Origin of the sequence: Pantoea sp. USHLN298 (genome assembly GCF_037149395.1) — a bacterium.
Classification (GTDB): domain Bacteria; phylum Pseudomonadota; class Gammaproteobacteria; order Enterobacterales; family Enterobacteriaceae; genus Pantoea; species Pantoea astica.
Window position 1 is genome coordinate 173,015 of the sequence record NZ_JBBCRO010000006.1, and the last position, 56,219, is coordinate 229,233.

Sequence of the window (56,219 nt, forward strand, 5' to 3'; positions counted from 1 at the left end):
TCAGGATTAAAACTTTCCCGGCCCTGAGCGTTTTGAGTGACACCCGCTGACCATAAACGGCCAGGCTCAACAGCACAAATGCGCCAAGCAACAGCCGTTTTGCGCCAAGCAGATAGTTGCTGATGGTCGTGATACTGTCGGTTGAGGGTGCCGTTTCAATCCCTTTGACCTGCATCGCCCAGACCAGCCGGATCAGCGTAAAGAGTATCAGCGCAATAAACAGCACGATAAAAAAGCGGTGCTGCTGAAAGTCTATTTTTCTGCGCACCAGGCCATACAGAATGGAGGCTACCGACAGGTAGGAGACAACGTAGAATATTTTTTGCGGCAGGCCGGTGACAAACATGTTGATGGCCAGCGCCAGGCAGAGTGCGATGACAGAAAAATTCACCGCTAAGGATAATCCGTTAAGTTCGCGCTTATTCGTCATGCTTAACCCCGGAGAGGCGGTTAAGCACTTCCTTGAGATGCTTCATATAATTCTCCTCATAAAAACCGGTGATGCTCTGTTTAATAGTCTGTTGATCGGGGAAATGAAACGCCCCGCTCATGGCGTTGAGAATGGCAGCCAGCGCCACGCTGTCGTTTTTTTCGTACAGTTGACCATTGATGCCCGGCCTGATGATTTCCGCCGGGCCACTGACGCAGTCAGACGAGACGCAATAGACGCCGCGCGACATCGCCTCCAGCAGAATCAGCGGGAAGCCTTCGAAGTTTGAGGTCATCACCAGAGAGGTGACCTCGCCGATCTGGCGGGTTACATAATCCCAGGCATTCTCCTGCCAGCCATGCCAGGTGATGCGATCCTGCATCCCCAATTGCGCGACATAATCCTGGCAGCGCGCCAGATCTTCGCCGTCGCCGATAATCTCCAGCGTCCACGGTGCCTCAACCCGCCGGAGCGCATCGAACAGATCTTTAAGCTGCTTCTGCCGTTCAAAATGAACCCGACCGATGTAGAGAAATTTAAGCGCTGATGGCCGGCCAATTACGTCAGCCTGGCGTTTCACCGGGTTGTAGATCACATCGATATCCGCCGCCTTCGCGCCCAGCTCGATCAGTTGCTGCCTGATCTGCTGACTGATAGCAAAGTGGTGATCGGCGCGCAGCAGATAGTGAGGACGGTAACGTTCACGCGGTGGCAGATGCATCCAGCTCGACAACACGATTTTTCGGCCGGAGAGCGTGATCGCCCGGCGCGTCATCAGGCAGGGAATAGTGTTTAAGGTCAGGACGTGATCGGGTTGATAGCGGCGAAAAAAAGCCGCCATTCGCAGCGTATGAATGAAGTTCTTAATTTTTTTATTGCGCAGCGTGCAGACGCTTTCCTGTAACACGGCGTTAGCGGTCCAGTCGCGAGAGTCGCTCTGTTCGCCGCTATTGATGATAAACAGCCCGGCCTCCGTTTCCGGATCGGCATTCAGCGCCGTAATCAACTGCCGGGTCACGTTCTCCATCCCACCGCGTCCGGCCATCAAATCTGTCACCAGCACAATCCGTTGTTTCTTTAAGTTATTATTATCTTTCATCGCTTTATCCGTGCCCTGTGCCCTTCACCCGACATCCATTCACTCTGCGGAGAATGTTAACAATAGAATATTCTAAATAGGAGCATAACAATATTTAAACCAGAATGATTACCCGGCTGGCGATGGTGCGCGCTGTCACGCCAGCGGCAGCATCGCGCGCGCTTTACCCGCTTCCAGGGGTTCAGAGGGCAAAACGCTCAGCCCGGCCTTTTATGCGAGGTTTATCCTGGGCGGTTGAGTTCCCGCCCGTCGCCGATTATTCTGAGCGCCATGAAAACGCCTCGCCTCCCTATTGCACTGCAACAAGCCGTGATGCGCGCGCTGCGCCAGGCGCTGACGCGCGCCAATCAGGCACTGAAAACGGACTATCCCGAACCGACACTGCTCTATCAGCAGCGCGGCACCGCGGCCGGTACCGCCTGGCTTGAACCCTGGGAGATCCGCATCAATCCGGTGTTACTGCTGGAAAATCAGCAGGCGTTCATTGATGAAGTGATTCCGCATGAACTGGCGCATCTGCTGGTGTGGAAGAAATTCGGTCGCGTAGCGCCGCACGGCAAAGAGTGGAAGTGGATGATGGAGCAGGTGCTGGGCGTGCCGGCACGGCGTACCCATCAGTTTGAGGTGCAGTCGGTACGCAGCCGCACCTTTGCTTACCGCTGCCAGTGCCAGCAGCACCAGCTGACGGTCCGTCGTCACAATCGCGTGCTGCGCGGTGAGAGCGAATATCGCTGCGTTCACTGCGGCAGCCTGCTGAAAGCTGGCGAGTTTGTCCCCGCCTGAGCAGGATTCCCATTCCGCCCTATTCCGCATTCTGTTACCCTGCCGCCCTTTTTAAAGCACTGAGTAGAAATCTGGAATATGTCTCGCATAATTAGTCTGGCCGCTGCGCTGTTATGGGTTCCTTTTGCGGCTGACGCCCTGAATCTGAATAACTATCACCAGAACAACTTTCAACAGGCCAAGGCCTTTGCGGCAGAAATCAACGCGGATGCGCCCGGCTCCTTTTACTGCGGCTGTAAAATTAGCTGGCAGGGGAAAAAAGGCGTACCTGACCTGAACAGCTGCGGCTATCAGGCGCGTAAAAACGCCAATCGCGCTTCACGTATTGAATGGGAACACGTTATGCCCGCCTGGGAGTTTGGTCACCAGCGTCAATGCTGGCAAAACGGCGGCCGTAAAAACTGCAGCAAAGATCCCGACTATCGTCGCATCGAAACCGATCTGCACAACCTGCAACCGGCCGTTGGCGAAGTCAATGGCGACCGCGGCAACTTCGCCTACAGTCAATGGAACGGCAGTGAAAAGCAGTATGGTCAGTGTGAGATGAAGGTGGATTTTAAACTCAAACAGGCGGAGCCACCCGCGCGGGCGCGCGGCGCCATTGCCCGTACCTATTTCTATATGCGTGACCAGTATCATCTGCGGATTTCGCGCCAGCAAACTCAGCTGTTTACCGCCTGGGATAAGCTCTATCCGGTGACGAAATGGGAGTGCGAACGTGACCAGCGTATCGCGCGGGTACAGGGGAATCACAATCCTTATGTGCAGCAGGCTTGCCAGCGCTAAAAAGCCTGCCCTAAACTAGCTCTTTTCCCGATGACGCCGTGTCATTCCACACGGCGCTTAGTTCTCAGGAACCTTATGCGCATACCTCGCATCTATCACGCCGGGCCGTTGAGCGTTGGCAGTGACATTACGCTGGATGAAGATGCATCCAATCACGTTGGCCGGGTGCTTCGTATGACGCCTGGACAGCATCTGGAACTCTTTGATGGCACTAATCTGACTTTTGCAGCAGAGATCACGCATGTTGATAAAAAGCGTGTAAAAGTATCGGTCACAGAGAGCCAGCCGGACGATCGCGAGTCACCGCTGCACCTGCATCTGGGTCAGGTGATGTCGCGCGGTGAGAAGATGGAGTTTACTATCCAGAAATCGATTGAGCTGGGGGTGAACGTCATTACGCCGCTGTTTTCCGAGCGCTGTGGTGTAAAGCTGGACGCTGAACGCCTGGCTAAAAAAATTCAGCAGTGGCAGAAGATTGCCATTGCCGCCTGCGAGCAGTGCGGCCGTAATCGCGTGCCGGAAATTCGTCAGGCGATGACGCTGGAAGCCTGGTGCGCTGAGGCGGAGAGCGGACTGAAGCTGAATCTGCATCCGCGCGCCAGCCACAGTATTAATACGCTACCGCAGCCGGTTGAACGGGTGCGGCTGCTGATTGGCCCTGAAGGCGGGCTCTCCGCTGACGAGATCGCCATGACGGCGCAGCACGATTTTACTGACATCCTGCTTGGCCCACGGGTTTTACGTACCGAAACCACCGCGCTGACCGCCATTACGGCACTTCAGGTGAGGTTTGGCGACCTGGGTTAAGCGATACTTCCAGCGGGCCGTCATCGACGCCCGCCATCTGGCGTGCTGACTAAGCGCCCACTGCTGACCGAACGAGACGAGACGGTAACCGCCGCCTCCCTGAGGAGATAATAATGATTAAACTTGGCATCGTGATGGACCCTATTTCGTCCATCAATATTAAAAAAGACACCAGCTTCGCCATGTTGCTGGAAGCACAGCGCCGTGGTTACGAGATTCACTACATGGAGATGCACGATCTCTCCCTGCGCGGTGGCGTCGCCTCTGCCCGTACTCGTCTGTTAACCGTCGAGCAGAATCCCGATAACTGGTATCAGTTTGGCAGCGAGCAGGAGATCCCGCTGGCTGACCTGAACGTGATACTGATGCGCAAAGATCCGCCGTTCGATACTGAATTTATCTATGCGACCTACATTCTGGAGCGCGCAGAAGAGCTGGGTACGCTGATCGTTAACAAACCGCAGAGCCTGCGCGACTGTAACGAAAAGCTCTATACCGCCTGGTTTGCTGAGTTCACGCCGGATACGCTGGTGACCCGCAGCAAAGAGAAACTGCGCGCCTTCTGGCAGGAGCACGGCGACATCATCATGAAGCCGCTGGATGGCATGGGTGGCGCCTCGATTTTTCGGGTGAAGAAAGACGATCCGAACTTTGGCGTTATCACGGAAACCCTGACCGAGCATGAAAGCCGGTTCTGCATGGCGCAGAACTATATTCCGGCAATCAAAGATGGCGACAAACGCGTGCTGGTGGTGGATGGTGAGCCGGTGCCTTACTGCCTGGCCCGTATTCCTCAGGGCGGTGAAACCCGCGGTAACCTCGCGGCCGGTGGACGCGGCGAAGCCCGTCCGCTGAGCGAGAGCGACTGGGAAATCGCCCGTCGTGTCGGCCCGACTCTGAAAGCGAAAGGGCTGATTTTTGTCGGACTGGACATCATCGGTGATAAACTGACAGAAGTTAACGTGACCAGCCCGACCTGCGTGCGTGAAATTGAGGCGGCTTTCCCGATTTCCATCACCGGCATGTTGATGGATGCCATTGAGAAGCGCCTGGGCTGAGCATGACGCCGGGGCCATGCTCCGAGATCAACCCAATACCGGTGCGGCCGTCGCGTGCCGGTTATTTTTTTGGTACATCGTGTGAGAATGAATTTACAGCATCACTTTTTGATCGCCATGCCTTCACTGCAGGACCCTTTCTTCAAACGTTCCGTGGTTTATCTCTGCGAACATAACGAAGAAGGCGCAATGGGTCTGATCATCAATAAACCGATGGAAAACCTGACGGTTGAAGGCATTCTGAAGAAGCTTAAAATCTCTGCCGACGATCGCGATCCGGCGATCAAACTGGATAAACCGGTGTTTACCGGCGGTCCGCTGGCGGAAGATCGCGGCTTTATCCTGCATTCGGCTCAACGCACCTTTACCTCCAGCATCCGTATTTCAGACAATACGGTTATCACCACTTCCCGCGACGTACTGGAGTCGATTGGTACTGCCTCTCAGCCCAGCAACGTACTGGTGGCGCTGGGTTACTGTGCCTGGGAAAAGGATCAGCTGGAGAATGAGCTGATGGAAAATGCCTGGCTGACCACGCCCGCTAACAGCAATATTCTGTTCCAGACGCCGATTTCAGAGCGCTGGCGCGAAGCGGCGCGCAGTATTGGCGTCGATATACACAACATGGCCAGCGACGCCGGACACGCCTGATGTCAACACAAACTCTGTTAGGTTTCGACTTCGGCACCAAAAGTATTGGTGTCGCGGTAGGTCAGCAACTGACCGGCACCGCCCGCCCGCTGACGGCGCTTAAAGCGCAGGATGGCACACCGGACTGGCTGCAGATTGAAAAGCTGCTGAAAGAGTGGCAGCCCGATTTCGTGGTGGTGGGTTTACCGCTGAATATGGACGGCACCGAACAGCCGCTGACCGCCCGCGCGCGCAAATTTGCTAACCGGCTGCACGGCCGCTTCGGCATCCGGGTCGAACTGCAGGATGAGCGCCTCAGCACGGTCGAAGCCCGCGCCGGACTGTTTGAACGCGGCGGCTACCGCGCGTTAAACAAAGGCTCGGTGGATTCACAATCTGCCGCCATCATTCTGCAGGACTGGTTCGAGAACCACTACTGAAGCCACCCTTCGGCCTGGCGGGCCAGCCGGCTCTGCTCGAAGGTCTGCATTCCGGCCTGCGCACCGGTTTGCAGCAGCGCCGGGATCTGGTGCATCTTGCCTTCGCGGATCAGGTTCACAATCGCGGGCGTTGCCACCAGCACTTCGAACAGGCCAATACGTTTCTGGTCGATAGACGGCACCAGCCGCTGGGCAATCACCGCTTTCAGACTGCCCGCCAGCTGACTGCGCACCAGCTGTTTCTCTTCTGCCGGAAAGACATCGACCAGCCGATCAACCGCCTGTACCGCACCACGGGTATGCAGCGTCGCCAGCACCAGATGGCCGGTCTCCGCCGCGGTCAGTGCCTGACGGATGGTGTCGCTGTCGCGCAGTTCGCCCAGCAGAATCACATCCGGATCTTCGCGCAGCGCCGCCTTTACTCCAAGGCTGAACGAGGCGCAGTGCAGGCCAATTTCACGCTGCTGAATCAGTGACTGCTGGCTGTGATGGATAAACTCAATCGGATCTTCCAGCGTAATAATGTGCCGCGCCTGCTGGCGATTCAGCGCATCCACCAGCGCCGCCAGCGTGGTAGACTTGCCGCTGCCGGTGGCGCCGGTGACCAGAATCAGCCCATCCTGAAGCGTCAGCAGGGCCAGCACGCCTGGCGGCAGCCGCAGGCTCTCCAGCGTCGGACACTGCCCGGCGATGATGCGCAGCGCCAGCGACAGGCCGTTACGCTGCAGGAACAGGCTGGCACGCAGCCGCTGACCGTTTACCAGCGTCAGGGCAAAATCGAGCTGCCCGTCGCACTCCAGCTGCTGACGCTGCAGGTTATCGAGCCATTGGGTGACAAACTGTTCCATCCACGCTGACGGCAGCCTGGCCTGCTGCGGGATCGCCTCCAGCTTTCCCTGACGTCGCCAGTAGGGCAAATGTCCGCTGCAAAGGTGCAGATCGGCGGCATTATGCTTTACACTAAGCGCCACCATTTCATCCAGATTCATGATTTCTCCTGACTATGACCTCAATCCAGCACAACCTACAGCAAGTGCGGCAACGAATCGCCGCCGCCGCCGCGCGTTGCGGCCGCGCGCCAGAAGAAATTACGTTGCTTGCAGTCAGTAAAACCAAACCTGCGAGCGCGGTCGAAGAAGCCGCCGCAGCTGGTCAGATCGCCTTTGGTGAAAATTACGTTCAGGAAGGGGTTGAAAAGGTTCAGGCACTGGCCGCACATCCTCAGCTGGAGTGGCACTTCATTGGCCCGCTGCAGTCGAACAAAAGTCGCCTGGTGGCGGAAAACTTTGACTGGTGTCACACCATTGACCGTCAGCGCATTGCACAGCGGCTCAACGATCAGCGTCCCGCGACGCTGCCGCCGCTGAATGTGTTAATTCAGGTAAATATCAGTGACGAGAACAGCAAATCTGGCATCATGCTGGATGCTGTTTCCGGACTGGCGCAGCAGATCGCTGCGCTGCCGCAGCTTCGGCTGCGTGGGCTGATGGCCATACCGGCAGCGGAAAGCGATTATGACCGGCAACTGGCGGTGTGCCAGCAGATGGCTGAAGCCTTCCGGCAGTTGCAGCAGGACTATCCCGCTATCGATACGCTCTCGCTGGGAATGAGCGATGACATGGAGGCGGCAATCGCCGCAGGCAGTACGATGGTGCGCATCGGCACCGCCATTTTTGGCGCTCGCGACGCTGCGCGCAACTCACAACAATAATAGAGGAACTTCATGTTAACAATGACGTTTTTAGTAAAAACGCTGATCGATCTCTACGTCATGGTGCTGCTGTTACGCATCTGGATGCAGTGGGCGCGCTGCGATTTTTATAACCCGTTGGCACAGTTCGTGGTGAAAGTGACGCAGCCCATCATCAAGCCGCTGCGTCGCGTACTCCCGGCGCTCGGCCCGATCGATACCGCCTCGCTGCTGCTGGCGTTTGTGCTGACCACGCTGAAATATCCGATTCTGCTGCTGATTCAGGTCGGGGTGTTCTCCGTCGATCCGACCAACCTGCTGGTCGGTCTGCTCTCGCTGGTCAAATCCGCCGGCTATCTGGTGTTCTGGGTCATCATCATCCGCTCACTGATGAGCTGGATCAGTCAGGGTCGCGGCCCGATTGATTACGTGCTGATTCAGCTGACCGAACCGCTGATGGCACCGATTCGCCGCGTGCTGCCCGCGATGGGCGGCATCGATTTCTCCGCCATGATCGTTATTCTGGTGCTGTATGCCCTGAACTTTCTCGGCATGGACCTGTTCCCGGGTCTCTGGTATTTGCTGTAAATGAACCAAACTGGAACTGTTATGCAAAAAGTTGTCCTCGCCACCGGTAATCCCGGCAAGGTGCGTGAACTGGCGGATCTGCTCTCCGCCTTCGGCCTGGATATTGTCGCCCAGACCGAACTTGGGGTGGAATCGGCTGAAGAAACCGGCCTGACCTTTATTGAGAACGCCATTCTCAAAGCACGTCATGCGGCGAAGATCACCGGTTTACCGGCCATCGCGGATGATTCCGGGCTGGCGGTGGATGCGCTGGGCGGCGCGCCGGGTATCTACTCCGCGCGTTACGCCGGTGAAGAAGCCAGCGATCAGCAGAATCTGGAGAAACTGCTGCAGGCGCTGGAAAACGTGCCTGACGGCCAGCGTCAGGCGCAGTTTCACTGCGTGCTGGTCTATCTGCGTCACGCCGACGATCCGACGCCGCTGGTGTTCCACGGTAGCTGGCAGGGTGAGATCACCCGTGCGGCGGCTGGCGCTGGTGGCTTTGGTTACGACCCGATTTTCTTCGTGCCGGCGCTGGGTAAAACCGCTGCCGAACTGAGCAAAGCGGAAAAAGGCGAGGTTTCTCACCGGGGTAAAGCATTGACGCTGTTGCTGGAAGCGATGCGTAATGCCTAATCTGCCGCCGTTAAGTCTGTATATCCACATTCCGTGGTGCGTACAGAAGTGTCCCTACTGTGATTTTAACTCCCATGCGCTGAAAGATGAGGTGCCGCACGTTGAATACGTGCAGCACCTGCTGCGCGATCTGGATCAGGACTTACCGCTGATCGCTGATCGTGAGGTGCGCACCATTTTCATCGGCGGCGGCACGCCCAGCCTGCTGAGCGGCAGTGCGATGCAGTTGCTGATGGATGGCGTACGTTCACGGCTGACGCTGGCGGCGGGTGCAGAGATCACCATGGAAGCGAATCCGGGTACCGTTGAAGCGGACCGCTTCAGCGCCTATCAGCGTGCCGGTATTAACCGGATCTCGATTGGCGTCCAGAGTTTCAGCCCGCAAAAGCTGCAGCGACTGGGACGTATTCACGGTCCGGACGAGGCGAAGCGTGCCGCGAAGCTGGCCGAGGGATTACAGCTGCGCAGCTTTAACCTCGACCTGATGCACGGCCTGCCCGATCAGTCGCTGGACGAAGCGCTTGACGATCTGCGTCAGGCGATCGCGCTTAATCCGCCGCATCTTTCCTGGTATCAGCTGACCATTGAACCCAACACGCTGTTTGGTTCACGACCGCCGGTGCTGCCGGATGATGATGCGCTGTGGGATATTTACGAGCAGGGTCATCAGCTGCTAAGCGCTGCTGGCTATCAGCAGTATGAAACCTCCGCCTATGCGAAGCCGGGTTACCGCTGTGAACATAACCTCAACTACTGGCGCTTCGGGGATTATCTCGGCATCGGTTGTGGTGCGCACGGCAAACTGACCCAGCCCGATGGTCGTATCGTCAGGACGGTGAAGACCCGTCATCCGCGTGGCTTTATGCAGGGTAATTATCGCGAAAAGCAGTATGACGTGGCCGACATCGACAAGCCGTTTGAATACTTTATGAATCGCTTCCGGCTGCTGGAAGCCGCGCCGCGCAGTGAATTTACCCGTTATACCGGTTTGCCGGAACAGGTGATCCGCCCGCAGATGGAGGCGGCGATTGCGGCAGGTTATGTGGTGGAAACGGCTGAAGAGTGGCAGATCAGTGAGAAAGGGAAACTGTTTCTCAATTCGCTGTTAGAGCTGTTTTTACCGGAAGAGTAAGAGGTACGCCTCAGCCTGCGGGCTGAGGCGTCAGATTATTTGTTCAGACCGGCAACCAACCCTTTGCGCTGATCTTCTAACGAAATGACGCGGTTACAGACTTCGTGACCGAAGTTCTGGAAATCCTGCTCCTGCTTGCTCCACTCCGCCTGAATCGACTGCTGCAAACCGCCCAGATTACCCATAATGGCCTGCAGCGGATTACTGCCGCCGCTCGCCTGCTGACTGCCCATCTCGTTCAGGCTGTCCTGCATCACGCCACCCAGCGTTGACTGCACCAGCCGCTCGCCGTCGGCACGCACAGTGTCGATCGCCTGATGATGGAAGGTCAGGCCATCCGGCCGGTGTTCAATGATGCGGTTCATCTGCTGTTTCAGCTGACCGTTCAGGGTAGTCAGGCGATTGCGAACGTTACTGTTCTCGCCCAGCTTCTCAACAATCACCCGATCCAGTGCCGCGCGTCCTTTTTCCAGCCGCGAGGTGGCACCGCTGTCGATCCACGGCAGATCGCGCCGTAAAGCCGTTTGATAGTCGATGGCTTTCTGGCGACCGGCACTGTCCAGCGACACCTTCTGGCCGTTGAACTGCACCTCGCCCTGCGGGGTAATCTGCAGATTGCCATTAGCGCCCACCACCTGCACGCTTTGCGGCGTGATCACCACATCATCCTGTGGCTTAACGCTGCATTCATAGGCCGCCTGAGCCTGGGTCGCTGCCACCAGCAGCACAGCAAGAAGCGCTTTACGCATCATAGAATCTCCCTTATCTACTGTCTGAACGATCCTGAAGGGCCGGGCTGCGCTGCAGTGAGAGATCATTTCTCCCCTGTTGCGCAGCCCGGCGTCGTGTTACTTAGTCCCACCAGACATCAAACAGTTCAGTCACCTGCACATCCTGCACCTTGCGGTCTTCCAGCCATTTACGCACCAGTTCACGATGCTCATCGGTGCATTTACCGGTTTTTTGCAGGCAGATCAGACCTTCCCACACCAGGTAACCGCTGCCATCAAAGGCCAGACCGTTAGGATCGATCGCTTCGTTGATGAACTGGTTCAGCGTCTCATCAATTTCGCTCTCGCTGGTCCCTTCCGGGAAGCGCCAGGCCACCGAGAAACCGAGTTCCTGAAACTCATCAATGTGCAATTTTTTACGTAAACGGCGGCTGCGTTGTGTGGCCATTATTTCACCCTCTCAAACATTAAATCCCATACGCCGTGGCCTAAACGCTGCCCGCGCTGCTCAAACTTGGTCAGTGGACGCGTCTCGGGACGCGGCACATAATTCTGCTGTTCTGACTGGTTGCGGAAGCCATCGATGCTGTTCATCACTTCCAGCATATGTTCAGCGTAGGCTTCCCAGTCGGTTGCCATGTGGAATACGCCGCCCAGCTTCAGCTTACGCATCACCAGCTCGGCAAACGGCACCTGGACGATACGACGTTTATTGTGACGGGCTTTATGCCAGGGATCGGGGAAGAACAGCTGGACCATACGCAGCGAGTTATCAGGGATCATCTTCTCCAGCACTTCCACCGCGTCGTGACACATCACGCGCAGGTTATCGACGCCCGCTTCTTTAGCGGAAGCCAGACAGGCACCCACGCCCGGCAGGTGGACTTCAATGCCGAGGAAATTCTGGTGTGGTGTATTTTGCGCCATGGTGACCAGCGAAGCGCCCATGCCAAAGCCAATTTCCAGCGTGACCGGCGCGTCACGTCCAAACAGCTGGGGGAGATCGATCGGCTCCGGCTGATATTCCACTCCCATCTCTGGCCAGTATGTATCAACAGCCTGCTGCTGCCCTTTGGTTAAGCGGCCCTGGCGGCGTACAAAACTGCGGATCCGGCGCAATGGCCGCCCGTTCTCATCAAATTCTGGGGTGATGACGTCATTAATCATGTCGAAGCCTGCTGGTTAGCCTGTTCTGGGAAACGGGCATTATGCAAAGTTCATAAGCAGAAGCAAGCCTTTGCAATCTTCCGGTTTACACCCAGGTGCGCATGTGCTGGAATTCCTGCCTGAGTGTAGAGTAAACACGGAAAATTTCCTTCTTATGATGCAAGCGCCGCAGTTCGCGCAACAAGTGCTGGACTGGTATCAGCGCTTTGGCCGCAAAACCCTGCCCTGGCAGCTGGAAAAAACGCCTTATAAGGTGTGGCTGTCCGAAGTGATGTTACAGCAAACCCAGGTTGCCACGGTTATTCCCTACTTTGAACGCTTTATGGCGCGCTTCCCCACGGTGGGCGATCTGGCGGCTGCGCCGCTGGATGAAGTGCTGCATCTGTGGACCGGTCTGGGCTATTACGCCAGGGCGCGTAATCTGCACAAGGCGGCAAAGCAGATTGTTGAGGTTCACCAGGGCGAGTTCCCGCAGAACTTCGATGAGGTTGCCGCCCTGCCCGGCGTCGGACGCTCCACCGCCGGCGCGGTGTTGTCACTGTCACTGGGTCAGCACTTCCCGATTCTCGACGGCAACGTCAAGCGCGTGCTGGCGCGGTGTTACGCCGTTGGCGGCTGGCCGGGCAAGAAAGAGGTTGAGAAGCGCTTATGGCAGATCAGCGAAACCGTAACGCCCGCCGGGGGCGTAAGCCAGTTTAATCAGGCGATGATGGATCTGGGCGCTATCGTCTGCACCCGCTCGAAACCGAAATGCGATATCTGTCCGCTGAACAGCGGTTGCGAAGCCTATGCTCATCACAGCTGGGCCAGCTATCCCGGTAAAAAACCGAAGCAGGTATTACCGGAACGCAGCGGCTGGTTCCTGATGATGCAACATGGCGATCAGGTCTGGCTGGAGCAGCGTCCCCCGGTCGGGCTGTGGGGCGGCCTGTTCTGCTTCCCGCAGTTCACCAGCGAAGCCGCACTGACTGACTGGTTGATTGCTCGCGGTATCCACGCCCAACCACAGCAGCTGACCGCTTTCCGCCACACCTTCAGCCATTTCCATCTGGACATTGTGCCTATGTGGCTGGCGTGGCCTTCTGTCGGGGCGGCGATGGATGAAGCGGGCGGTCTCTGGTATAACTTAGCGCTGCCACCATCTGTGGGATTAGCCGCGCCGGTTGAGCGCCTGTTACACGAATTGCGCCATCCCCAACAACTGGCTTTGGACAGTTGTAAGATCAATGAGGAAGAATCATGAGCCGCACCATTTTTTGTACTTTTTTACAACGCGACGCGGAAGGGCAGGATTTTCAGCTCTATCCTGGCGATCTGGGCAAGCGTATTTACAACGAGATTTCGAAAGAAGCCTGGCAGAAATGGATGGCGAAACAGACCATGTTGATCAATGAGAAGAAGCTCAACATGATGAATCCGGAAGATCGTAAGGTGCTGGAGAAGGAGATGATCAATTTCCTGTTTGAAGGCAAAGACGTTCATATCGAAGGCTATACACCGCCAGAAGCGTAAACATTTGGGCCTCTGCGTTGAGGCTCGTTATCCCGATCAGGCATGCACTCCCAATGAATAAAAAATTGATCGCCCTGCTGGTGGTGGCACCACTTCTGGTTTCCTGCTCCGGACAAAAAAAACAGCAGTTTCATGAAGATTGGGTAAAAGACACCAACGGTTTCGATATTCTGATGGGCCAGTTTGCCCATAATATTGAGAATATCTGGGGTATTAATGAGGTCCTGATCGCCGGACCTAAAGATTACGTCAAATATAGCGACAACTATTACACCCGCAGCCACATCAACTTCGAAAGCGGTAAGCTGACGATTGAGACCATTGCCGGTACCGATCCGATGGCCAGCCTGCGCCAGGCGATTGTGACCACGTTGCTGATTGGTGAAGATCCGGGCAACGTCGATCTCTATTCCGACGCCAACGATATTGTGATCAGCAAAGAGCCGCTGCTTTATGGTCAGGTGCTGGACAATACCGGCCAGCCGATCCGCTGGCAGGGTCGCGCCGAGGCCTTTGCAGATTACCTGATCCAGAATAAATTGCAGCGCCGCACCTCGGGCCTGCATGTGATCTACTCGATCTCGATTCCGATGGTGCCGAACCATCTGGATAAGCGTGCGCACAAATATCTGCCGATGGTGCGTAAAGCGTCGGAACAGTATGGTGTGGACGCCTCACTGATTCTGGCGATTATGCAGACCGAGTCGAGCTTCAACCCCTATGCGGTGAGCCACGCCGATGCGCTGGGCCTGATGCAGGTGGTGCAGCATACCGCCGGGGTCGACGTGTTCCGCATGAAAGGCAAATGGGGCAAACCGAGCCGTAGCTATCTGCTTGATCCAGAGAACAATATCGACGCTGGTACGGCTTATCTGTCGCTGTTGCAGCGCAGCTATCTGGGCGGCATTCAGGATCCGGTATCACGTCGCTATGCGGTGATCACCGCTTATAACGGCGGTGCCGGCAGCGTATTGCGGGTCTTCTCCAGTGATAAAGATCGGGCGTTTTCGATGATCAACAGCATGTCACCGAACAAGGTTTATCAGACCCTGACCAGCCAGCATCCTTCGGCGGAGTCACGTCGTTATCTCTATAAGGTGAGTACCGCGCAGCGTAGTTATCGTGGATTTTGATGTTTCGCTTCGCAGCGGTGGAGTGTTTCGCCTGGCAGCGGGCTGGGCCAGGTAACGCATGGCTGCGGGCTGACAAAGAGTGAGGTTTCGTCCGCCAGGCGTTAGGGAGTTTCAGATTGCCCGAGCGGGCGGACGCGTCAAGGGGCGGACGCCCGCCCCTTAACAATCCCGGCGTCCGGCTGCCTTCGCGCCACGCTGCGCGCGGTCCCTTCGTCAATCCCTGCGGTCGACGGACCGTCCGGACTCGCCGTCCCTGGCGAGGCCGTCCTTTCGCCGACGTCCTGTCGGCTCTTCCTCGCCTTCGCTCACTCCTCAGCGCTTCGGACGCCTCGGGTAAAACCCCGTCTGTGGTATCTCTGTTTTTTTAATAGTCCGGTGTCGTCTGGGGGTTTGTGTAATGACGCCTGGCGGCGGGCTGGGGCTGGATGTTTTCTTTTTTCTCACGACAACGGCCCTGAAAAACCAGCAGCACCGACAGTCATTGTGCTCAGACATACAGCGACGAAGAACTCACCAGGAAACGCAGAAATAACAGCGAGGGGTTGGGAGGCCGTCTGAAGCGCTAAGCGGATGAGGGATTTCAGGACGAGCGACAGGGATGTCGCGAAGAGGCGGGGCCGCGCCAGGGATGGCGCGTCCGGGCCGGTCCGTGAGAAATCTGGAAGAAGCGAAGGGACCGCGAAGCGGCGGTGAAGCAGGCCGGAGCCCGGGGTCAAGGGGGCGCGGCGACGGGCGCCCCCTTGTCGGTCGCCGGCAGCGGCGAAGCTGAAACTGCCGCAGCCAGCCGGCGAACGAAACCCGCTCATAGCCCGTTCGCGCAGCGAACCCCACCAGCCAGCCAGCCGGCGAACGAAACCTGCTCATAGCCCGTTCGCGCAGCGAACCCCACCAGCCAGCCAGCCAGCGAACGAAACCCGCTCATAGCCCGTTCGCGCAGCGAACAACAAGGTCCGGCGGGCCGCTACCCGCCTCTGCCCACGCTCAGATCAGATCAGCGCCCCACCATCATATTGGCCACCAGATACTTACGCCCTGCGGCATCCTCTTCGGTGTAAACGCCCTGCAACTCCGGCGAAAAGCCCGGCAGTAAATTCACTCCCTCTTCCAGCGCCAGGAAATAGCGCTGCACCGCGCCGCCCCACACTTCACCGGGCACCACGCAGAGGACGCCTGGCGGATAAGGCAGCGCGCCTTCCGCAGCGACACGGCCTTCGGCTTCGGCGATCGGCACCAGTTCCACCTCTCCGCGAATATACGCCTGATGCGCATCCTGCGGATTCACCGCCACCGGCGGCAAGCCCGCCTCGCGGAACATCATTCGTTGCAGGCCCTTCACATCGTGACTGACGTAGAGATCGTGCATCTCCTGGCACAGGCGACGCAGGGTATATCCGGCATAACGCTGGGCATTCTTGCGGTAAATGGTCGGCAGCACTTCCGCCAGCGGCGCATCCTCTTTCACATGCTGTTCAAACTGCGCCAGCATCGCCACCAGATTGGCCATTTTTTCCGGCGTCTCGGCAGGCGTCAGCAGGAACAGGATCGAATTAAGATCGCACTTCTCCGGCACGATACCGTTCTCACGCAGATAGTTAGCCAGAATGGTGGCAGGAATACCAAAGTCGGCATAGTCACCGCTCGCCGCATCAATGCCCGGCGTGGTCAGCAGCAGCTTGCAGGGATCGACCCGATACTGGTCGCGGGCATAACCCGCAAAGCCGTGCCAGTTTGCCTGCGGTTCAAAGCTAAAATAGCGCAGATCACGGGCGATGGTTTCCGTTGCAGCCGCCTGCCAGGGCTGGCCTCCGACCGTCTCCGGCACAAACGGCAGGATCATGTCGCATCGCTCAAGGATCGCTTTGCGTGCCTCGATCCCCAGCGTGACGCACTCATCCCACATCCGCCGTCCCGCCTCGCCCTGATGCATACGCGCGTTGATATCCAGCGCTGCGAACAGCGGATAGAACGGACTGGTTGAGGCGTGCAGCATAAAGGCGTTATTCAGGCGTTTATGCGGGCAAAAGCGCCGCTGCCCGCGAATGTGGTTGTCTTTTTTATGAATCTGCGAGGTTTGCGAAAAGCCCGCCAGCTGCTTGTGCACCGACTGGGTGACAAAAATGCCGGGATCGTTTTCATTCAGCGTCAGGGTCAGCGGCGAACATCCTTCCATCAGCGGGATGAACTGCTCATAGCCGAGCCAGGCGGAATCGAACAGGATGTAATCGCACAGGTGACCAATGCGGTCCACCACCTGACGCGCGTTATAAACGGTACCGTCATAGGTGCCCAGCTGGATAATCGCCAGACGAAAAGGACGTGCTTCCGTGGCGCGCTGTGGCGCCACCTTGCCGATCTGCTCGCGCAGATAGGCTTCATCGAAACAGTGCGCATCAATGCCGCCGATAAAGCCAAAGGGGTTGCGCGCCGCTTCCAGATAGACCGGCGTCGCACCCGCCTGAATCAGTGCGCCATGATGGTTCGACTTATGGTTGTTGCGGTCAAACAGCACCAGGTCTCCGCGTGTTAACAGCGCGTTGGTCACCACTTTATTGGCGCTGGAGGTGCCGTTCAGCACGAAGTAGGTTTTATCGGCGTTAAACACTTTCGCCGCATACTTCTGTGCATCTTTCGCCGAGCCTTCGTGGATCAGCAGATCCCCCAGTTTGACGTCGGCGTTGCACATATCGGAACGGAACACATTCTCGCCGTAAAAATCGAAGAACTGTTTACCCGCCGGATGCTTTTTGAAGAAGGCCCCGCCCTGATGTCCCGGACAGGCGAAGGTGCTGTTTTGCATATCCACATAGCGGGTCAGCGTCTCGAAAAAGGGTGGCAGCAGCGCCGCTTCATAGGCCTGAGCAGCAGCTTCCAGCGCCAGCCAGTCCTGCGGATCGCCATTCAGCTCACCGCTGACGCCAGGCAGATGCATCACCTCTTCTTCAAACGCGTTGGCGACAAATACCGGCAGGTTAAAGCCGGTATGGCGTAACAGGGCCAGCACGCCACTGCGGCTATCCGCCAGTGAGACAACGACCGCCGCGACGTCGGTAAAGTCGGTGTTATCCAGCGTGACCACATCGCGCGTGGTGTTAAGGGTCAGGTTGGGCGCCACCGCGGCGCTGGCAGCAATTTTAAGTGGAGTCATAAGGCAAATCCCTAACGTCAGGGGCTGAGTGCCAGAGGCACAGCAATGGGGAGATCTCCCCGGCGAATAGTGTCAGATAGCATCATGCGGCCGCGTGCAGCCGCTGGCTGGCCTCACCGCATGGCGATCAGGAAGGTGTTCAGCAGGACGGAACAGAATCGGGCGTAAGCCGCAAAAAACGAACGGTAACCAGAGCGAGTGCGCGGTAAACCGGACATGGCAACGTCCTCTGAAAGAGATAAGCAGGTTCAAAAAGTGGCGGTCATAATGTCATCTTTTTCTGACGCGAACAAGCCGCACGCGCCAATTAAATAGTCAAACCCACAGATAATTAAATCATTGATTTTAATAACTAAAAACAAATAAAAATCATATTATCCGATTAATTATCTGAATTATATGCAGATTTATGCACGAAGTTCATTCCCGGCCCGATCAGGATTTACGCCGTTTAACGATCGATGCGAGCGACAGCGCGCAGCTTAGCGACCCTATCCCTACCGCAATCCGTCAGTCAGGCGTAAACTTATTCCCCTCTTTCCTATTTTGCCGGAGGCTGCATGTTCAAGGCACTGGTCATTGAAAATGACGAACAGGGTTACCGTTCTTTGCTGAAAGATCTTCCCGAATCACAACTGCCCGATCACGATGTCACTCTCGACGTCAGCTACTCCTCCCTTAACTACAAAGATGCGCTGGCGATCTGCAATAAAGGGCCGATTGTGCGTCACTTCCCGATGGTGCCGGGTATCGATTTTGTTGGACGGGTTACCGCCAGCCGCCATCCCGACTGGCAGCAGGATGATGTCGCCCTGCTCACCGGCTGGGGCGTGGGTGAAAAACAGTGGGGTGGCCTGGCGCAGAAAGCCAGCGTGAGCGGCGACTGGCTGGTCGAAGTGCCCGCCACGCTCAGCCCGTTGCAAACCATGGCGATTGGCACTGCGGGTCTGACCGCCATGCTGTGTGTGATGGCGCTGGAAAAACAGGGCATCACGCCGGATCGCGGTCCGGTGCTGGTCACCGGTGCCAGTGGCGGTGTGGGTAGCTTTAGCGTCAGCCTGCTGGCCCGCCTCGGCTATCAGGTGGTGGCCTCCAGCGGACGCGCCAGCGATCACGCTTATCTGCTTGATACGCTGGGCGCGGCCTCGGTGATCGATCGCAACGAACTCTCGCAGCCCGGTAAGCCATTAATGAAAGAGCGCTGGGCGGCCGCGGTAGACAGTGTCGGCAGTCATACGCTGGCGAATGTGCTGGCCGCAACCCAGCGCGATGGTGCGGTCGCCGCCTGTGGAATGGCGCAGGGACTGGATCTGCCGACCAGCGTGGCACCCTTTATTTTGCGCGGCATTACGCTGGCTGGCGTGGATAGCGTGATGTGCCCGATCCCGCTGCGCCAGCAAGCCTGGCAACGGCTCGGAGAATTACTCGATAGCGATCTGCTGAGCCAGCTGACGCAGGTAATTCCGCTAAGTGAAGCCCGGCAAGGGGCTCAGGACCTGCTGGAAGGCAAAGTCCGCGGGCGGCTGATTGTTGACTGTCGTTAACACAATGACAGTGCCCGGACTCGGGAAGATTCAGGTTCGATACCTTCTGAATTTATCGTAATGACATCTGCGTTACATGAGTTGTATACTTAATATCCACTGAAACACAAGAGGACAACTCCATGCCAGCCACAAACAGTATGGCGATGAAACGCGAAACTCTGAACCTGCGCATTAAGCCCGCCGAGCGCGAACTTATCGATCGGGCGGCGAAAGCCAGAGGGAAAAACCGCACTGACTTTGTGCTGGAGGCCGCCCGCGCCGCAGCGGAAGAGGCGCTGATCGAGCAGCGCATCATTATGGCCGATCCGCAGGCTTATCAGGAATTTCTGACTCGTCTGGATCAGGCTCCTTCGCCTAATGCTGCACTGCGTAAAACCATGCAGACTCCTGCTCCGTGGGAGCAGGAAAAGTGATCTCTGCCCCTGAGCCGCTTCACGCCGGGCATATTCTTACCCCGTTTTGTTGCGGCGTGGATTCTATGGATAACTGGCTGAAACAGCGGGCGATGAAGAACCAGCTTTCTGGCGCGTCCCGCACGTTTGTCTGCTGCGACGATGCTAAGGTGATGGCTTACTACTCGCTAGCTTCCAGCGCTGTGACGACGAATACTGCGCCTGGCCACTTCCGCCACAATATGCCTGACCCGATTCCAGTTATGGTATTGGGACGTCTGGCGGTGGATAAATCTCTGCATGGGAAGGGCGTCGGACGGGCGCTGATGCGGGATGCCGGGCTGCGGGTGATTCAGGTGGCAGAGACTATCGGCATTCGCGGGATGCTGGTTCACGCCCTGTCGGATGAAGCGCGGGAGTTTTACCTGCGGGTGGGGTTTGAGCCGTCGCCCATTGACCCGATGATGCTGATGGTGACGCTGGGGGATTTAGTTCATGCCTGATTGCTATTCCGGGCTGGAGAAAAAATATTAATATGGTTATTTTCTGAATCACCTTAATTACACAGTACCTGGTTCATACGCTATAAATTTTCTTGCAGCCAGACTTATAACGCCTCTGCCTGTACAACGTTAATATTATTTTCACAGGGCGAACAGCTTAACCACCCGTAAATTTGTCTACTAATCTATAAATGGATAAATTTAATTTCGTGATTATCTACGGTCTCACTCCAGTTTAGTAGCGCACGAGATTCACTGTATTTTTTATTTAAAATCAATACTTTAATTCAAACCACCAATCTCCCCTCTTGTATCACCTCTATCAGGTATTTTCTCTCTTCAACGACGCATATCCTTAATGCAATAGTAGGGGTGATTATATCTATACTCTCTATTCAACCAGGTGCTGACATCAGCAAAACAGGCTAAAGTATCAAAATCACCTGCATCAGGACATTTTTCTTTTGGAAGTATTTTCTAAAAGTCGATGCCAGGTTCAATTTGGGTTGCGAACCTTTTTACAATATTAAAAGTGGTTATTTCCAATTGCTTTCAATACCTCAATCTGACCCTGATTTTCCGGATACGTAGGGATAAATCAAAACGCATCCGGAAATATTTCTACGCTAACTCAATGAATTACAAACAGATAGGGTTTTATAAGAAAGCATAAAAAAGGAACGGTGATGCCCGGTTAAGGCGCAATCCTGCGCCTTTATTCAGTCGGCAGCTGCAGCCGTTTAATCAACCCTTCCAGCGCGAACTGCGTGCCCTGCTCCATCACCGATTTAGGATCGCCACTGAACTGATGGCACTCGGCGTAGTCCTGGCCATTCGGCAAGACCCAGCCGAACCAGATGGTGCCGGCGGGCGTACCATCTTCCCCACCATCAGGCCCGGCATAGCCGGTGATCGCCAGCCCGACCGGCTCACCGGAACGGGCGCAGGCGCCCTGGGCCATTTCCCGCGCGGTCTGTTCACTGACCGCGGTGTGCTGCTCCAGCGTAGCGGGATGAACACCGAGCAGGCGGATCTTGGCATTTTCGCTGTAGGTCACAAAGCCGCTGGTATAAAAGTTGCCACTGTTCTCTACCGCCGCCAGCGTCATGCTGATCAACCCGGCGGTACAGGATTCGGCAGTGGCCAGATGCAGTCCGGAAGAGAGTAAAAGTTCACCCAGTTGGTTAGCGGTTTGGTCTAAAGATTGCGCCATTATTGTCTCCTTAATAACTCACCCAGAAACACAAGTATGGCGCAAAACTGTCAAGACAGAACCTCGCAACACAATGTTTTAAAAGCGAAACGGTCTAAACCCGCAGCTGAATGTGCGGCTTTCCACCCTCGCCCGGCACCACCTGTAATTCGGCCTGATACCAGCGGGTCAGCGTCGCTTCCGTCATCACCGCCTGCGGCGTACCTTGTGCCACCAGCCTGCCGGCGTGCAGCAGCAGGATGCGATCCGCCCATAACGCCGCCTGATTAAGATCGTGCAGCACCGCGCAGACGCTCAGCTCACCGGTGCGCGTCAGTTGCCGCAGTAATCGCAGCGTCTGCTGCTGCCAGAAGAGATCCAGCGCCGAGGTGGGCTCATCCAGAAACAGCCAGCCGCGCGGCGCGCCATCCTGCCACAGCTGTGCCAGCACCCGTGCCAGCTGTACCCGCTGCTGCTCTCCTCCTGACAGCTGACGATAGTCACGCTGCGCCAGTGACTGGCAGCCGGTCAGTTGCATCACTTCCGCCACAATTTCCCGGCTGCGCGTCTCCGGCCAGGGCGCACGTCCCATCGCCACTACCGATTCGGCGGATTGTGAAAAGGTCAGCTGGGTTTGCTGCCGCATCACTGCCCGGCGTCGCGCCAGCCGCTCGCGTGACCACTCCGCCAGGGGCTGCGCGTCCAGACGACATTCACCCTGGTCAGGCGACAGGAAGCCGGTCAGCATCCGCAGCAGCGTCGATTTCCCGGCACCGTTGGGGCCAATCAGCGCCACCATCTCACCGGCCGAGAGCGTGACGTCGAGACGATCGATAATGACTTTACCGTCGCGGGATAAACACAATCCCGCCGCCTGTAATTGCTCGCTCATTCGATGCCTCGCTGCTGACGCAGGATTAACCAGAGAAACCACGGACCGCCAATCAGGCTGGTGAGCAGGCCGACCGGCATCTCTGCCGGCACCACCACTGTGCGCGCCAGAGTATCGGCCAGCAGCAGCAGAATCGCGCCCGCCAGCGCCGAACCAGGCAGCAGCCAGCGATGATCGCTGCCAAGGCAAAAACGCATTACGTGCGGTACCACTAAGCCGACAAAGCCGATCACGCCGCTGACCGACACCGCCGTACCGACCAGCAGCGCGCTGAGGATCAGTAACTGATGCTGAGTGCGTTTCACCTCAACGCCCATGTAGTGCGCATCTTCTTCGCCCGCCTGCAGCAGGTTGAGCTGGCGAGACAGTGACTGTAACAGCAGCAGCGCCGGCAAAATCAGCAGCGCGCAGATCAGCAGCGTCGGCCACTGCGCCTGGCTCAGGCTGCCCATTCCCCACAGCGACAGCTGACGCAGTTGCTGATCGTTACTCAGCCACGACAGCACGCCGACCGCCGCACCGCACAGCGCGTTGATGGCGATCCCCACCAGCAGCAGCCGCGACAGATTGCCGCGCGCCAGCCGGCTGAAGCTGAAGATCAGCAACGTCACCAGCAGGCTGCCGATAAAGGCGGCGATCATCGGCAGCCACAGCGCCAGCGACGGCGGCAGGGCCAGCGGGGTAACAATCGCCAGCGCCACGGCCAGACCGGCCCCGCTGCTGATACCGAGCAAACCCGGATCGGCCAGCGGATTACGAAAGACGCCCTGCATCACTGCGCCGGAAACTGCCAGCGCCATGCCGATCAGCACCGCCAGCAGCACGCGCGGCAGGCGAATATTCAGCCAGACCTGCCAGATCAACTCGCTGAACGCTGCCTGCCACAGGCCACGCAGCGACAGCGACATCGCCCCGAAGTTGGCGGCCAGCACCACGAATATCAGCAACATAATGGTCATCAGCGTCAGTATGCGCGGCGCATTACCGTTAATCATGCGTCAGTGATTCCGCGGCCTGACGTAGCCGGACGATCGCCCGCGGCGTATCCAGGCCAAAGCCCAGCAGCGCCATAGTATCGATCACCAGCAGACGATGCTGCTGACCGGCCGGCGTCAACGCCAGTCCGGGTAACTGCCACAGCTGCTGTTCGCCGCCCAGAGTTTTCAGTCCCTCTTCGCCGATGACCACCAGATCCGGCGCGGCAGCGATCACCCCTTCCTGCGACAGCGCCTGATAGTGTGGCACGCTGCCCATCGCGTTCTGCAGTCCGGCGCTGCGGATGGCGCTGTCAGCAGCGGTCTGATTACCCGCCGCCATCGATTTCATGCCGCTGTTGGCCATAATGTAGAGCACCTTCACCGGCAATTTTTGCTGTGGCAACTGGCCGATCTGCTGCGTCATCTGCTGTGCCAGCGCCTGGGCGTCGGTCTGATGGCCGAGCGCCTCGCCGATGGTGATTATTTTTTGCGGAATCGCCCGCAGACTGTTTTCACCACTGACCGTCACCACGCGTACCCCGGCCTGTGCAATCTGTTGCAGCACCAGCGAAGGCTTCGCCAGTTCACTGGCGATCACCAGCGTCGGTTTCAGCGCCAGGATACCTTCGGTATTCAGCTGGCGCAGGTAACCGACATCCGGCAGCCGGGTTGCCAGCGCCGGGCGCAGGCTGGTGCTGTCTCGCGCCACCAGCTGCTGCTGGGCATCCAGCGCATAGATAATCTGCGTGACGTCGCCGCCAATCGATACCACCCGCTCCGTTGCCAGCGACGGCAGCGCCAGCAGCAGTCCTAACAGCGTCAGCCATCTCATGCCACGGCTCCTGCATCACGCAGCGCATCGATCTGCTCGCGCCAGCGCGCCTGCTCCGGCGTGCCTTCGCTGCGCTGTCCGTAGAGCTGAGCGATCTGGGTGCCGTCGGCGGCAAACAGTTCCAGACTGGTGACAAAGCCATCGCCAGCTGGTTTGCGGGTGATCCAGCTTTCGCTGATCTGGTCAGCCATCAAATGCAGGGTGAATTGCGGATTAAAGACGTTGAGCCAGTTATCCATCGGCACTACCTTCTCGATCGCGCCGGTGAAAATCTGGGTACAGCCGCGATTACCGACAAATATCATGATTTCATTGCCCTCCTGCTGCGCCATCTGCAACAGCCGCGCCAGCGCGTCGTTGCGGGTCTGACAGGCCAGATCGTCACCGGCGGCACGAAACGCCTGCTGACGTGACAGGTTGTGACGCTTCAGCAGACTGAAAAACTGATGCACATCGGTCATGGCACGCCATTCACGATCGATAGCCGCTCCATCCACTTTATCGGTCAGCGCAGCGGCGGCGAACGGCTCTACGTGCAGTGGCGTCGCGCCGTCCTCGCGGAAAGCCTCAATCAGCGTCTGCCACGCGGCCCTGTTGGTCCGATCCGTGACATAGATCTTCAGCACCGCATCCCCATGACGATCAAAGATCTGAATGCTGTGCCGTTCGCCCTGTGCGGTTTGCTCCTGCAGGGCAAAGGCACTCCGCCACTGGGCGACAAACAGACGCAGATCCAGCGCTCGCGGGTTCAGTAAAATGCCGGCGTGGTCACCCAGATGCAGGTTTTTGTACTCGCCGAGCTGCTCATGAACCGCATAGGCGTTGCGGGTCAGGCTTTTGGTTTCACCAACCGCCTCAAGTGCCTGCAGCAGTGCCGGAAAATCTGGCTTCAGCCGCCAGGCATCCGCCCCGATGCGGGCCTGACACAGCGCCGCTTCACTGATCCCGATCAGTGCCGCAAGGTCACGGGCATACTTTTTCGGTTGTTCGCCTTTCAGGGCGAGGTAGTGCTGGTAAACAGAATCCATGCTTGAGTGCTCCCATTGCGGTGCCCTGCATCAGTGCAGGGCAGCGGTTATCAGAAATCGACGTTAACGCCTAACTGGAAGGTCCGGCCCGGCATCACCGCCAGCGCCTGATTGTTGCGTTCCTGCTGGGTCGCGCTGGTCAGTTCACGGCTGCTGAGGTAATCCCAGTATTTGCGATCGGTAATGTTATACACTCCCCCGCTCAGCCTGACCTGCGGCGTTACCCGCCAGTAAGCGGTCATATCCACCATGCCGTAACCGGGCACCCGCATATAATCGGTGCTGGAATCGGTCAGGCTGCCGCCGCTGTTGGCATAACTGTTACGGTTGGTGGCGGTGGCGCGTTTGCCTTTGACAAAGGTCGCGGTGACGGCCGCGCCATAACCCCGTTCCGCATCATCCCAGCCCAGCCCGACGATAGCTTTCATCGGGGCCACGCTTTCCAGGTCGATATAGCGGTCGCCGAGATAGCTCGACTTCGCCGCACCCTGGGTATAGCCAAAGGCCAGGCTGGCGCTCAGGCCATCCACCTGCGGGAACCAGCTGCCGACGTTCACTTTGCTGCTGATTTCAGCGCCGTAGATATAGGCTTTGTCGCGGTTTTCCGCCTGGTAAGTGGTGTAGATGTTGCTGGGGACATTAACGAACTTACCCGGATTTGCCGCGCGGCTGTAGCGGGTAAAGGCGATAAAGTTTTTGTAGTCGTTATAAAACGCAGCGGCATTCAGGGTGATACCTTCTGTCAGCTGGCCTTTCACGCCCCATTCGTAGTTATTACTGGTCTCGGTTTTTAAATCAGCATTACCGATCAGCGCATACTGTGCCGGACCCGCATAGCTGGAACCGAGGTTCCAGGATCCATACAGCTGGGTATCGTTAGGGAACTGCGCGCCACGGGTATATTGCAGATAGGTCATCAGGCTGGGCGTGAGATCGTACTGGAGGGCGATCGACGGTAACAGCTGGGTATCGCTGTTGGCCGAACCGTACAGGGCGGAGACTTCACTGGCATCCAGCACGCTGCTGTTGGTAGTCAGCGTCCCGACATCACGCGGTTTGGTGTTCTGGTACGCCACCCGAACGCCAGGGATCACTGCCGCGTTATGTCCGTCAGCATCAAAATTAATTTTGTCCTGCAGATAGCCGCCAAGGGTGTAGCTGCGGCTATTGGCCTGTGGCTGCATGATGACACTGGTGACGCCCGGCGCCGGCGTCTGACGGAAAGGCCGCTCGGTCTCTACCCGACGCGCATTCACTCCGCCGCTCAGCTCATGTCGCCCGAGACGTTTGGTTGCCTGTGCGTCAAAACCGTAGCTGTCGCTGTTGTAATCGGAATAGACGTTTTGCCAGGCGGTTGCGCTCGACGGCATCAGCGTATTGTCGTGCGCTTCGGTCTGCTGCCAGTAAATCCGGGTTGTCAGGCTGTCGATAATCTCGTTGTAGGGCGTATATTCATCCGCCAGGCTGATGCCCCAGCGGCGGGTATCGCTCTGCTGCTGCGCGCTGCCCCAGATGGTGTTACCGGCGGTATCCCAGCTGTCGTAACGGCTGTGATTGGTTTTATGGTAGTAGTCGGCGGTCGCGCTGAACCGGTGCAAATCGTTGGGTTGCCAGACCCCGGAGGTCATAAAGGCATCGGAGTGCCAGTTCGCGGGATACGCCTCCAGCGTGTCGCTGTTGTTACGGGTTTGCTGGCCGTCGCGGCGGCTGTAAACAAAGATGCCGCGCAGTTCATCGTCACCGGCGGCGGCGGTGATGCCGTTATGCCAGCTGCGATTGGATGAGTCATAGTCGCTCTGATAGCTGAACGCGGTCGCTTTTCCGGGATGCAGGTAGTCGTCGGGAGACTTATTACGGAACGAGACATTGCCGCCGAGCGAGGTGTTGGGTTGATCAACCGCCGTCGCGCCCTTTTCAATGTCGATGCGGCCAAACAGATAAGGGTCGATGTAGTCACGGCCAATGCCAAAACTGTCCAGCCCGGCTCGCCCCACATAGCTGCGGCCGGTTGCCTGCGGCAGCGGAATACCATCAACGTCCAGCCCGACGCGGTTACTTTCCAGCCCGCGAATGTTGTAGCCGGTATAGCCCGCCCGATCAAAACCGCTCTTGCCTGCGGACGATCCACCCTGACTGCCGGTGGCGCTGATCAGCGGTTCATAACGCATAACAGAGCCAAAATCGGTGGCACCACGCTGTTGCAGATCCGCTGCCGACAGGCTGGTTTTGCTGCCAGCCTGTTGCTTCAGCGGTGGAGCCGTAACCGTCATCACCGCATCGGCCTGACTTTGTGTTTTGTCGGAAAGCGCCAGCGGAGCAGCGTCACTGCCTGCGGCATAACTGCAGAGGGGTTGGATGGCAGAGGCGAGGTACGCCAGTTTAAACAGACGCTGTTGCGTCAATCCCTGAAAAAGTGGTGACATGGGCGCGAATTACCTGGTTAATTGTTAGTATTCGCTCACTTACTTGCTGGCATCATCAAACCGGCTTCGCACAAAAGCCGCAAAATAGCAGGAGTTGTTTCTGAGTATTTCTTATCGCCCGGAATCTAATGCAATTAAGAATCATTATCAATCCTATTTACATTAAGATCACTCTTGCGCAGCACAATTTGTTAACTACAATTAACCGGTAATTTATCAACACGTTAAAGGAAAAGAGTTATGGCGCAAAAACCTGTGGTCGTTATCCACTACTGTATGCAGTGCAACTGGCTGATGCGATCGGCGTGGATGGCACAGGAACTCCTGCACACCTTCGCTGAGGATCTGGCGGAAGTGACGCTCAGGCCGGGAACCGGGGGTATTTTTGAGATTACGCTCGACGGGCATCTGCTGTGGGAGCGTAAACGGGATGGAGGTTTTCCAGATGCCACGACGCTAAAACAACGGGTGCGCGACATCTGTTTCCCGGATCGCACGCTGGGTCACATTGATAAGCACAAGCCTGAAGTGAGCTGAGTCGCCGGCTGGCAACCCGCATCAGGGAGAAGGATCAGCTGTGGGTGATTTTTTCTGCCGCGTCGTGCAGCGCCGCAATCAGCGTCTGCAACGCGGCCTCGGAGATATCCTGCTGTGCCAGACGGGTGTTGAGCGCCATTTTCAGCGTATGGATCGCCTGCTCAACCGCCGGAATGCTGCGGTTATTAACCAGAATCGCCAGTGACGATAAGCGGGCGATCAGGCTGGCAACCCGATCGCCGCTGGACGCCAGCAGCGCCTCACCCGCCGCGGTCAGCCGGTACGCTTTGCGTGTGGCCTGCGCGTCGACCACCTGAATCGCCTCCATCTCTTCCAGCAGCGTCAGATTGGGATAGATAATGCCCGGACTGGGCGAATACTCCCCTTTCGACAACTCCTCCACCGACTTGATCAGTTCATAGCCGTGCGCGGCATTCTGCGCCAGGAAATGGAGCATCAGCAGACGAATATCACTCGCCTCCAGCATTTTTTCCCGACGCTTACGACGGCTGCCACAGCCGCCAGCGCGCGCGGGATGATCATCAGATGGCGCTGCTGAATGGTCTTTCATAACCTGCTCAGGGAGAAGAAATGGAGGTTGATGGTAGACCGCCGCCTGGCAAAATTCAACACGGGCGGCCGCCGGCTTTACTTCTGGTGCCAGTAGGCCACGGCCCGGACGTAGTCGCTGTTCACGCCGCGCTGGGTGGTGAAATAGTCGCTTAGCGCCTTAACAAACTCGCCTTCGCCGGTCAGCCAGATGAAGTAATCTTCCGACGGTATCGCCAGTTGATCCAGCTTTGCAATCAGCTGGCTGAGCTGCGCCCGTTGCATCTGACCGCTGCCGAGCCAGTTGAGAGTAACGCCAGCCGTATCGGTTAAGTAATCCCGCCCGGTGGTCTCATCTGCATAGGCAAACAGATGCAGCTGTTGGGCGCGGACATCCTGTTTACGGCGCGCAAAGGCCGGCAGACCGGTTTCGTCACAGACATAGAGCTGGAAAGCGTAGTCGGTCGGTACGATCAGTGAGCCGCGCGGACCGCCGACGATCAGGCTGTCGCCGATTTTCGCCTGTGTCGCCCAGTCGCTGGCAACGCCACTCTGATGAATATAGAAATCGAGCGTCAGCGACGAGACGCCGTCAAAGGCCAGCGGCGTGTAATCACGGGCCGCCGGGCGTAAACCGTCCGGCCAGACAATGCCATCCTCGGTGATCTGCGGCAGTGCCGGCATCTCACCCGCGCTGGCGGGAAAGAAGACTTTAATGTGATCGTCAAAGCCCGGTGAATTGAAGCCCGCCAGATCGCTGCCGCTGAAGACGATGCGCCAGAAGTTACCGGCAATGTTAGTTTTGCTTGCCACCTGAATATGACGAAAGCGCAGTTCATTACGGACGCGCTGAGGAAGGCGATCAGAGTTAGGATTTGGCACAACATCTCTCCTGAAACGGGTTAAATGCCCGTCAATCGAGGGCATCAGCATAATCATGGAATCAAAATCATTCTCATCTGAGTGGCTCAGATTAGCTATGATATATCTTGAACACAATGACGAAAAATGCGATCGCAGCGGATTAAGATATATTTTATGTTACTGAAGATCGGCTTCTGCGACACCAGGCGGTGAACGAAGCAGTGCAAAGTGAGTCAGCCGCTGGCTGACTGGCGACAACAGTCGCTCAGTAGCCTGCACAGGCCAGAGAGAAGAGGAAAAGATGCAGAAGTGATGGCCAGCCGATCAGCCGATTTTATTGCTGACGCAGGATGTAACAGGAAAGGCATTCGGCCGGGGATGTCGATTGCGCCGCTGAACCGAGGGACGCCCGCTTACCGGCCAGAACGGTCACAGCGTGTCGTTAAAGCCGGAGGCGGCAGGATTATTCTGGGTGTGCTGCGGCAACTGGCCGTCGCCCAGAATTTCGTGCTGAGAGATCTGGGAATGCGGGTGCAGACCAGCCGGTGGCGAGAAGGGTTCTGCCAGTTGAGCCACAGCCAGCATAGGCAATGCCGAAAGCATTGAGATAAGTAACAACATTGAGCGTCGCATAATTTTCTTCGTTTATCGTTTTTAGCCAGAAATGGCCAGAAATGCAGATGAATGTTTCAGCCCCGCCAGAAAAGTACGTTGAATGGTGCACTACGGGGTTTCGGTGAAGGATTTTACGCCAGACCGTTAACTTATTTTATAAAATCGTGCGGTTTGTCACGGTTTACCGCACAGAATATGCATTTTTCAGGCTTAGGCAGCCGAATCGCGGCTGAAACGGCCGGTGACGCCTCAGGCTGGCGTCACCGGAATCGAAAAAACCCCGCTCAGCCAGTCCGGTTTGCAGAGTGCAAAATCCAGCCGCAGCAGATCTTTACCCTGACGGCGCGCCACGCCCAGCGTCGGCAGGTGCAGATAGTAGATGTCAGCAATAAAGCGCGTCAGCTGCTCAGGTGCGCCGCTCCAGTTAATCCGCGCATAAAGCCCACGCGTTTCACTCCAGCTCTCTGTTTTGCCGTCCAGCATCGCGGCGTGCTGCGGCTCCAGCGCCTGGAACAGGCTGATATTCTGCTGGTCAGCCGAAGAGTGGCCCGGACCATACTGAAAACCGAGCCAGCCATGCCGCACCTGGCCGCCCGCCAGCGCAACCAGCCGTCGCGCCTGTTCCGCCACCCGATGTTCATGATCGGCGATATATTCGCCGAACTGACACTCCCACTCCATCGTCTCACCGCAGAGCGGCAGGTCTTCATCCTGTTCAACCAGCACCGCATGTTCAATCGGCGAGCGCACCGGAATCCGGCCGTGGAAATGTTTCACCGGTAAATGCGGAATACGACGGAACGCGCCAGGCGTCAGCGAGAAATGGCTTTTAAAGACCCGGGTAAAATTCTGCTGGTTGTCAAAACCAAAGCGTACGGCGATATCGATCAGCGGCATACGGGTCAGCCGCAGCGCCATTGCCGCCATCGTCAGGCGTCGTTTACGGGTGTAAGCCGCCAGCGTCTGGCCGGTCATCTCTTTGAACATGCGCTGCATGTGCCATTTGGAGTAACCCGATTTCAGGGTGATCAGATCAATACTAAGATCGTCGGTCAGATTGGCTTCGATCCACTCTACCAGTGCATTAATATGCTGTTTTTTAAGGGCCTGACTGAGCATGATGGCGATGTACGACGCGGATTAAAGGGTGATATTTGTCACAAAAGAATAACAAAAAACCGCAACGGCGGTAAGGAAAGGCCGGGCGCAAAGGGTGGCCAGGCGACGATTTCGCATTAATTGCTTAGGTGACTAATTAAAAAAGGCTGACCGAAGTCAGCCCTGCTCTTTACGCAGCGGGTAAGGGAGCCACTAATGGCTGCGCATACCGGCCGCTGTCATCATCATGCGGAATAATGAGGCGACGACACCCAGTGCCAGCACGCTTGCGGCGTAGATAACCACCAGCCACATCACGCGCTTCCACCACGGGGCTTTCGTTTCATTGTGGTTTTTCATGCTGCTGACTTCGGTTTTCATATCAATGATATCCTGCATCTGCTTTGATTTTTCCACGGAACACGTAGTAGCTCCAGAAGGTGTAGCCCAGGATCATCGGAATGATCAGCAGGCTTCCCACCAGCATAAAGGCCTGGCTCTGCGGAGGTGATGCGGCGGCCCAGATGGTCACTGACGGCGGAATAATGTTGGGCCAGATGCTGATACCCAGGCCAGAGAAGCCGAGGAAGATCAGCGCCAGCGTCAGCAGGAACGGCGAGTAGTGCGCCTGACGTTTGATCGCACGCACGATGCCCCACGAACAGAGCAACACCAGCACCGGAACCGGCAGGAACCAGAACAGGTTAGGCTTGCTGAACCAGCGCTGGGCAATATCGTCGTGGGCAAACGGCGTCCACAGGCTGATGATACCGACAATCACCAGCAGCGCGATCACCAGCGGCGTGGCCAGCGCTGACATTTTGCGGTGCAGCTCATCTTCCGTTTTCATGATCAGCCAGGTACAGCCCAGCAGCGCATAGGCCACCACCAGCCCCACGCCGCAGAACAGCGGGAACGGTGCCAGCCAGTCCATTGCGGAACCGGCGAAACGGCGGCCCTCAACCGGAATACCGTCCAGCATTGCGCCAACCGCGACGCCCTGACTGAAGGTAGCCAGGATAGACCCCGCGATGAATGACTTGTCCCAGAATGCGCGGTGACCTTCTACCGCTTTGAAGCGGAACTCAAACGCCACGCCACGGAAAATCAGGCCAATCAGCATCGCCGTCAGCGGAATCGACAGCGCATCGGCAATCACCGAGTAGGCCAGCGGGAACGCGCCATACAGCCCCGCCCCGCCCAGCACCAGCCAGGTTTCATTACCATCCCAGACCGGCGCAACGGTGTTGACCATCATGTCGCGCTCGCCCACATCCTTGTTGAACGGGAACAGCAGGCCGATACCGAGATCGAACCCATCCATTACGATATACATCAGGGTGGCGAAGACGATAATCGCGAACCAGATAATTGAGAAATCGATCATCTTAGTGGTCTCCATCCTTAAAGGTGGCCGCAGAAAGTGGACGTGCCGGGGTTTTCTTCTGACCCGGACCACCCTGCTCAGTGATGTGTCCTTCGCCGGTTTCAGGACCCTGCTTGATCAGACGCATCATATAGTGATAACCCACGCCGAACACCGAGCTATAGACCAGGATGAAGGCCAGCAGGCTGATACTCATATGGAGATCGCCGTGCGCCGACACCGCATCAATGGTGCGCTGTACGCCATACACCACCCAGGGCTGACGGCCGATCTCCGTGGTGAACCACCCAGCCAGGATCGCAATCAGACCGGACGGCCCCATCAGCAGCGCAAACCACAGGAATGGACGTGACTCATACAGACGCCCTTTGAAACGCAGCCACAGACTGACCACTCCCAGAGTAATCATCAGCAGCCCCATCGCCACCATCACGCGGAACGACCAGAAGATGACCGTTGAATTTGGCCGATCCTCTTTCGGGAATGACTTCAGCGCCGGTACCTGCTTATCCAGGCTGTGGGTCAGGATCAGGCTGCCGAGATAAGGCACTTCCAGCGCGTATTTGGTGCGCTCCTGCTCCATGTCGGGAATACCAAACAGAATCAGCGGCGTGGCTTCGCCTGGCGGGTTTTCCCAGTGTCCTTCAATCGCCGCTATTTTGGCGGGCTGATGCTCCAGGGTGTTGAGACCATGCGCATCGCCGATCATCGCCTGAATCGGCGCGACAATCAGCGCCATCCACAGCGCCATCGAAAACATCTTGCGAATCGCAGGATTATTTTTGCCTTTTAGCAGATGCCAGGCCGCTGATGACCCGACAAAGAAGGCGCTGGCGAGGAAGGCGGCCACCGACATATGGAACAGGCGGTACGGGAACGACGGGTTAAAGACGATTTTGAACCAGTCCTGCGGCACCACGATGCCGTTCTCGATGATGTAGCCCTGCGGCGTATGCATCCAGCTGTTTGACGCGAGGATCCAGAAGGTAGAGATCAGGGTTCCCAGCGCAACCATACAGGTGGCAAAGAAGTGCAGACCGGGCCCGACGCGATTCCAGCCGAACAGCATCACGCCGAGGAAGCCCGCTTCGAGGAAGAAAGCGGTCAGGACTTCATAGGTCAGTAGCGGACCGGTGATACTGCCGGCAAACTCCGAGAAGCCGCTCCAGTTGGTCCCGAACTGATAGGCCATCACCAGTCCCGACACCACGCCCATGCCGAAGTTGACGGCAAAGATTTTCGACCAGAAATGGTAGAGATCACGATAGGTATGATCGCGGGTTTTCAGCCACATCCCTTCGAGCACGGCCAGGAAGCTGGCGAGGCCGATGGTGATGGCGGGAAAGATAATATGGAAGGAAACAGTAAATGCGAACTGAATCCTCGCCAGATGAAAGGCATCTAATCCGAACATTGCTTACCTCTTTGCCACATAGAACACCACATATTTACTTATAATTAACAACTTAAGCCTGAAGCACTCATTTCGTTGCCGTTGAATTAATTCCCGCCGCGAATTTAAAACTATTCGCAGCGAGGAAACAGAAACAATCGGGTTAATGAAAACTATAACAGTCTTTGTTGATTCTGATCATTGTTTTTCATGGGAATTACTTATTTAAAAATAAGGCGCAAAGGTTAATTACAGCGTAGTTATGTGACACGAATGTTATGCTATTGCTGGCTTAAAATTGCCCACTGGCTAAGCCCACCTTTAACCAAAAAAAAGCCCTCAACATGCTGTTTTCCGGTGTTATTATTTTATAAACCCTGTTCCGGGAAAGGTCAAATCTGACAACAACCCTTCGAAATAGACTTACTTTTTAATGGGTTAGCAACCAAATATTTCTGCCTGCCGCTTTGTTTGCTTTTTTGCCCTGGATTGTCTAATGGCAGGATTATATTTTCAGGCGAAGCCGGTAAAACCGGGCAGTTTAATGCGGATGCAAATGTTAATAAATTGGAGTGAGCTCTTACCGATAATTAACAGCCGCCGCGCGTCTGCGGCTTATTCCCTGAAACAACACTGAATAAGCGGCTTAATAAGCAGCAATCACTTATTATCCGGCTGAGCCGCTTATTTTCCTCTGCCGTTACGTTATTACCGTTTTAACCTGTTGCGTCATGCCGGTTGCCTGCCGTCTCCCGCTGTGGTTTGTTAGGGTGGCATTTATCCTCTTATCCGGGTTAAGGAGTCGCTATGGCACGTCTGACCGCACAGGATTTTCCGCAGGAACTGCTGGAGCTTTACGATTACTACGCGCACGGCCGCATCACTAAACGCGAGTTTATTGCCATGGCCGGTAAACTGGCGATTGGCGGCATGACCGGTGCCACGCTGCTCGGTATGCTCAGCCCCAACTATGCCCTGGCGACGCAGGTGGAGTTCACCGATCCCGATATCAAACCAGAATACCTCCACTATCCTTCGCCGGAGGGTCACGGTGAAGTCCGCGGCTATCTGGTAAAACCGACGAAACCTGCAGGCCGGCGTCCGGCGGTGGTGGTGGTACATGAAAACCGCGGTCTCAATCCCTACATTGAAGATGTGGCGCGCCGGGTCGCCAAAGCGGGTTATATCGCGATGGCTCCCGACGGGCTGAGTTCGGTCGGCGGCTATCCTGGTAATGACGAAGAGGGGCGCGCATTACAGGCGAAGGTCAATCCCGTCAGGCTGATGAACGACTTTTTTGCCGCCGTGACATTTTTACGTCATCACCCGGAAGCGAGCGGGAAAGTGGGAATAACGGGCTTTTGTTATGGCGGCGGCGTCGCCAATGCGGCGGCCGTTGCCTTCCCGGAACTGGACTGCGCGGTCCCCTTCTATGGCCGGCAGCCAAAAGCGGAAGATGTACCGCGGATAAACGCGCCACTGCTGCTGCACTATGCCGCGCTGGATAACAATATCAACGCGGGCTGGCCAGCTTATGAAGCGGCGCTAAAGCAGCATAACAAGATCTATCAGGCATACCTCTATCCTGGCGTGAATCACGGCTTCCACAATGATTCGACCCCGCGCTACGACCAACCGGCGGCAGAACTGGCGTGGCAAAGAACCCTGGCGTGGTTTGAAAAATATCTTCACTAGCGCAGGCTATTGCAGGCATCTTCGACGGGACGCAGGCAAAGCGCGGCTTCACTGTCGCTCGGGCGTTAAGCCCGATCCGCCGCGCTTTTATCGCGTTGCGCCAGTATCCGGCTCAGATTGACCTCCAGCCAGTCGGCCAGCCCGACCACCTGCTCACCCATTTCACGCCCGAGCGGCGTTAGCGAGTACTCCACATGAGGCGGCACCACCTGATAAGCGATGCGCTGCACGAAACCGTCTTCTTCCAGATGACGCAGGTTCTGCGCCAGCATCCGCTCACTCACGCCGCCTACTATCCGCCGCAACTCGCTGAAGCGCAGCGTCTGGTCCTGCAGCGCCAGCAGAATCAGTACGCTCCAGCGGCTGGTCACCCGTTTAAGTACCTCACGCGAGGGGCAGTTCACATTGAGCAGCTCACCGCGGATAAATCTTTCACTCAGCTTTTCAGACATTTATATCACAACCCTTAAACTAACAAATCTGTAAGTACTTACTAAAAATTAGTTTATCCCGTAGTCTGGATTTCACCAACAGCGAAATAATCGGAGCGATACCATGTTTGCAGTGACAGGTGCCACCGGCCAGCTCGGCCGTTTAGTGATCGACGCATTACTGAAAAAAGTGCCGGCGGGCGACATTGTTGCCGCCGTGCGTACCCCAGCCAAAGCGGCAGACCTTGCTGCACAAGGTGTGGTGGTGCGTCAGGCGGATTACAGCCAGCCGGAGACGCTGGTTGCCGCCTTCGCTGGCGTCGATAAGCTGCTGCTGATTTCCGGCAGTGAAGTGGGTCAGCGCGAAGCCCAGCATAAAGCGGTGATTGAAGCGGCCCGAACGGCTGGCGTTGGTCTTATTGCTTATACCAGCCTGCTGCACGCCGATAGCTCACCGCTGGGGCTGGGCGTAGAACACCGGGCAACCGAAGCGCTGTTGCAGGCTTCCGGCGTGCCATTCGCCCTGCTGCGTAACGGCTGGTACAGTGAAAACTATGCAGCCAGTATCGCTCCGGCGCTGGCGCATCATGCCTTTATCGGTGCCGCAGGCGAAGGACGCATCGCGTCGGCAGCGCGCCAGGATTATGCCGATGCAGCAGCGGAAGTGCTGGTACGTGATAATCAGGCTGGCAAGGTGTATGAACTGGCCGGTGATGACAGCTATACCCTGGCGCAGTTCGCCGCTGAAATTGCCGCTCAGAGCGGCGAAAAGGTGGATTACGTCAATCTGTCGCAGCAGGAATTTGCTGCCGCACTGAAAAGCGCGGGGCTGCCTGACGGCCTGGCTGAGATGCTGGCAGATTCCGACGCGGGTGCAGAAAAAGGCGGTCTGTTTGATGATTCACATCAGCTCAGCCAGCTGATTGGTCGTCCCACGACGCCTTATCCGGCAGTCATTCGCGCTGCGCTGGCGAAAAGCTGACTGACGATCGCAGAGCGGGCCGCTATCGGCCGCTCTGTTTGCCGTTTCTCACCGGTTCTGTCGTTGCGTATGCCATCTTTTGCACCCTTTTCCCGCCACGCTTATCTTACAAAATGTAAATAAAAGCCGGTTTTCTTCAGGCTAAATTTTTTTCTTTTACCGACTAAGAGATTCATCTGAAATGCGTTTTTTATGAACAACGGCATATTTGGTTGAATTGACTGGAATTTATCCAAAAACGTCGATTAATAGACAATTTTTATTACGTTCATAGATATTCTGCATTGTTGTTCCGCAGCATGAGAGGTCTATAATTTGTCCTTTGTGCAACCCCGACCGCTCAGGAGGCCGCTATTAATACTTATCGCCAGCAACTAAATGCACTTGAAGAAGTTCGTGCCGGGGCGGAAGTTGAGTATCAATACGATCCCCATGAACTGAAACTGGATCGCATGCAGGATTCTGAACCGGAACCGGAGCTGATTGAAGGCTTACCGGCGCCGGATGCGCTCACCCCTGCCGATCGTTATCTGGAACTGTTTGAACATGTCCAGATGTCGCGCATTTTTGAGGATAGCAAAACCTTCCCCGACTGCTCGCCAAAATACGATCCGCTGGATGTGCTGATGCGCTATCGCCGACAGAAACGCAGCAGTGATTTTGACCTGTCGCGTTTTGTCGCCGATCACTTTTATCTGCCTGGCGTAAATGAAAGCTTTTATGTCTCCAATCCGGATAAAACGCTCAACGAGCATATCGACGATCTGTGGCCGGTACTGACCAAAATGCCGCAGCAGCATATGCCGCACTCTTCCCTGCTGCCGCTGCCGAAACCTTATGTGGTGCCGGGCGGGCGCTTTGGCGAGACCTATTACTGGGATTCTTACTTCACCATGCTCGGCCTCGCCGAGTCGGGTCGTGATGATTTGCTGCGTCACATGGCGGATAACTTCGCCTGGCTGATCGATAACTACGGCCATGTGCCTAACGGTAACCGCACCTATTATCTCAGCCGTTCCCAGCCGCCCGTGTTTGCGCTGATGGTTGAGCTGTTTGAAGAAGATGGCGTGCGCGGTGCGAAGCGCTATCAGGAACAGCTGATGAAGGAGTATCAGTTCTGGATGGACGGTGCCGGTTCGCTGATGCCCAATCAGGCTTATCGCCATGTGGTGCGGATGCCGAACGGTTCACTGCTTAACCGTTACTGGGATGACCGGGATACACCGCGTGATGAGTCGTGGATCGAGGATGTGGAAACGGCCCGACAGTCAAAACGTCCGGCCAGCGAAGTTTATCGCGATCTGCGTGCGGGTGCAGCCTCCGGCTGGGACTACTCTTCACGCTGGCTGCGTAATCCGAAACGTCTGTCGAGCATTCGCACCACCCAGTTTATTCCGATCGATCTCAATGCGTTTCTCTACAAACTTGAGCTGATGATCGCCACGCTGTCGCACGCCAAAGGCGAAGAGCTGACCGCACTGGCCTGGCAGAAAAAAGCCGAGGCGCGGAAACGTGCAATTACCCGCTATTTGTGGGACAGCACCGCCGGCGTATTCCGTGACTATGACTGGCGTCGTGAGCGTTTCGGTGCCTTTACGGCGGCGGCGGTGGTTCCGCTGTTTGTTGGTTTAGCCACGCCTCACCAGGCGCATCTGCAGGCCATTGCCCTGCGTCATCTGCTCCTGAGCAACGGTGGTCTGTTGACCTCAATGGTGGAGAGCGGCGAGCAGTGGGATAAACCCAATGGCTGGGCGCCGATGCAGTGGATGGCGATTGTTGGCCTGAATAACTACGGTGAAGAGACGCTGGCGAGCGAAATCGCGGTTAACTGGCTGACCACGGTCAACAATTTCTATCAGCTGCATCACAAGCTGGTGGAGAAATATGACATCAGCGGCGATCGCGCCCGTCCCGGCGGTGGTGGCGAATATCCGTTACAGGATGGCTTCGGCTGGACCAATGGCGTGACGCGCCGTCTGATGACGATGTATGGCCATCTGATGGCGGATTAAGCCGGTTCAGGGGTAACGGACTTTAACCGTTTTACCTGACAGCCAGACACTAAAAAGCCGGTCATCAGACGATGCCCGGCTTTTTTTCGCGTTGACTCTGAATTCTGCGTAACGATTTAACTATTTCTTCGCTTCAACGCCAGGCTGTGCTGCCCGTTGCAGGAACTGCTGTGTTACTTCCGGCAGATGCTGCAGCAGCCACTCCGCCATCGCTACTTCCTGATCGCGGATTTCGGTCAGCACCCGCACGCCCTCAGCATCACCGACCTGCTCAGCCGCCGCAATCAGACTGGTGTAGCTGGCGATCTCGGCATTTTCAAAGACGTAGCCGCTGATCGCGCCTTTCACTACTTCGTCCGAGTTGAACATACCGCCCACCGCCTGGCCGGTCGCCGCCATTTTACCCATAACATCCTTCATCACTGAGTGGTCAATGCCGTGCGTGTCCAGCAGCTGCTCCAGCAGGGTAAGCTGATGTTTGGTCTCATCCAGATGCTGTGCCAGACGCTGTTCCAGCGCCGGATAGTGCTCCAGGCGGCCAGACATTTTGCTTAGCATGCTCTCAGCCTGCTTTTCCATTGCATGCGCATCGCGCAGCCAGTCATGGTAATTTTCGATTGCCGTCATTTGCTACTCCTTAAGATACAGTAATGGATTCCGCTACCGAAGTGAGCTTCTCATCCGTCTGCTTCTCTTCGTTCAGGGTCTGCTCCAGCAGTTTTGCGGCCTGGGTGTAGCCCAGTTTGAGGGCCAGCGCGTGCAGGGTGCCGTAAGTGGCAATTTCATAGTGCTCAACTTTTTGTGCTGCACCAATTAACCCCTGATCACGAACTTCGCCCTTTTCAACCGAATCAATGATCTCCTGCGCTTCTTCAACCAGTCCTTCAAGCGCATGGCATTTCATTCGTTTGATTTTAACCTCTGGCGTGGCTTCCACTAATTCATCCAGCCGCTCGATTTGGCCGCGCGTCTCTTCAAGATGCTGATTAAACGCAGCGACAAGTTTTTCATCGCTGGCAGCGCGCGCCATTTTCGGCAAGGCACGGGTTATCTGTTTCTCAGCGCTGTACACATCAGACAAATCATGGATGAAGAGATCGTTTAGCGTTTTCACTGTCATAAGATAGCCTCATTGATTGAAAAGTTGCGGTAAGAAATAACGCAACGCCAGTCATATCGGTGACACTTAAAAATTCTAGCGGAGATTTTTTATATCGCACGCCGCATCGGTATGAATTTAAGCCGTAAGTGGCATGTAAAATGCATTTTTCTTTTTACAGCAACAAGTTAGGTCTCTAAGGTTTTTTGTTATTACGGCTTCGCTAAACAGATAAAGTTGTACAACTGAAATTAAATTTGTATACATTTTATCTTCTGTAATCAGCCAACATAAACTAAGCAGCTGGTCAATCTGTACAAAAACTTATTAAACCGTACAAGTTAAAAGCACTGTAAATAAAAAAACCGGAAAGGGGTTACCTTTCCGGTTTAATCGGTTAATCTGCCACCGCTATTGATAAAGCACTGGCATAATGCTGGCAGTAATTATCTTGCAGGAGAATTAAATAGATTTAACATTGCCCAGCGAACTGATGGTACCTGCTGTTACAGCAGCGTTAAAGACGTTCAGCTCCGGCGGCTTACCTTACCCCCTTTCCGTCCAGCCTCAATGGCGCGCTCGGGATCGTTTTTAAAGTTGCCGCCGCTTTTCTGGCCGCCCTTACGTCCCGCTTCCGCCGCGCGCTCTCTGTCCGCAGCAAAATTTCCCGCTCCACCACGATATTGAGTCATTCTGTGTTCCTCATTGGATTTAATAATAGAAATAGCACAGTTGATGCTTCATCAGTCCGATTCAGCAAATATAAATGTAGCCATAAAAATTCGTCTATCAAGGTGGGGAAATAGAAAACCCATCATAATTTTGGTTAATTTATGGCGATTAGCATTACTGGCTGATAAAGCGCCGCAACTAATCTTCGCCACCGCAGAAAAAGGCAAGAGTGATAATCCACGGCCTTCCTCAAACAATGTCGAACTCCTATTAATCGATCATTTTCATAAAAAGTCCAATTGAAAACAATATAAGCGAAGCGGCACGATAACGTCATCATATGAAACAGTTAGTGAAGATGATCAACAAACGATCAATTTACCTAAGCGAAGCGTAAAGTTTGATTTAAGAAAAATATAATCAGGTAAAAAATAAGCGAAGCGTAACTCTCTTTCAAAACCAGTTAAAAGCTGAGCGGATCGATCAATAAATGATCAAATATCCCATTTTATTCACCAAATATTAAAATAAAATGGCCAGAAAGCCGCATTCAGGCTGTTTGAAATAAGCGAAGCGTGGAAAAAATTATGCGTAACGGCGGACCGTTTTTTTTAAGATTTGTACTAAAAACATTTTTTTGCGGGAACGCGCACTTATTGATGGTGAAAAAAGGGAAAGAGGTGGCGGATTCGGGTCGCCCTGACGTCAGGCCTGCCTGTGCAGATCCGCTGCGGGAGAATCCAGAAAGGGCCGGGCAGGATTACACGAAAAGATTAAGACTCAATGGGGATCAGCGTGAAACGGAGCAAAAGCCACACCGCGCTTACCCCTTTTTTTGATGCGATACATCGCTTCATCCGCGCGTGCCAGGGCGGAATCAAAGTCATCTTTTCTCTGCACCTGGGCCACACCAATCGATGCCCCCACCATTGCATGGCCATTTGCCATATCAAACGGCGTCAGCACCGCATCCAGGCAGCCGTGAACCAGTTTTTCCAGCTGTGGATGTTGTAACGAAAATGGCAGCAGCAGGACAAATTCATCACCGCCAGGGCGACCAATAATCACCTCGGCCGGACAGAGATCAACAAAGCGCTGGCTGAGCTGGATCAGGACGTCATCGCCGCTACGATGGCCCAGCGTGTCGTTAACATGTTTGAAATTATCCAAATCGATAAACGCAACACATAAGGGCCCCTGAGCTTTTAATTCGCGAAAATGATTCTGCAACGCATGGCGATTGGTCAGCATGGTCAGCGGATCGTGCAGCGCCAGCAGAGCGAGCTGCTCCTCATACTGCTTCTCTTTGGTCATGTCGATGTGGGTGCCGGTTACCTTTAACGGACGCCCCTGTTCATCCCATTCGCTGACCCGGCCCCGATCCAGTACCCAGGTTATGCTGCCATCTTTAGCGATCATGCGGTGCAGCGCTTCGTAGTAAGGCGCTTTTCCGGCGATGTGATCGTAAAAGGCCGTCAGCACTTCATCAGCGTCTTCAGGATGGAGGCTCTCTTTCCAGGACTCGAAGTTGGCGTCGGTCTCTTTGGGTTGAAAGCCCAGCATTGCGCCCCAGCGTCGGTTGAAAATCACCAGCTTGCCGCTGGGGATATCGAGTTGCCACAGGAACAGGCCGGTACCGTCCAGCGCTGCGTTGAGCTTGTTACGGGCGTCATGGGCTATACGCTTCAGACGCGCATTATGCTTTTTCAGGTTTTGTATCTGTAGTCGCAGCGCTTCTTCTGACATAGCAGCCATAAGACAGGGTTTAAAGGAGCTTATTGTGCCTGTACGCACAATTCTGTAAAGGGAGGCTTTTAAAACGCGATTAGTCGCGGTGAATTGCAGGCTGGACAGGATATCAGGCGGCCCGGCCCTGGCAATACAGCATAGAGGTGAGCCGGGAAATTAGTTTCGCCGTGAAATCTGTTCAGTCAAGAGCGGCGTGAAAAAGGGTGTGCGAAGGGATTTTCTGCGGCACAAAAGCAAAAACCCGCCAAAGGCGGGTTCTTTAAATATGGTGCCCGAACCCGGAATCGAACCAGGGACACGGGGATTTTCAATCCCCTGCTCTACCGACTGAGCTATTCGGGCAACGGGGCGCATTAAACCAAAGCGGCCCGACAGCGTCAAACGCTTTTCATCAAAAAGAAATCGACTGACGGCTTTTCCATCAACCCCCTGGCCTGTCGCTCCACTGCCGGTAAAAATCGTGCTATCGGTGATTAAATTTCGTTCAGGCCGGCTGCGGAGGCTGAATTGTGGCGTGGTTACGCCGATAAGTGTGACGAGACCAACACTAATAATAAGGATCACCATGTTTTACACCATTACATCAGGCATTGCTTCGCGCCTCAGCAGGCAGAAGCGTACACACTCCGCAGCAACCCTCACCTCCCTTAATGACTCGATCGCCATGATTGAGTTCACTCCCGATGGCACCATTCTCAGCGCCAATGCGCTATTCCTCGACCGTATGGGCTATACGCTGGCAGAGATTGAGGGTCAGCATCACAGCCTGTTCTGTACGCCGGATCAGCTGCAGTCAAATGACTACCGCGACTTCTGGCTACGGCTGAACCGCGGCGAAAGTTTCAGCGATAAGTTTCTGCGTGTGGCAAAAAATAGCCGACCGGTGTGGCTCGAAGCCAACTATGTGCCGGTGCAGGATCGTCATGGACGGGTATTCAAAATCGTGAAGCTGGCGACTGACATCACCGGCCATATCAACGACGCTCAGGAGCAGCGCGCCATGACGAACGCCATTGAGCGCTCGATGGCGGTGATCGCCTTCAACCTGAAAGGCGAAGTGCTCAAAGCCAACGATAACTTCCTGAAGACAATGGGATACCGTGGTGAGGAGATTCAGGGCGTGCACCACAGCCAGTTCTGCTCAGAAGAGATCCGCAACAGCCGCGAATACAGCGAACTCTGGCAGCAGCTGAATCGCGGCGAATTTATCTCAGGTCAGTTTCCACGGGTGAATAAGCAAGGCCGCACCGTCTGGTTACGTGCCACCTACAATCCGGTGTTCGACGAGCAGGGCAAATTATATAAAGTGGTGAAGTTTGCCACCGACGTGACGGCCCAGGTCGCGAAGAACCAGCAGGAGCGCGAAGCGGCTCAGCGGGCCTATCACACCGCCCTGCAAACCAATGAAAGCACCCGCATCGGAGCAGATGTGATCGCCAACAGCGTGCAGACCATGAATGCGCTGGCAGGCGAACTGCAGGGGATTTCGGGTGATATTTCGGGTCTGAGTGAATCGTCTGAGCGTATTGGCTTTATGGTGGACAGCATTCGCCGTATTGCCGATCAGACCAACCTGCTGGCGCTGAATGCGGCCATTGAAGCGGCGCGCGCCGGCACTCACGGCCGCAGCTTTGCGGTGGTCGCCAACGAGGTCAGAACGCTGGCGGCTAACATCAACCGTGCCACGGCCGAAATTGAGAACCGGGTGCAGCAAAATCATCTGCTGGCGAATAAGGCGCTGAAGGGGATTGAATCGAACCTGAAGCGTGCCGACCACGGGGTGCAACTGGCGCAGGAAGCGGGCGGCGTGATTGCTAAAATTCGTGAAGGCGCAACGGATGTGGTGCGGGCGATCAGCCACGTAACGGAGACGCTAAAAGCCTGAAATCCATAGGGGCCGCGGCCCCTTTTTTCCCCTGCACGGCTATTTCTTTTCTGCCGCCACCGGCGCATCTGACGCTTCCGCTGCGGGCGGAATAAAGATGTGATCCAGAATGGCACGCATCACCGGTGCCGCCGTAACCCCTTCCCCACCGCCATTCTCCAGAATCAGCGTCACCGCCACTTTAGGTGCATCGAACGGCGCAAACGCGGTATAGAAAATATGGTCGCGCAGCCGGACCGGGATCATTTTGGCGTTATAGGTCTGATTCTGTCGCAAACCAAACACCTGCGACGTACCACTTTTCGCTGCGATGCCATAAGGCGCGGTATGAAAATATTTGTAGCCGGTGCCGTTAGGCGCATTCGCCATGCCAAACATGGCGTGGCGCACCAGCGACCAGTAAGGAGAGTGCGGATCGCCAATCTGCGCGGCTGGCTGTTTCGGTTGATAGCGCTCAATCAGCGTACCGCGCTGGGCTTTCTCCAGCAGATGCGGCGCAATCACCCGGCCATTATTAATCAGCGCCACCATCGCTTTTTCCATCTGAATCGGCGTCGCAATCCAGTAGCCCTGACCAATGCCGACGGAAATGGTATCGCCCTGATACCAGGTTTTTTTATGTACCTTTTGCTTCCACTCGCGGCTCGGCAGTAAGCCGTTGTACTCCTCATTCAGATCGATGCCGGTCGATTTGCCGTAACCAAACTGGCTCAGCATGGTGTGGATACGGTCGATGCCCATCATAAAGGCCACCTGATAGAAGAAGGTGTCGGCTGACTCCTCAATCGCCCGGGTGACATCCAGCATACCGTGACCGGTTTTTTTCCAGTCGCGGTAGCGGCGATCGGTGCCAGGCAGCGTCCAGGTGGGCGCGCCAAAGAACTGCGACTGCGGCGTAATCACATGGGTCAGCAGCGCTGACATCGCCATATAGGGCTTCACCGTCGAGGCCGGAGGATAGAGGCCCTGGGTCACGCGGTTGATCAGCGGCAGATCCTTATCCTGCAGCAGGGATTTGTAAGCCTGATAGCTGATGCCTTTCACAAACGGATTGGGATCGTAGCTGGGACTGGAGACCATCGCCAGCACCGAGCCGTCGCGCGGGTCCTCAATCAGCAGCGCCGCACGCTGGCCTGCCAGCAGACTTTCGGCGTACTGTTGCAGATGCAGATCCAGCGTCAGGGTAAGGTTTTTGCCCGCGACCGGCGGCACCTCTTTCAGCACCCGCACGATACGGCCGTGGTTATCCACCTCCACTTCCTGATAGCCCGGCTTGCCGTGCAGCATCGTCTCGTAATAGCCTTCAATGCCCTGTTTACCGATATTGTGGTCAGCGGCATAGTTCTCGGCGATGCCCGCCGCGTTCAGCCGTTTGTAGTCGTTATCGTTGATTTTCGACACATAACCGAGCACGTGCGCCAGATCGGCGCCGTAGGGATATTGCCGATCCTGGTAAATTTCAATGCTGGCACCGGTAAACCGAAACTGGTTAACCGCGAAGCGCGCTACCTGCTCCTCGCTCAGCTCCTCTTTCAGCACCACCGGCTTGTAGCGGCTGGTCTGTTTTAACGCGTGCCGGAAGGTTTCAATCTCGTCGGGCGTCAGGTTGAGGATCGGCGTCAGCGCCTGCAGCGTGGCCTGCATATCCGCGATTTTATAGGGCGTCAGCGTAATGGCGTACCAGCTGACGTTGCGCACCAGAGGAATACCATTACGGTCATAAATCAGCCCGCGCGTCGGGGCGATGGGGATCATTTTGATGTCGTTCTGGTTGGATCGGGTCTGATAGTAGCTGTGGTCGCGCACCTGCAGGCGATACAGGTTCACAGCAAGAATGGTGAAGCAGAGACAGACCAGAGCAAAAGAGACCGTCGCGCGACGGGCAAACAGTTTCTCTTCAGCGTCGAAATTACGAAAATTCATCAGGCAGCATTATCAGGCGGTTATTTATTATTTGTTGTTCCGCCCCATGATAAAGCGCGAACGCAGGCGTACCAGCGCGAAGATGCACAAGCCTGGCGAAAAGTGTGTCATTTGATGTGAATGTTACAGGATGGGAAAGGAAGAAAGATCGGGTCCTCCCGGTGAAAAGAGGACCCGCAGAGATCATCAGGCAGCCGGCATTAAACCGCACCGGCGCGAGAATTAATCCCCCAGCAGCACTGACTCCAGCGCAATTTTGATCATGTCGTTGAAGGTGGTCTGACGTTCAGCCGCCGTGGTCTGCTCGTGGGTACGGATATGGTCCGATACGGTACAGATGGTCAGCGCTTTAGCACCAAACTCTGCCGCCACACCGTAGATGCCCGCCGCTTCCATCTCAACGCCGAGGATGCCATATTTTTCCATCACGTCGAACATTTGCGGGTCCGGGGTATAGAACAGATCGGCGGAGAAGATGTTACCCACGCGCGCTTCCACACCCAGATTTTTAGCCGCATCGACCGCGTTACGCACCATCTCGAAATCGGCAATCGCTGCGAAATCGTGATCTTTGAAACGCATACGGTTGACTTTGGAATCGGTGCAGGCACCCATACCAATTACGATATCGCGCAGTTTAACGTCTGCACGCACCGCACCACAGGAACCCACACGAATGATCTTCTTCACGCCGAAGTCGGTGATCAGCTCTTTGGTGTAGATCGAGCAGGACGGGATGCCCATACCGTGGCCCATCACTGACACTTTGCGGCCTTTGTAGGTGCCGGTATAGCCCAGCATGCCGCGCACATTGTTCACTTCCACCGGATTTTCCAGGAAGGTTTCAGCAATGTGTTTCGCACGCAGCGGGTCGCCCGGCATCAGGACCACGTCAGCGAAGTCACCCATTTCGGCATTAATATGCGGAGTTGCCATTGTTACTTTATCCTTGTTAAATCGCTGGGTTACAGCATGTTCTTGCCATAGTCCATGTCGGACAGGCCAAAATAGTGTGCAATTGTCTGACCGATATCGGCGAAGGTTTCGCGATAACCGAGTGAACCCGGTTCAACTTTCGGTCCGTAAATCAGAATCGGAATGTGCTCACGAGTATGTTCGGTGCCTTTCCAGGTCGGATCACAGCCGTGGTCGGCGGTCAGGATCAGAATGTCATCCTCACCCACCAGCTCCATCAGCTCCGGCAGACGACGGTCAAACAGCTCCAGTCCGCCCGCGTAACCGGCGACATCACGGCGATGTCCCCAGGTCGAGTCGAAGTCGACAAAGTTGGTAAAGACAATCGACTGATCCGGCGCGATTTTCATCTCCTGAATCGTAGCGTCAAACAGCGCATCCAGTCCGGTCGCTTTGACCTTTTTGGTGATGCCCTGTTCCGCATAGATATCGGCGATTTTACCCACCGAAATCACATGACCGCCCTTCTCATCCACCAGCTTTTTCAGCATGGTGGCAGACGGTGGCTCAACTGCCAGATCGTGACGGTTGCCGGTGCGTTCGAAGTGACCCGCTTTATCGCCGACAAACGGACGCGCAATCACACGACCGATGTTATAGCCACCTTCCGTCAGCTCTTCGCGGGCAATTTCGCACAGCGCATAGAGGCGATCCAGGCCAAAGGTCTCTTCGTGACAGGCGATCTGGAATACGGAGTCCGCAGAGGTGTAGAAAATCGGCTTGCCGGTTTTCATATGCTCTTCACCCAGCTGATCCAGAATCACCGTACCGGAAGAGTGGCAGTTACCGAGATAGCCCGGCAGCGCCGCGCGCTCTACCAGCTTATCGAGCAGTTCCTGCGGGAAGCTGTTCTCCTGATCGCTGAAGTAACCCCAGTCGAACAGCACCGGTACACCGGCGATTTCCCAGTGGCCTGACGGCGTATCTTTACCTGACGAAATTTCGCTGGCGTAAGCGTAAGCGCCGGTGATCTTCGCGTTCGGATCGAGGCCCGCCGGGAAGCGACCGGTAGAGAGTTCTGCGGCTTTAGCCAGACCCAGTGCGGTCAGGTTAGGCAGATGCAGTGGCCCTTTACGGCCTTTATCTGCTTCACCGTTGAAACAGGCTTCAGCAATGTGGCCGAGCGTATCTGAACCTTCATCACCGAATTTATCGGCATCTTTACTGGAGCCGATCCCGAAGGAGTCGAGAACCATAATAAAAGCACGTTTCATGCAAGTCTCCTGCGCAATGGCGCGTGACAAGTCAAAAAAAAGCGATCAGATCAGTATACCCGAATGCGTTGCCGCTGGCACCGATTACTGGCCGGTTAACTGACATCGCTCACACGACGATAGACCACTGGCGTGGCGGCGGGCGCGGTATCACTCAGCACCAGCGCGGCTTTGACCGCTGCGGCGGCCTGTTGCCACTGCGCTTCGTTGCTGGCATGGATAATCGCCAGCGGGCGCTGAGCATCAGCACGCTCACCCAGGGTAATCATCTCGCTTAAACCGACGCTGTAATCAATGCTGTCGCTGGCGCGCTGGCGTCCACCGCCCATCGCGACCACCGCCAGCCCCAGCGCCCGGGTATCCATGCTGCTGACGATGCCCGGTCGATCGGCATAGACCGCTTTGCTGAGCATCGGCGCGGGCAGATAGGTGTCGTAGCGCTCTACGAAATCGGCTGGCCCGTTCTGGGCCGCGACCATGCGGGCAAAAATTTCCGCCGCTTTGCCGTTATCCAGCACCTGCATCAGCTGCTGGCGCGCTTCTTTCTCATCTGCGGCCAGTTTGCCGGAAATCAACATTTCGCTGCACAGCGCCAGCGTCACTTCCAGCAGACGTGGATTGCGCTGTTCGCCGGTCAGGAAGCGCACCGCTTCCCGCACTTCCAATGCGTTACCGGCAGAGGAGGCGAGAACCTGGTTCATATCCGTCAGCAGTGCGGTGGTCTGGCAACCTGCGCCATTGGCGACGCCCACAATCGACTGCGCCAGACTTTCTGACGCCTCATAGGTTGGCATAAACGCGCCCGAACCCACTTTGACATCCATCACCAGCGCATCCAGCCCTTCCGCCAGCTTCTTCGCCAGAATCGAGGCGGTAATCAGCGGGATGGAATCGACGGTAGCGGTAATGTCGCGCGTGGCGTAGAAGCGTTTATCCGCCGGGGCCAGGGAGTTGGTCTGGCCGATAATCGCCACCCCAACCTGTTTGATGATTTCGCGGAAGCGGTCATCGCTGGGGAAGATATCAAAGCCCGGAATCGCCTCCAGCTTGTCCAGCGTGCCGCCGGTATGACCGAGGCCACGGCCGGAGATCATCGGAATATAGCCGCCGCAGGCGGCCACCATCGGCCCGAGCATCAGCGACGTCACATCGCCGACGCCGCCGGTCGAATGCTTATCCACCACCGGCCCATTCAGGTTGAGCGATTTCCAGTTCAGCACGGTACCGGAATCACGCATCGCCATGGTCAGCGCCACGCGCTCAGGCAGCGTCATGTCGTGGAAATAGATGGTCATCGCCAGCGCGGCGATCTGACCTTCCGAAACGGTGTTATCACGCACACCATTGATGAAGAAGCGAATCTCCTCTTCAGTCAGCGCATGGCCGTCACGTTTTTTGCGAATTATTTCTTGTGGCAGGAACAAGGTAACCCCCTGGTTCAGGGAAATCAGGATGGGGAACAGGCGGTCAGCGACCGCCTGAAAGATCAGTAACCCGCTTTGCTGGTGTCGCTGTCATGACCCAGGGTATTCAGCAGGCTCGCCAGCAGGCTTGATGCACCAAAACGGAAATGACGCGCATCGGCCCAGTCGGCACCCAGCGTCTCTTCCGCCATTTTCAGGTAGATCGCGGCATCTTCAGCGGTGCGCACGCCACCAGCGGGCTTAAAGCCAACCTGCTGGCTGACGCCTTTATCGCGGATCACGTTCATCATGATCTGCGCCACTTCAGGCGTGGCGTTAACCGGCACTTTACCGGTAGAGGTTTTGATGAAGTCCGCACCGGCATCAATCGCGATTTCAGAGGCCTGACGGATCAGCGCTTCCTGCTTGAGTTCGCCGGTTTCGATGATCACTTTCAGCAGCACATCTGCTTCGGCGCAGGCGGTTTTACAGGCTTTCACCAGATCAAAACCGACCTGGCTGTTGCCGGCAATCAGCGCACGATACGGGAACACCACATCCACTTCATCGGCACCGTAGGCGATCGCCGCGCGGGTTTCTGCCAGCGCAATCTCAATGTCGTCATTGCCGTGCGGGAAGTTAGTCACCGTGGCGATGCGGATTTCCGGGGTACCCTGCTCGCGCAGCGTTTTACGGGCAATCGGAATAAAACGCGGATAGATACAGATTGCGGCGGTGTTGCCTGCCGGGGATTTAGCCTGATGACACAGGGCGATCACTTTTGCGTCGGTGTCGTCGTCATTCAGGGTGGTTAAATCCATCAGTTTCAGGGCGCGCAGGGCAAGGTGTTTGATATCGGTCATGAGGCTCTCCAAAGGATCGAGGTGCGATCCACCGGCTGGCCGGCGGAATGTGATAATAATAACAGCGTCACCGGCTTTTTTATGTGCCAGCAGTCACATCAGAATAAGAAAATGATGTAATACTGACATGAAAAACCAGATCTGAGTCGCATATAACGCCATTTAAAGCCCATTATACGCCACCCGATCAAATGTTACTATTATCACACTCACCCTGGGGCAAAGGCGATCCGCTAGCGCTGAGCGGGTTGAAGGCGTACGGCAGGGAAAGCGGGATCGAGCTGAAACAGCTGCTGGCTGTTATGCCACAGCGCATCGGCGATCTCTTCAGGGGATTCTTCCCGCAGGGTGCAGAGCGTCTCCCACACCTGGCGCGCCCGTTCTGGCCGGTTTGGCTGGCCCTGAAAGCCTTTCAGCGGCATATCCGGCGCATCGGTTTCCAGCAGCAGCGAAGAGAGCGGCAGCTGCGCCAGCGTCTGACGGGTTTTGCTCGCCCGTTCATAGGTAATGGTGCCGCCGACGCCAATCGCATAGCCGAGTTTAATAAACGCCTGCGCCTGTTGCAGGCTGCCCGCGAAGCCGTGTACTACGCCGCGACGCGGCAGATCGTGACGCCGCAAATGCTGGGCCAGCTTGTCATGGGTACGCCGCGAGTGCAGGATCACCGGCAGCGCATAGCGTTTCGCCAGTTTAAGCTGCGCATCAAGAAAGCGCAGTTGCTTATCAAACTGCGGATCGTCGCGATAGAGATCCAGCCCGATCTCGCCGATCGCCACCAGCTTACGCGGGCGCTGCTGCAGCAACGTCTCCAGCTGATCGAGATGGGCTTCCTGATGCTGTTCAATGGCAATCGGATGCAGCCCAAACGCGGCGTAGAGCGGAGCATGGCTGGCAGCCAGCTCGCAGACCCGGTTAAACCGACTGGCCTCCACCGCCGGGATAATAATCTTCTCAACGCCTGCGGCAGCGGCACGCGCCAGGCTGGCCTCAGCATCCGCCTCAAACGGCGGAAAATCAAAATGACAGTGGGTATCGATAAACCTCATGCCAGCGATCCTTTATCGTAATCGGCATCATTATCTGCCAGCGGCGGCGTCATAATCTCGCGGTTATCCGGCGCATTGGCAACCGGCGCAGACGGCATCACGATGCGCGGCGGGCTTTGCGGCTCCGCATCACTGAGCCACTGGCCGAGCGTGGCAAGGAAATAGCGGCCGCAGCGTCGGCCCAGATGGTAATCCTGATTCAGCGACGATATCCGACTGCCGAGCGCGCTGCTGGCCAGCACATGCGGAGGAAAGATCTCAATAATGCGTAAGTCACCGGGCGGATTTTCAATAAACTGCTGAATCTCCCGATAGCTCTGCTCATGCTGGTGCAGCACGTTAATCATCGGCTGGAAGGCAGCCGCCGTCATCCAGCGCTCCATACGCTTAAACCATTTTGGCGTGTAGAACATCTGTGACGGTACGGTACGAATCACCACAATGGTATCTGCGCCACGGCGCGCCGCTTCCCGCACCGGAATCGCATCGCTGATGCCGCCATCCAGATAGCTGATCCCTTCAAGGTTAACCCCAAGCCGGTAGAAGCCGGGAATGGCGCTGGAGGCTTTGATTAAATCCAGCCAGTTGTCAGCCGTTGGCGTGAAGTAGCCTGGCGCGTAGTCGTCGCTGCGGCAGGCACACATATAAAACTCACGTCCGCTGGAGAACATTTTTTCGGCGCTGGTCATCGCCAGCGGAAATTCGCTGCGCGTGGTTTCGACCAGCCAGTCGAGATCGATCAGATTACCGCCGCGCACGAAACGCAACGGATCGAAAAAGAGTTTATTGGTGGTGTAACGGGTTATCACGCGACGGGCGTAGCCAGGCTGACCACAGACAAAGGCAGAAAGATTTTGCGCACCGGCAGAGGTGCCAAGCATTAATTGAAAGGGGTTGAATCGGGCACGCTGAAACTCATCCAGCACGCCTGCGGTGAAGATACCGCGTTGACCGCCGCCTTCACAGACCAGCGCAATTTTATGCGATTTAAAGGGTGTCAGCGCAAGAGGTTCAATGGCGCCGAGCGTAACGGGAATGCGTGTACCCACTGTGTGAACCTCAAAAGGGGTTCCCGCGGGCAGGCTGAGGGATTGTGACGTCTGTCCAGCAGCATTCCGGAGAACCAGTCATACCCTCCTTTAGCCGGGCAACCGCGCTGTGCTGATTGCCCCTTGTAACGGTGTGAAAAAATCCCTTTTTCACCTTATGCGCTACAGATGACTGGTCTCCGCTTTATGCTTACATGCTTTGCATTATACTGCAGGACTCATCGGCTAAAGCTTTTTACGGCCGGTAAACAGGCTGATGAGGAACAGGATAATACCAACAACGAAGACAACTTTAGCTGCCCATGCTGCTGTACCCGCTAAACCGCCAAAACCTAACGCTGCAGCAATCAGTGCGATCACCAGAAAAATAATGCCCCAACGAAACATAAGCCTCTCCTTACCCTATTGAAAATCGAACTGCTTATTTAATCCCCGGATGGGTATCTTTTATCCGTGCGGCCTGCTGTTGCGGCCGCACGGTTACCATTAAGATTTAACCGTCAGGTCATTCTTAACGCTTTTCACGCCTTCAATGGCTTTCGCAATGCTCTCAGCGCGGTCTGACTGCGCCTGATTTGCAACGTGCCCTGAAAGCTGAACAACGCCGTCGGTGGTTTCAACTTTTACGTTGCGCGACGGAACAATGTCATCCGCTAATAGCTTAGCTTTAATTTCGCTGGTCGTAGCGGCATCGCCCGCATAACCTTTCATTGACTGAGATTTGCTGTCTTTAACGTGTAGCTTGTCACTGACGGATTTAACACCTTCGATTTTCTGCACCACAGCCACGGCTTTTTCAGCCTGATCCTGTGAGGTGACGAAACCGCTTAATGTCACCACGCCCTGATGCGTTTTCACCGAAATATCCGTACTTTTAATCGCGTCATCATCAACCAGTGCGGCTTTTGCCTTGGCGGTGATGCCGCTGTCATCCATAAAACCATCGACTTTTTTCATAGAACTATCGATTTTTGAACCCGCGCTGTCGGCTGTCTGTGACGCTTTCTGCGACATTGATTCGTCAGCCAGTGCGCTGCCGCTGATCAGTGCTGAGCCAATCATGGCGGCCATCAGGGTTTTAGCAATCTTAGTCTTGTTCATCGATATATTCCTTCTATCAGTTAACTCGCCCAAAACTGTGGGCGCAACAGCAGCAAACCGCGCTGCTGGGTTACAGGACGTAAGGACAAGAGAAGTCTCTTCCGCCGTCCGATAGAGTAATCATAGACGGCATTTCGCGCTTTGCCTGGCTAACTGGTTGATCACACGTCAAAACAGAAGAAAAACGGGGTTTTTAGGAGGAGTCTGGAAGGAGGAAAACAGGGCCATTCCCAGCTGGAATGGCCCGGATAGCGCAGAATCAGTGCTCGCGGGTTTTGCGGAACCTGACGTCAGGATAACGTTCCTGCGTAATATTCAGATTCACCATGGTTGGGGCGATATAAGTCAAATTATCACCGCCATCCAGCGCGAGGTTAACTTCGTTTTTACGCTGGAAGTCTTCGAACTTTTTCGCATCGTCACATTCGACCCAACGCGCCGTTGAGACGTTGATCGCTTCGTAGATCGCCTCGACGTTATATTCGCTCTTCAGACGCGCCACCACCACATCGAACTGCAGCACCCCGACGGCACCGACGATCAGGTCGTTGTTGTGAACCGGACGGAACACCTGTACCGCACCCTCTTCCGACAGCTGAACCAGCCCTTTCAGCAGCTGTTTCTGCTTCAGCGGATCGCGCAGGCGGATACGACGGAACAGCTCCGGCGCGAAGTTCGGAATACCGGTGAACTTCATGTTCTCACCCTGAGTGAAGGTATCGCCGATCTGAATAGTGCCGTGGTTATGCAGGCCGATGATGTCGCCGGGATAGGCTTCTTCAACGTGGGAACGGTCGCCCGCCATAAAGGTCAGCGCGTCAGAGATCACCACATCTTTGCCGGTGCGCACCTGGCGCAGCTTCATCCCTTTCTCATATTTCCCTGACACCACGCGCATAAAGGCCACGCGGTCACGGTGTTTCGGGTCCATGTTGGCCTGAATTTTAAATACGAAGCCGGTAAATTTCTCTTCGCTGGCTTCAACGGTGCGGGTATCGGTTTTGCGCGGCATCGGACGCGGTGCCCAGGCGACCAGGCCATCCAGCATATGATCCACGCCGAAGTTACCCAGCGCGGTGCCGAAGAAGACCGGCGACAGTTTGCCGTTAAGGAACGCTTCCTGCTCAAATTCGTGCGATGCGCCCTGCACCAGCTCCAGCTCTTCACGCAGCTGTGCCGCCAGATCTTCCCCGACCGCGATGTCGAGGTCCGGGTTGTTCAGCCCCTTCACGATGCGGACATCCTGAATGGTGTGGCCTTTACCGGTCTGGTAGAGATAGGTTTCATCTTTGTAGAGGTGATACACCCCTTTGAACAGCTTGCCGCAGCCGATAGGCCAGGTGATGGGCGCACAGGCAATTTTCAGCTCGCTTTCCACCTCATCCAGCACTTCCATCGGATCGCGGATGTCACGGTCAAGTTTGTTCATAAAGGTCAGGATCGGCGTATCGCGCAGACGGGTGACTTCCATCAGCTTGCGGGTACGATCCTCAACGCCTTTCGCGGCATCGATCACCATCAGACAGCAGTCAACCGCGGTCAGCGTACGGTAGGTATCTTCCGAGAAATCTTCGTGACCCGGTGTATCCAGCAGGTTCACCAGGCTATCGCGATAGGGGAACTGCATCACCGAGGTGGTAATGGAGATACCACGCTGTTTCTCCATTTCCATCCAGTCCGACTTAGCGTGCTGGTTAGAGCCGCGGCCTTTTACCGTACCGGCGGTCTGGATAGCCTGTCCGAACAGCAGGACTTTTTCGGTAATGGTGGTTTTACCGGCATCCGGGTGCGAAATTATCGCGAAGGTGCGGCGGCGTGCCACCTCTTCTAAAAAGGGATTAGACATGGGATTCTTCTCAATGGAGCAGCGCGCTCGGTCTGGCGCTGCTGATAAATCACGGTGGCCGGCAGAACCTTACCGGCGGGTAAACGGTGCCAAAGGCGACATCATGTCGTCGGCGGGTCAGCGCGAAGTTACATTGGCGTAAAATCCGGTTACCTGGTCAGCTTTAAGGCGGCATAGCATACAATATTTTGCGCGCAGCGGCGAACAGCGGCGGCGGAAAAAGTTGTCTGCCTGGGGTCGATGGTCAAAACAGATGACAACCCGGCACACGATGTGCAGGATAAAGGTTTTCAATTTCA

56 protein-coding genes and 1 tRNA gene (1 of these 57 cut by a window edge) are annotated in these 56,219 nt (G+C 56.0%); 21 read left to right on the forward strand and 36 right to left on the reverse strand.

The features are described 5' to 3' along the window. Positions 1-430, reverse strand: partial view of an O-antigen ligase family protein gene (locus WFK59_RS16510; RefSeq protein ID WP_336756486.1) — the 5' portion only. Its footprint begins 830 nt before the window's first position; the window shows 430 of its 1,260 coding nt (coding positions 1-430); the start codon lies at positions 428-430; the stop codon falls past the left edge of the window. Further along, positions 420-1,529, reverse strand: coding sequence for a glycosyltransferase (locus tag WFK59_RS16515; RefSeq protein WP_336756487.1), 1,110 nt, complete (start codon positions 1,527-1,529; stop codon positions 420-422). The genes WFK59_RS16510 and WFK59_RS16515 overlap by 11 nt, the downstream gene beginning before the upstream one ends. Positions 1,530-1,799: 270 nt before the next feature. Between WFK59_RS16515 and WFK59_RS16520 the strand changes: the two genes are divergently transcribed. From WFK59_RS16520 to ruvX, 6 genes are all read left to right on the forward strand, one after another. After that, positions 1,800-2,312 carry a SprT family zinc-dependent metalloprotease gene (locus WFK59_RS16520; RefSeq protein WP_233987174.1) on the forward strand — a complete coding sequence of 171 codons (513 nt, stop codon included), beginning with the start codon at positions 1,800-1,802 and terminating at the stop codon, positions 2,310-2,312. 78 nt (positions 2,313-2,390) lie between these two features. After that, entirely contained in the window at positions 2,391-3,098 is a 708-nt protein-coding gene (gene endA / locus WFK59_RS16525) for a deoxyribonuclease I (RefSeq protein WP_233987173.1), read from the forward strand. 75 nt (positions 3,099-3,173) lie between these two features. Beyond that, positions 3,174-3,905 carry a 16S rRNA (uracil(1498)-N(3))-methyltransferase gene (gene rsmE / locus WFK59_RS16530; protein WP_233987172.1) on the forward strand — a complete coding sequence of 244 codons (732 nt, stop codon included), beginning with the start codon at positions 3,174-3,176 and terminating at the stop codon, positions 3,903-3,905. A 113-nt stretch (positions 3,906-4,018) separates the two neighbouring features. Then, positions 4,019-4,963, forward strand: coding sequence for a glutathione synthase (gshB, locus tag WFK59_RS16535; protein WP_233987171.1), 945 nt, complete (start codon positions 4,019-4,021; stop codon positions 4,961-4,963). A gap of 87 nt (positions 4,964-5,050) precedes the next feature. Continuing rightward, complete coding sequence (locus tag WFK59_RS16540) at positions 5,051-5,614, forward strand: YqgE/AlgH family protein (RefSeq protein ID WP_233987170.1); 564 nt, start codon at positions 5,051-5,053, stop codon at positions 5,612-5,614. Continuing rightward, positions 5,614-6,033, forward strand: coding sequence for a Holliday junction resolvase RuvX (gene ruvX, locus WFK59_RS16545; RefSeq protein ID WP_094120694.1), 420 nt, complete (start codon positions 5,614-5,616; stop codon positions 6,031-6,033). The genes WFK59_RS16540 and ruvX overlap by 1 nt, the downstream gene beginning before the upstream one ends. Here the strand turns inward: ruvX and WFK59_RS16550 are convergent. Then, complete coding sequence (locus tag WFK59_RS16550; protein WP_233987169.1) at positions 6,027-7,022, reverse strand: type IV pilus twitching motility protein PilT; 996 nt, start codon at positions 7,020-7,022, stop codon at positions 6,027-6,029. The two genes, ruvX and WFK59_RS16550, sit on opposite strands and share 7 nt — an antisense overlap. 14 nt (positions 7,023-7,036) lie before the next feature. Between WFK59_RS16550 and WFK59_RS16555 the strand changes: the two genes are divergently transcribed. Genes WFK59_RS16555 through hemW form a run of 4 tightly spaced genes read left to right on the forward strand, consistent with a single transcriptional unit; the run spans position 7,037 to position 10,058 of the window. Continuing rightward, entirely contained in the window at positions 7,037-7,744 is a 708-nt protein-coding gene (locus tag WFK59_RS16555; RefSeq protein WP_233987168.1) for a YggS family pyridoxal phosphate-dependent enzyme, read from the forward strand. Between the two features lie 12 nt (positions 7,745-7,756). Next, positions 7,757-8,311 carry a YggT family protein gene (locus WFK59_RS16560; protein WP_094120697.1) on the forward strand — a complete coding sequence of 185 codons (555 nt, stop codon included), beginning with the start codon at positions 7,757-7,759 and terminating at the stop codon, positions 8,309-8,311. A gap of 21 nt (positions 8,312-8,332) precedes the next feature. Beyond that, complete coding sequence (locus WFK59_RS16565; RefSeq protein WP_233987167.1) at positions 8,333-8,926, forward strand: XTP/dITP diphosphatase; 594 nt, start codon at positions 8,333-8,335, stop codon at positions 8,924-8,926. Then, a complete protein-coding gene (gene hemW / locus WFK59_RS16570) occupies positions 8,919-10,058 on the forward strand; it encodes a radical SAM family heme chaperone HemW (RefSeq protein WP_336756491.1) in 1,140 nt (379 codons plus the stop codon). The genes WFK59_RS16565 and hemW overlap by 8 nt, the downstream gene beginning before the upstream one ends. A gap of 35 nt (positions 10,059-10,093) precedes the next feature. On the opposite strand, the gene WFK59_RS16575 is transcribed toward hemW, so the two are convergent. The 3 genes from WFK59_RS16575 to trmB form a co-directional block, all read right to left on the reverse strand. Next, the gene (locus tag WFK59_RS16575; protein ID WP_233987165.1) at positions 10,094-10,810 is read right to left on the reverse strand and encodes a DUF2884 domain-containing protein; all 717 of its coding nucleotides are present in this window, start codon (positions 10,808-10,810) and stop codon (positions 10,094-10,096) included. 100 nt (positions 10,811-10,910) lie between these two features. Beyond that, positions 10,911-11,237 carry a YggL family protein gene (locus tag WFK59_RS16580; RefSeq protein WP_233987164.1) on the reverse strand — a complete coding sequence of 109 codons (327 nt, stop codon included), beginning with the start codon at positions 11,235-11,237 and terminating at the stop codon, positions 10,911-10,913. Then, positions 11,237-11,956, reverse strand: coding sequence for a tRNA (guanosine(46)-N7)-methyltransferase TrmB (gene trmB, locus WFK59_RS16585; protein WP_233987163.1), 720 nt, complete (start codon positions 11,954-11,956; stop codon positions 11,237-11,239). The genes WFK59_RS16580 and trmB overlap by 1 nt, the downstream gene beginning before the upstream one ends. A gap of 154 nt (positions 11,957-12,110) precedes the next feature. On the opposite strand from trmB, the gene mutY reads away from it, so the two are divergent. From mutY to mltC, 3 genes are read left to right on the forward strand one after another with little or no spacing between them, the layout of a single operon-like run. Further along, the gene (mutY, locus tag WFK59_RS16590) at positions 12,111-13,199 is read left to right on the forward strand and encodes an A/G-specific adenine glycosylase (protein WP_336756494.1); all 1,089 of its coding nucleotides are present in this window, start codon (positions 12,111-12,113) and stop codon (positions 13,197-13,199) included. After that, positions 13,196-13,468: an oxidative damage protection protein gene (locus tag WFK59_RS16595; RefSeq protein ID WP_128086611.1), complete on the forward strand. Its 273-nt coding sequence runs from the start codon at positions 13,196-13,198 to the stop codon at positions 13,466-13,468. Before mutY ends, WFK59_RS16595 begins: the two co-directional genes overlap by 4 nt. A 53-nt stretch (positions 13,469-13,521) precedes the next feature. Beyond that, positions 13,522-14,601 (forward strand): membrane-bound lytic murein transglycosylase MltC, encoded by a 1,080-nt coding sequence (gene mltC, locus WFK59_RS16600; RefSeq protein ID WP_233987161.1) that lies wholly within the window; start codon positions 13,522-13,524, stop codon positions 14,599-14,601. 991 nt (positions 14,602-15,592) lie between these two features. On the opposite strand, the gene WFK59_RS16605 is transcribed toward mltC, so the two are convergent. Continuing rightward, positions 15,593-17,746, reverse strand: a complete 2,154-nt coding sequence (locus WFK59_RS16605; RefSeq protein WP_233987160.1) for an ornithine decarboxylase — start codon at positions 17,744-17,746, stop codon at positions 15,593-15,595. Positions 17,747-18,306: 560 nt separating this feature from the next. On the opposite strand from WFK59_RS16605, the gene acuI reads away from it, so the two are divergent. The 3 genes from acuI (at position 18,307) to WFK59_RS16620 (ending at position 20,188) form a co-directional block, all read left to right on the forward strand. Continuing rightward, the gene (gene acuI, locus WFK59_RS16610) at positions 18,307-19,290 is read left to right on the forward strand and encodes an acrylyl-CoA reductase (NADPH) (protein WP_336756497.1); all 984 of its coding nucleotides are present in this window, start codon (positions 18,307-18,309) and stop codon (positions 19,288-19,290) included. A gap of 122 nt (positions 19,291-19,412) precedes the next feature. Continuing rightward, positions 19,413-19,706 (forward strand): type II toxin-antitoxin system TacA family antitoxin, encoded by a 294-nt coding sequence (locus tag WFK59_RS16615; protein WP_233987158.1) that lies wholly within the window; start codon positions 19,413-19,415, stop codon positions 19,704-19,706. Next, positions 19,703-20,188, forward strand: coding sequence for a GNAT family N-acetyltransferase (locus WFK59_RS16620; protein WP_336756499.1), 486 nt, complete (start codon positions 19,703-19,705; stop codon positions 20,186-20,188). Before WFK59_RS16615 ends, WFK59_RS16620 begins: the two co-directional genes overlap by 4 nt. A gap of 715 nt (positions 20,189-20,903) precedes the next feature. On the opposite strand, the gene WFK59_RS16625 is transcribed toward WFK59_RS16620, so the two are convergent. The 6 genes from WFK59_RS16625 to WFK59_RS16650 form a co-directional block, all read right to left on the reverse strand. Beyond that, entirely contained in the window at positions 20,904-21,401 is a 498-nt protein-coding gene (locus tag WFK59_RS16625) for a CinA family protein (RefSeq protein WP_233987156.1), read from the reverse strand. A gap of 94 nt (positions 21,402-21,495) precedes the next feature. Then, positions 21,496-22,272: a heme ABC transporter ATP-binding protein gene (locus WFK59_RS16630; RefSeq protein ID WP_233987155.1), complete on the reverse strand. Its 777-nt coding sequence runs from the start codon at positions 22,270-22,272 to the stop codon at positions 21,496-21,498. Further along, positions 22,269-23,267: a FecCD family ABC transporter permease gene (locus WFK59_RS16635; protein WP_336756502.1), complete on the reverse strand. Its 999-nt coding sequence runs from the start codon at positions 23,265-23,267 to the stop codon at positions 22,269-22,271. The genes WFK59_RS16630 and WFK59_RS16635 overlap by 4 nt, the downstream gene beginning before the upstream one ends. After that, positions 23,260-24,081 (reverse strand): heme/hemin ABC transporter substrate-binding protein, encoded by an 822-nt coding sequence (locus WFK59_RS16640; protein ID WP_336756503.1) that lies wholly within the window; start codon positions 24,079-24,081, stop codon positions 23,260-23,262. The genes WFK59_RS16635 and WFK59_RS16640 overlap by 8 nt, the downstream gene beginning before the upstream one ends. After that, positions 24,078-25,109 (reverse strand): hemin-degrading factor, encoded by a 1,032-nt coding sequence (locus WFK59_RS16645; protein ID WP_336756505.1) that lies wholly within the window; start codon positions 25,107-25,109, stop codon positions 24,078-24,080. Before WFK59_RS16645 ends, WFK59_RS16640 begins: the two co-directional genes overlap by 4 nt. A 50-nt stretch (positions 25,110-25,159) precedes the next feature. Continuing rightward, positions 25,160-27,532, reverse strand: coding sequence for a TonB-dependent receptor domain-containing protein (locus WFK59_RS16650; RefSeq protein ID WP_336756506.1), 2,373 nt, complete (start codon positions 27,530-27,532; stop codon positions 25,160-25,162). Positions 27,533-27,772: 240 nt separating this feature from the next. On the opposite strand from WFK59_RS16650, the gene WFK59_RS16655 reads away from it, so the two are divergent. Beyond that, positions 27,773-28,069 (forward strand): SelT/SelW/SelH family protein, encoded by a 297-nt coding sequence (locus WFK59_RS16655; RefSeq protein ID WP_233987150.1) that lies wholly within the window; start codon positions 27,773-27,775, stop codon positions 28,067-28,069. A gap of 34 nt (positions 28,070-28,103) precedes the next feature. On the opposite strand, the gene WFK59_RS16660 is transcribed toward WFK59_RS16655, so the two are convergent. From WFK59_RS16660 to WFK59_RS16690, 7 genes are all read right to left on the reverse strand, one after another. Next, on the reverse strand, positions 28,104-28,640 hold the full coding sequence (locus WFK59_RS16660) for a PadR family transcriptional regulator (protein WP_233987149.1): 537 nt from the start codon (positions 28,638-28,640) through the stop codon (positions 28,104-28,106). A gap of 77 nt (positions 28,641-28,717) precedes the next feature. Beyond that, entirely contained in the window at positions 28,718-29,545 is an 828-nt protein-coding gene (locus tag WFK59_RS16665; protein ID WP_336756508.1) for a siderophore-interacting protein, read from the reverse strand. Between the two features lie 366 nt (positions 29,546-29,911). Beyond that, positions 29,912-30,067 (reverse strand): hypothetical protein, encoded by a 156-nt coding sequence (locus WFK59_RS16670; RefSeq protein ID WP_336756510.1) that lies wholly within the window; start codon positions 30,065-30,067, stop codon positions 29,912-29,914. Positions 30,068-30,346: 279 nt separating this feature from the next. Next, a complete protein-coding gene (locus WFK59_RS16675) occupies positions 30,347-31,216 on the reverse strand; it encodes a helix-turn-helix domain-containing protein (RefSeq protein ID WP_233987146.1) in 870 nt (289 codons plus the stop codon). A 192-nt stretch (positions 31,217-31,408) separates the two neighbouring features. Further along, positions 31,409-31,576, reverse strand: coding sequence for a DUF2474 domain-containing protein (locus WFK59_RS16680; protein WP_094121920.1), 168 nt, complete (start codon positions 31,574-31,576; stop codon positions 31,409-31,411). A gap of 1 nt (position 31,577) precedes the next feature. Continuing rightward, the gene (cydB, locus tag WFK59_RS16685; protein WP_094121919.1) at positions 31,578-32,582 is read right to left on the reverse strand and encodes a cytochrome d ubiquinol oxidase subunit II; all 1,005 of its coding nucleotides are present in this window, start codon (positions 32,580-32,582) and stop codon (positions 31,578-31,580) included. A 1-nt stretch (position 32,583) separates the two neighbouring features. Further along, the gene (locus tag WFK59_RS16690; RefSeq protein ID WP_233987145.1) at positions 32,584-33,996 is read right to left on the reverse strand and encodes a cytochrome ubiquinol oxidase subunit I; all 1,413 of its coding nucleotides are present in this window, start codon (positions 33,994-33,996) and stop codon (positions 32,584-32,586) included. Positions 33,997-34,782: 786 nt separating this feature from the next. Here WFK59_RS16690 and yghX point away from each other — a divergent pair. Next, positions 34,783-35,670 (forward strand): YghX family hydrolase, encoded by an 888-nt coding sequence (yghX, locus tag WFK59_RS16695; protein WP_336756512.1) that lies wholly within the window; start codon positions 34,783-34,785, stop codon positions 35,668-35,670. 65 nt (positions 35,671-35,735) lie between these two features. Here yghX and WFK59_RS16700 read toward each other — a convergent pair whose 3' ends face one another. Further along, positions 35,736-36,122 (reverse strand): winged helix-turn-helix transcriptional regulator, encoded by a 387-nt coding sequence (locus WFK59_RS16700; protein WP_336756513.1) that lies wholly within the window; start codon positions 36,120-36,122, stop codon positions 35,736-35,738. Positions 36,123-36,225: 103 nt separating this feature from the next. On the opposite strand from WFK59_RS16700, the gene WFK59_RS16705 reads away from it, so the two are divergent. After that, positions 36,226-37,083, forward strand: coding sequence for an SDR family oxidoreductase (locus WFK59_RS16705; RefSeq protein ID WP_336756514.1), 858 nt, complete (start codon positions 36,226-36,228; stop codon positions 37,081-37,083). Between the two features lie 353 nt (positions 37,084-37,436). After that, the gene (locus WFK59_RS16710) at positions 37,437-39,095 is read left to right on the forward strand and encodes an alpha,alpha-trehalase (RefSeq protein WP_233988126.1); all 1,659 of its coding nucleotides are present in this window, start codon (positions 37,437-37,439) and stop codon (positions 39,093-39,095) included. Between the two features lie 120 nt (positions 39,096-39,215). On the opposite strand, the gene WFK59_RS16715 is transcribed toward WFK59_RS16710, so the two are convergent. The 5 genes from WFK59_RS16715 to WFK59_RS16735 all read right to left on the reverse strand — a co-directional run bounded on the left by WFK59_RS16715 (position 39,216) and on the right by WFK59_RS16735 (position 42,957). Next, positions 39,216-39,722: a ferritin-like domain-containing protein gene (locus WFK59_RS16715; RefSeq protein WP_233987141.1), complete on the reverse strand. Its 507-nt coding sequence runs from the start codon at positions 39,720-39,722 to the stop codon at positions 39,216-39,218. Between the two features lie 10 nt (positions 39,723-39,732). Beyond that, positions 39,733-40,215, reverse strand: a complete 483-nt coding sequence (locus WFK59_RS16720; RefSeq protein WP_233987140.1) for a YciE/YciF ferroxidase family protein — start codon at positions 40,213-40,215, stop codon at positions 39,733-39,735. A gap of 506 nt (positions 40,216-40,721) precedes the next feature. Further along, positions 40,722-40,886 (reverse strand): general stress protein, encoded by a 165-nt coding sequence (locus WFK59_RS16725; RefSeq protein WP_031377082.1) that lies wholly within the window; start codon positions 40,884-40,886, stop codon positions 40,722-40,724. Between the two features lie 760 nt (positions 40,887-41,646). After that, the gene (locus tag WFK59_RS16730; RefSeq protein ID WP_233987139.1) at positions 41,647-42,612 is read right to left on the reverse strand and encodes a sensor domain-containing diguanylate cyclase; all 966 of its coding nucleotides are present in this window, start codon (positions 42,610-42,612) and stop codon (positions 41,647-41,649) included. 269 nt (positions 42,613-42,881) lie between these two features. Continuing rightward, a tRNA-Phe gene (locus WFK59_RS16735) sits at positions 42,882-42,957 on the reverse strand. A gap of 223 nt (positions 42,958-43,180) precedes the next feature. Between WFK59_RS16735 and WFK59_RS16740 the strand changes: the two genes are divergently transcribed. After that, entirely contained in the window at positions 43,181-44,500 is a 1,320-nt protein-coding gene (locus WFK59_RS16740; RefSeq protein ID WP_336756516.1) for a methyl-accepting chemotaxis protein, read from the forward strand. A 39-nt stretch (positions 44,501-44,539) separates the two neighbouring features. Here the strand turns inward: WFK59_RS16740 and mrdA are convergent, their stop codons facing one another. The 10 genes from mrdA to prfC form a co-directional block, all read right to left on the reverse strand. Then, positions 44,540-46,423 (reverse strand): penicillin-binding protein 2, encoded by a 1,884-nt coding sequence (mrdA, locus tag WFK59_RS16745; RefSeq protein ID WP_336756517.1) that lies wholly within the window; start codon positions 46,421-46,423, stop codon positions 44,540-44,542. A 222-nt stretch (positions 46,424-46,645) separates the two neighbouring features. Beyond that, entirely contained in the window at positions 46,646-47,359 is a 714-nt protein-coding gene (gene deoD, locus WFK59_RS16750) for a purine-nucleoside phosphorylase (RefSeq protein ID WP_336756519.1), read from the reverse strand. 29 nt (positions 47,360-47,388) lie between these two features. Then, positions 47,389-48,612, reverse strand: a complete 1,224-nt coding sequence (gene deoB, locus WFK59_RS16755; protein ID WP_336756522.1) for a phosphopentomutase — start codon at positions 48,610-48,612, stop codon at positions 47,389-47,391. A 95-nt stretch (positions 48,613-48,707) separates the two neighbouring features. Beyond that, positions 48,708-50,036: a thymidine phosphorylase gene (gene deoA / locus WFK59_RS16760; protein WP_233987135.1), complete on the reverse strand. Its 1,329-nt coding sequence runs from the start codon at positions 50,034-50,036 to the stop codon at positions 48,708-48,710. Between the two features lie 62 nt (positions 50,037-50,098). After that, complete coding sequence (gene deoC, locus WFK59_RS16765; RefSeq protein WP_233987134.1) at positions 50,099-50,878, reverse strand: deoxyribose-phosphate aldolase; 780 nt, start codon at positions 50,876-50,878, stop codon at positions 50,099-50,101. Positions 50,879-51,111: 233 nt separating this feature from the next. Beyond that, entirely contained in the window at positions 51,112-51,924 is an 813-nt protein-coding gene (locus WFK59_RS16770; RefSeq protein ID WP_336756524.1) for a TatD family hydrolase, read from the reverse strand. Next, positions 51,921-52,973, reverse strand: coding sequence for a patatin-like phospholipase family protein (locus tag WFK59_RS16775; protein ID WP_336756527.1), 1,053 nt, complete (start codon positions 52,971-52,973; stop codon positions 51,921-51,923). The genes WFK59_RS16770 and WFK59_RS16775 overlap by 4 nt, the downstream gene beginning before the upstream one ends. 225 nt (positions 52,974-53,198) lie before the next feature. Further along, complete coding sequence (locus tag WFK59_RS16780; RefSeq protein ID WP_003848537.1) at positions 53,199-53,360, reverse strand: DUF1328 domain-containing protein; 162 nt, start codon at positions 53,358-53,360, stop codon at positions 53,199-53,201. A gap of 99 nt (positions 53,361-53,459) precedes the next feature. Next, the gene (osmY, locus tag WFK59_RS16785; RefSeq protein ID WP_233988125.1) at positions 53,460-54,074 is read right to left on the reverse strand and encodes a molecular chaperone OsmY; all 615 of its coding nucleotides are present in this window, start codon (positions 54,072-54,074) and stop codon (positions 53,460-53,462) included. A 259-nt stretch (positions 54,075-54,333) separates the two neighbouring features. Beyond that, positions 54,334-55,920: a peptide chain release factor 3 gene (gene prfC / locus WFK59_RS16790; RefSeq protein WP_233987131.1), complete on the reverse strand. Its 1,587-nt coding sequence runs from the start codon at positions 55,918-55,920 to the stop codon at positions 54,334-54,336. Positions 55,921-56,219: the final 299 nt, after the last annotated feature.

Coding starts and splice junctions, on each gene's coding strand:
- WFK59_RS16645 (WP_336756505.1), bottom strand. CDS start 25,109: ATGGATTCTGTTTACCAGCACTACCTCGCCCTGAAAGGCGAACAACCG.
- WFK59_RS16540 (WP_233987170.1), top strand. CDS start 5,051: ATGAATTTACAGCATCACTTTTTGATCGCCATGCCTTCACTGCAGGAC.
- mrdA (WP_336756517.1), bottom strand. CDS start 46,423: ATGAATTTTCGTAATTTCGACGCTGAAGAGAAACTGTTTGCCCGTCGC.
- WFK59_RS16630 (WP_233987155.1), bottom strand. CDS start 22,272: ATGAGCGAGCAATTACAGGCGGCGGGATTGTGTTTATCCCGCGACGGT.
- WFK59_RS16615 (WP_233987158.1), top strand. CDS start 19,413: ATGCCAGCCACAAACAGTATGGCGATGAAACGCGAAACTCTGAACCTG.
- WFK59_RS16690 (WP_233987145.1), bottom strand. CDS start 33,996: ATGTTCGGATTAGATGCCTTTCATCTGGCGAGGATTCAGTTCGCATTT.
- WFK59_RS16575 (WP_233987165.1), bottom strand. CDS start 10,810: ATGATGCGTAAAGCGCTTCTTGCTGTGCTGCTGGTGGCAGCGACCCAG.
- WFK59_RS16595 (WP_128086611.1), top strand. CDS start 13,196: ATGAGCCGCACCATTTTTTGTACTTTTTTACAACGCGACGCGGAAGGG.
- endA (WP_233987173.1), top strand. CDS start 2,391: ATGTCTCGCATAATTAGTCTGGCCGCTGCGCTGTTATGGGTTCCTTTT.
- yghX (WP_336756512.1), top strand. CDS start 34,783: ATGGCACGTCTGACCGCACAGGATTTTCCGCAGGAACTGCTGGAGCTT.
- trmB (WP_233987163.1), bottom strand. CDS start 11,956: ATGATTAATGACGTCATCACCCCAGAATTTGATGAGAACGGGCGGCCA.
- WFK59_RS16655 (WP_233987150.1), top strand. CDS start 27,773: ATGGCGCAAAAACCTGTGGTCGTTATCCACTACTGTATGCAGTGCAAC.
- WFK59_RS16725 (WP_031377082.1), bottom strand. CDS start 40,886: ATGACTCAATATCGTGGTGGAGCGGGAAATTTTGCTGCGGACAGAGAG.
- deoD (WP_336756519.1), bottom strand. CDS start 47,359: ATGGCAACTCCGCATATTAATGCCGAAATGGGTGACTTCGCTGACGTG.
- rsmE (WP_233987172.1), top strand. CDS start 3,174: ATGCGCATACCTCGCATCTATCACGCCGGGCCGTTGAGCGTTGGCAGT.
- cydB (WP_094121919.1), bottom strand. CDS start 32,582: ATGATCGATTTCTCAATTATCTGGTTCGCGATTATCGTCTTCGCCACC.
- deoB (WP_336756522.1), bottom strand. CDS start 48,612: ATGAAACGTGCTTTTATTATGGTTCTCGACTCCTTCGGGATCGGCTCC.
- WFK59_RS16705 (WP_336756514.1), top strand. CDS start 36,226: ATGTTTGCAGTGACAGGTGCCACCGGCCAGCTCGGCCGTTTAGTGATC.
- WFK59_RS16605 (WP_233987160.1), bottom strand. CDS start 17,746: ATGACTCCACTTAAAATTGCTGCCAGCGCCGCGGTGGCGCCCAACCTG.
- WFK59_RS16680 (WP_094121920.1), bottom strand. CDS start 31,576: ATGAAAACCGAAGTCAGCAGCATGAAAAACCACAATGAAACGAAAGCC.
- mutY (WP_336756494.1), top strand. CDS start 12,111: ATGATGCAAGCGCCGCAGTTCGCGCAACAAGTGCTGGACTGGTATCAG.
- WFK59_RS16580 (WP_233987164.1), bottom strand. CDS start 11,237: ATGGCCACACAACGCAGCCGCCGTTTACGTAAAAAATTGCACATTGAT.
- WFK59_RS16625 (WP_233987156.1), bottom strand. CDS start 21,401: ATGGCGCAATCTTTAGACCAAACCGCTAACCAACTGGGTGAACTTTTA.
- WFK59_RS16555 (WP_233987168.1), top strand. CDS start 7,037: ATGACCTCAATCCAGCACAACCTACAGCAAGTGCGGCAACGAATCGCC.
- WFK59_RS16700 (WP_336756513.1), bottom strand. CDS start 36,122: ATGTCTGAAAAGCTGAGTGAAAGATTTATCCGCGGTGAGCTGCTCAAT.
- WFK59_RS16650 (WP_336756506.1), bottom strand. CDS start 27,532: ATGTCACCACTTTTTCAGGGATTGACGCAACAGCGTCTGTTTAAACTG.
- WFK59_RS16740 (WP_336756516.1), top strand. CDS start 43,181: ATGTTTTACACCATTACATCAGGCATTGCTTCGCGCCTCAGCAGGCAG.
- ruvX (WP_094120694.1), top strand. CDS start 5,614: ATGTCAACACAAACTCTGTTAGGTTTCGACTTCGGCACCAAAAGTATT.
- mltC (WP_233987161.1), top strand. CDS start 13,522: ATGAATAAAAAATTGATCGCCCTGCTGGTGGTGGCACCACTTCTGGTT.
- WFK59_RS16770 (WP_336756524.1), bottom strand. CDS start 51,924: ATGAGGTTTATCGATACCCACTGTCATTTTGATTTTCCGCCGTTTGAG.
- WFK59_RS16730 (WP_233987139.1), bottom strand. CDS start 42,612: ATGTCAGAAGAAGCGCTGCGACTACAGATACAAAACCTGAAAAAGCAT.
- prfC (WP_233987131.1), bottom strand. CDS start 55,920: ATGTCTAATCCCTTTTTAGAAGAGGTGGCACGCCGCCGCACCTTCGCG.
- WFK59_RS16675 (WP_233987146.1), bottom strand. CDS start 31,216: ATGCTCAGTCAGGCCCTTAAAAAACAGCATATTAATGCACTGGTAGAG.
- WFK59_RS16515 (WP_336756487.1), bottom strand. CDS start 1,529: ATGAAAGATAATAATAACTTAAAGAAACAACGGATTGTGCTGGTGACA.
- WFK59_RS16715 (WP_233987141.1), bottom strand. CDS start 39,722: ATGACGGCAATCGAAAATTACCATGACTGGCTGCGCGATGCGCATGCA.
- WFK59_RS16660 (WP_233987149.1), bottom strand. CDS start 28,640: ATGAAAGACCATTCAGCAGCGCCATCTGATGATCATCCCGCGCGCGCT.
- WFK59_RS16640 (WP_336756503.1), bottom strand. CDS start 24,081: ATGAGATGGCTGACGCTGTTAGGACTGCTGCTGGCGCTGCCGTCGCTG.
- WFK59_RS16780 (WP_003848537.1), bottom strand. CDS start 53,360: ATGTTTCGTTGGGGCATTATTTTTCTGGTGATCGCACTGATTGCTGCA.
- WFK59_RS16550 (WP_233987169.1), bottom strand. CDS start 7,022: ATGAATCTGGATGAAATGGTGGCGCTTAGTGTAAAGCATAATGCCGCC.
- WFK59_RS16560 (WP_094120697.1), top strand. CDS start 7,757: ATGTTAACAATGACGTTTTTAGTAAAAACGCTGATCGATCTCTACGTC.
- gshB (WP_233987171.1), top strand. CDS start 4,019: ATGATTAAACTTGGCATCGTGATGGACCCTATTTCGTCCATCAATATT.
- osmY (WP_233988125.1), bottom strand. CDS start 54,074: ATGAACAAGACTAAGATTGCTAAAACCCTGATGGCCGCCATGATTGGC.
- WFK59_RS16520 (WP_233987174.1), top strand. CDS start 1,800: ATGAAAACGCCTCGCCTCCCTATTGCACTGCAACAAGCCGTGATGCGC.
- deoC (WP_233987134.1), bottom strand. CDS start 50,878: ATGACCGATATCAAACACCTTGCCCTGCGCGCCCTGAAACTGATGGAT.
- WFK59_RS16635 (WP_336756502.1), bottom strand. CDS start 23,267: ATGATTAACGGTAATGCGCCGCGCATACTGACGCTGATGACCATTATG.
- acuI (WP_336756497.1), top strand. CDS start 18,307: ATGTTCAAGGCACTGGTCATTGAAAATGACGAACAGGGTTACCGTTCT.
- WFK59_RS16665 (WP_336756508.1), bottom strand. CDS start 29,545: ATGCCCTCGATTGACGGGCATTTAACCCGTTTCAGGAGAGATGTTGTG.
- hemW (WP_336756491.1), top strand. CDS start 8,919: ATGCCTAATCTGCCGCCGTTAAGTCTGTATATCCACATTCCGTGGTGC.
- WFK59_RS16565 (WP_233987167.1), top strand. CDS start 8,333: ATGCAAAAAGTTGTCCTCGCCACCGGTAATCCCGGCAAGGTGCGTGAA.
- WFK59_RS16670 (WP_336756510.1), bottom strand. CDS start 30,067: ATGCTGGCTGTGGCTCAACTGGCAGAACCCTTCTCGCCACCGGCTGGT.
- WFK59_RS16720 (WP_233987140.1), bottom strand. CDS start 40,215: ATGACAGTGAAAACGCTAAACGATCTCTTCATCCATGATTTGTCTGAT.